Here is a 56,681-nt window from a genome sequence, read left to right as displayed (position 1 = left end):
CTCAAGCGGTACTCCCAGGACACCAACACCAAACTGCGCGACGTCGCGCAGCAGCTGATCGATACGCGCAAACTCCCGCAGTGACGACAATCTGACACCGTTGTCCGGCCGCCATCTCCGGCGATCCGTTGCATACTGCGAGATGAGCCCGACGCCGGGACTTGTGCGGCCAGTACCGCGGACCGGGTCACGTCCCGGCGTCCCACCTCCTCGCTACGGCGCTGGATCACCAGCCAGGGCCTTAAGCTGACGCAATGGGTGAGTGGCAGCCGTTGGCAGGGCCATCGAGGCAGGTCGCGTTGGAGATCCTGCTGGACGGTCCTTTGTCGCGGGCCGAACTGTCACGCCGCGTCGGCCTGTCCCCCGGCAGCCTGACCCGGTTGACGAAACCGATGGTCGAGTCGGGGCTGCTGGTCGAAGTCGAGGGCGGTCCCACCGACGCCCGGGTCGGCCGCCCGTCGCAGCCGCTCGACCTGGATGCGAACGCCCATCACTTCGTCGGCATCAAGCTCACCGGCGACTCCGCGATCGGCGTCCTCACGACGCTCCGCGCGGACGTGCTGGCGAGCGTTGAGCGCCCGATCCCCGACCCGACGCCGTCCGCGGTCGCCGACCTGGTGCTCGACATCACCGACGAGTTGGCCGTCCAGGTGCCGAACGGTACGGCGATCACGGGGCTCGGCGTCTCGCTCGGCGGCCGGGTGGCGAACCGCTCCGAGGTCCGCTGGGCCCCGTACCTGAACTGGGTCGACGTACCGTTCGGCGAGATCCTCGCCGCGCACACCGGCGTCCCGATCGTGGTCGCTAACGACTTCACCTCGCTGACCGAGGCCACGCACTGGTTCGGCGCCGGGCGGAACTCGGACCGCTTCGTCCTGCTCACGATCGGCGCCGGCGTCGGCTACGGCCTCGTCGTCCACAACCGGATTGTCGACAGTCCGGACATCACCCTCGGTCTGGTCGGCCACCACCCGCTGATCCACGACGGCCCGCTCTGCGATCGCGGCCACCACGGCTGCGCGGTCAGCCTGCTGACGGTCGGCGCCGTCACCTCCCAGGTCGCTGCCGCTCTCGGCCGGCCGGTCGGGTACGAGGAGGCGCTCGATCTCGCCGCCAAAGGCGATCCGGCGGCACGCGAGGTGATCGGCCGCGCCGGTCGCGCCTTCGGCAAGCTGATCGCCGCCGCCGCGAACTTCACCACGCCCGAGCTCGTCGTCCTCGGCGGTGAAGGTGTCCGGCTGGCCGAGGTCGCGCACGACGAACTGCTGGCCGGACTGCATGCCGACCGGCATCCGTCGGCCGCCGAGTTGCCGATGGTCCTGCAGCCCGCCGACTTCGGCGAATGGGCACGTGGCGCCGCGGTGGTCGCGATCCAGACCTTCGTGCTGGGCATCGAGTAACTGGCTATTTCTCTCTAGACAGTTACACTGCTGCCATGATGAGGCGATGGCTGGAGGGCTGGCGGCTGTGCCGCGGCCTGGAGCCGGTGATCGAGGACGACGACGCGTACGCCGCCGTACTGCGACTTCCCGGGCGCGACCGTGAACTGTTTGCCCGCACCGACGACCCCGCGACCGTGGACCGGCTCGCGCGCGGCCTGACCGCGGACACCTGGCTGACCGTCACCACGCAGCACGGGGACGAGGTGGCGCGCCGCCTGGCGGAGGCCGGCGCACAGCCGTTCGAAGAGCAGAAGGCGCTGATGTCGATCGAGCTGCGCGACCACCCCCGCGCCTCGGCGGTGGTCGAGACGGTCGGGCCTCTGGAGTACGTCAAGGTCGTGGTGGACGGCGTGGTCGCGGCACGGGGCATGGCGGCGATCGTTGGAACCGATGCCGTCATGCACGACATCCACACCGATCCGGCGTTCCGGCGCCGCGGTCTCGGGAGCGTCGTGATGGGCACGCTGGCCGCGCGAGCACTCGATCGCGGTGCGCGGACCGGGCTGTTGATGGCCACCACCGACGGCTACCACCTCTACCGCAGGCTCGGCTGGTCGGCGGAGGCCACGATGGTGACGGCGTCAGGCGCTCCGGACCCGCGCCCGGTGGGCGGCGACCTTGGCGCGGTTCTGGCACGCGGTTGAGCAGAACCGCTGGCTTCCGTTCCGGGTCGCGTCGAGGAACAGGTCGTCGCACCGGGCGGCCTCGCATCGGCGGACCCGTGCGGCCTCGTCGCTGCCGAGCAGCATCGCGACGGCGGTGGCGAACTCGGCCAGCCACCCGGTCGCGTCGTCGGGGCTGCCGAAGTGCAGGTGCCACGGGGCCCCGATCTCGCGGGTCAGCTGCGGTGCGGCCTTGGTTTCCCTGAGCAGCTCGTTCACGAGCTCGACTGCTCGGTCGACGTCGGGGAGATTTCCGAGCGCGTCGTACAGCGTTTTCCCACCGGCGGCGTAGTCGCCGGGATCGACCACGGGCGGGCGGTTCGTGGTCAGCCGCAGGACGGCGTCGACGGCCGCCGCGTCCGGCGGAACGGCCGGACGGCCCTGCCGGTCCGCGGATCCGAAGGCGTTGGCCAGCGCGATCGCGGCGTGCAGTGAGGCCCGCAGATGATCGGTGGCTTCCACCCGTCCAGTATCCCGGTCCGCTCGTCCTTGCGGAGGAGGTGGGTCATACCAGGGTCGTAGGCGGACATCCGTCCGCGCTCCGATGATCGTGATCGTTGCCGGAAACAACAATGACGGTATGCACCTGGTTCAGTCCCGCCGCCGCCCCGGAACACGGGGGATCACCGGACTGTCGGAGGCCGTCGTCGACCTGTCCGCAATCCGCGACAATGTCGAGCGTTTCCGACAACGTGTTCCGCAACAGGTCCTGGCCGTGGTCAAGGCCGACGCCTTCGGGCACGGCGCCGTACCGGTGGCGCGGGCGGCCGTCGAGGCCGGGGCGACCTGGCTCGGGGTCGCGCGGGCCGACGAAGCCCTGCAGTTACGCGCGGCCGGACTGTCCGTGCCGATCCTGACCTGGCTGTACGACGCCACCGAACTCGTGCTGCTCGGCGACCTGGACGTGGACGTCAGCGTCTCGACGGTCGCCGAACTCCAGCACGTCGCAGCCATCCCCTCCGTCCACTCCGTGCATCTGAAGCTGGACACCGGATTGCACCGGGCCGGCAGTGCACCTGACCAGTGGATCGAGCTCACCCGAACGGCGGCGCACTACGAGGCGCTCGGCGCCGTCATGGTGCGCGGGATCTGGTCGCATCTGTCGCACGGCGACGCCGCCGACGCCGTACAGAGCACGCGGCAACTCCAGCTCCTGCGGACCGGGGCGGGCCTCGCGAACCGAGCCGGTCTGCGACCGGACGTCGTCCACCTGGCCAACTCGGCCGGCGCGCTCACGCTCGACGCACCGGACACGAACCTGGTGCGGATCGGCGCCGGCCTGTACGGCATCGACGAGCTCGGGATCGGGCTGCGGCCGGCGATGCGGCTGCTGAGCAAGCTGACCCAGGTACGCCGGATCCGTGCCGGCGAAGGGGTTTCGTACCGGCACGACTTCGTCGCGGACCGGGACACCACGATCGGCCTGGTCCCGATCGGGTACGCCGACGGGGTGCCGCGGGCCGCCGGACGGCAGGCGAGCGTGCTGTGCCGCGGCGTCCGGATGCCGGTGATCGGGCGGATCGCGATGGACCAGTTCGTCGTCGACGCCGGGGAGCTCGCGGTCGAACCGGGCGAACCGGTGACGATCTTCGGCGACGGCTCCGTGGGTGAGCCGACCGTGGCCGAGTGGGCCGCCTGGGCCGGCACCATTCCGCACGAGATCTACTGCGGGATCGGGTCCCGGGTCCCCCGCCGGTACGAGGAGGGCAGCCGATGAAGGTCGCGGTGGTGATGGGCGGGGCAAGCTCCGAGCACGACGTGTCGCTCGCGAGCGGGAACGGCATCCTGAGAGCCGTCGAGCTGCTCGGGCACACGGCGATGCCGATGCTGCTCGATGCCCAGGGCAACTGGTCCGACGGGCAGCACGAAGCGATCGAGATCCTGCAGGCGTGCGACGTCACGATCCCCGCGCTGCACGGCGAGGGCGGCGAGGACGGCCGCCTGCAAGGATTTCTCGAGCAGCTGCACGTCCCCTACGTCGGCAGCGGCATCGCGGCCAGCGCCGTCGGGCTGGACAAGCACCTGACCAAGTCCGTCCTGAAGGCGCACGGCATCCCGGTCACACCCGGCGTCACGCTGCGCGGCGCCGAACTGACCGACGCCGAGGCGGCGATGCAGAAACTGAAGGCGGCCGGCCTGGACTTCCCGCTGTTCGTGAAACCGGCGAACGGCGGCTCGAGCTTCGGCGTGGCCCGCGCGACGAACCTGCCGACGTTGCTGGCCGCGATCGCGGAGGCCACCGAGTTCGACGCGCACGTCCTGGTGGAGCGGGAGATGAGCGGCCGCGAGATCGACCTCGCGGTGCTGGAGTTCCCGGACGGACGGGTCGAGACCGCGCCGGCGCTGGAGATCCATCCGGACCCGGACCAGCCGTTCTTCACCGCGGCCGCGAAGTACGACAGCAACGCCACGCGGTTCGTCGTACCGGCGCCGCTCGATCCCGAGCTGGCGATGCGGCTGCGGCGAACGGCGATCGACGTGTTCGAGGTGCTCGGCTGCGCCGGGCTGGCGCGGGTGGACTTCTTCGTGCCGCGTGCCGGCGAACCGGTCGTCAACGAGATCAACACGTTCCCCGGTTTCACCCCGGCGTCGCAGTTCCCGCGGATGTGGGCCGCGGGCGGGATGTCGTACGCCGAAGTGGTCGACACCCTGATCCGTACGGCGGTGACGCGGCCATGACCGCACTGGCCGGCAGCTTGCTGCCGGCCGGGATCCGGCTGCACGTCGTCGAGGACTGCGGCCGGTTGAGAACCAGCAGGCGATCTGGGACGGGTACCGCGCCGAGCTCGAGCACCTGCATTCCGGCCTGGCCGCGCACGAGGTGGATCGCCTCGCCAGCCGGTTCGTGTCGCCGATCGAGGTCGCGGACGTGGCCGGCGCGGCGGCCGCCGACATCAGCCGCGAAGCCCGGACGAACCGGTCCCTGCTGGCCGACGTCCTGACCGCGTCAGGCCTGGTGAACTATTCGTCCGAGTGGTGGCACTGGTCGTTCGGCGACCGCTATTGGGCCTTCGTGGAGGACCGCCCGAACGCGCTCTACGGGCCCGCCTACAGCCTGGCGTGATAGCTGCTGCCTATGAGCTGATAGGCAGCATTGCTTTGACCGTGCCGCAGTGGCGACGGAATGTTGTATACATGACGAGTGAGGTCGTGGCCGCCGCCCCTGTCCCGGTCCCCGGGCGTGCCCAGCGCGTGCGGGAGCTCGCGGAGGAACTCCGCGGTCTCCGCGGTGCGCTGATACCGATCCTGCACGCGGTGCAGAAGGAGTTCGGGTACGTCGATCAACCCGACGTCGCGGTGATCGCCGACGTCCTGAACCTCGCGGTCGCCGAGGTGCACGGCGTCGTCACGTTCTACAAGGACTTCCGGCGGACCGCGGCCGGCCGGACGACCGTCGCGATCTGCCAGGCCGAGGCGTGCCGCTCGGTCGGCGCGGTCGAGCTCGCCGAGCACGCGCGACGCACCGTCGGCTGCGGCTTCGGCGAGACGACGCACGACGGCCGCATCACCCTCGAAGAGATCTACTGCTTCGGGAACTGCGCCCTCGGCCCGGCGGTCCAGGTGGCCGGCAAGCTCCACGGCCGAGTCACCCCCACCCGCCTCGACGCTCTGCTGGGTGAGGCCCGATGACGCCCCGCCCGGCTCCCGCGCGCGGCGCGGCGGGCGGCGCGGCGGGCGGCGCGGCGGGCGGCGCGGCGGGCGGCGTCACGCGGGTATTCGTGCCTCGGGACTCCGCCGCCTGCTCCGTCGGAGCGGATGAGGTCGCCGAGCGCATCTCCGCGGCCGGTGTGGAGGTCGTGCGTACCGGGTCCCGGGGGATGTTGTGGCTGGAGCCGCTCGTCGAGGTGGAGACGGCCGCGGGGCGGGTCGGATACGGGCCGGTTGCGCCGGAGGACGTGGACGGGCTGATCGCCGGCGGGATGCTCGACGGTACGGGCGCCTCGCTCGGGTTGGTGGAGGAGCTGCCGTGGATGAAGCGGCAGCAGCGGTTGACGTTCGAGAGGGTCGGCGTGGTCGATCCGCTGTCGACCGCGGACTACGTCGCGCACGGCGGGATGGCTGGGCTCCGCGCGGCGCTGGCGTTGTCGCCGGCCGAGGTGGTGGAGACCGTGGTCGACTCGGGGTTGCGCGGGCGGGGCGGCGCCGGGTTCCCGACCGGGATCAAGTGGCGGACGGTGCTCGACGCACAAGCGGATCTCAAGTTCGTCTGCTGCAACGCCGACGAGGGCGACTCGGGGACGTACGCGGACCGGATGCTGATCGAGGGCGACCCGTTCACGCTGATCGAGGGGATGACGATCGCGGCGTACGCCGTCGGCGCCGCGGAAGGGTACGTCTACCTGCGGTCGGAGTACCCGGACGCGGTGGCGACGCTCAAGAACGCGATCGGGCACGCGCGCGACGAGGGCTGGTTGGGGCCGGACATCCTCGGCTCAGGGTTCGGTTTCGACCTGCGCGTTCGGGTCGGTGCGGGTGCGTACATCTGCGGCGAAGAGACCTCGATGCTGGAGAGCCTGGAAGGAAAACGCGGCATGGTCCGCGCCAAACCTCCGATCCCTGCTCTGGAAGGGCTTTTCGGCCGCCCGACGGTCGTCAACAACGTGTTGTCGTTGGCAACGATTCCGACGATTCTCGCCCACGGGGCCGCGGCCTACGCGGCGTACGGCACCGGGCGGTCGCTCGGCACCAGCGTGTTCCAGCTCGGCGGGAACGTCGCCCGCGGCGGCATCGTGGAAACCGCTTTCGGAATCACCCTCGGCGAGCTGGTGAACGACTTCGGCGGCGGTACGTCGTCGGGGCTGCCGGTGCGGGCGGTGCAGGTCGGCGGCCCGCTCGGCGCCTACCTGCCGGTCGAGCAGTTCGACCTGCCGATGGACTACGAGGCGTTCGCGGCGGCCGGCGCGATGGTCGGGCACGGCGGGATCGTGGTGTTCGACGAGACCGTGGACATGGCGGCGATGGCGCGGTTCGCGTTCGAGTTCTGCGCCGCCGAGTCGTGCGGCAAGTGCACGCCGTGCCGGGTCGGCGCGGTCCGCGGCGTCGAGACCGTCGACCGGATCGTCGCCGGCGAGAACCTGCGGCAGAACCTGGTCCTGCTCGAGGACCTGTGCGAACTGATGGCCGACGGCTCCCTGTGCGCCATGGGCGGCCTCACCCCGATGCCAGTACGCAGTGCCGTCCGCCATTTCGGAGAGGACTTCCGCGCATGAACGAGCGAAGCGAGTTCATCATCCAACACAGCCCCGCTTGCGCCTCATTCGCGCCCGGAGCGAAGCGAGGACGCGAATGAGCTTGCTGAAAGAGCCAGACTTCGGTACCCCGGCCCGGCCCGGCGCCGCGACGACAGAGCTGACCATCGACGGGGTGACGGTGAAGGTGCCACCCGGTACGTCGGTGATGCGGGCGGCCAAGGAGGCCGGGGTCGACGTACCGAAGCTGTGCGCGACCGACAACCTGGAGGCCTTCGGGTCGTGCCGGCTGTGCGTGGTCGAGATCGACGGCGTCCGCGGTACGCCGGCCTCGTGTACGACGCCGGTCGCGGACGGCATGGTCGTCCGTACGCAGAACGAGCGGCTCGGGAAACTCCGTCGCGGTGTGATGGAGCTGTACATCTCCGACCACCCGCTCGACTGCCTGACCTGCTCGGCCAACGGCGACTGCGAACTGCAGGACATGGCCGGCGTCACCGGGCTGCGCGAGGTCCGCTACGGCTCCGGTGTCGAGGCCGGCGCCAACCACCTGGATCTGCCGACCGACTCGTCCAACCCGTACTTCGACTTCGAGGCGTCCAAGTGCATCGCGTGCTCGCGGTGCGTGCGCGCCTGTGACGAGGTCCAGGGCACGCTGGCGCTGACGATCGAGGGGCGCGGGTTCGACTCGAAGGTCGCGGCCGGTGCCGGGGTGTCGTTCTTCGAGTCGGACTGCGTGTCGTGCGGTGCGTGTGTGCAGGCCTGCCCGACCGCGACCCTGCAGGAGAAGTCGGTGGTCGAGCTCGGGATGCCGACGCGGACCGTGCTGACGACCTGCGCGTACTGCGGTGTCGGATGCTCGTTCAAGGCCGAGCTGCGGGGTGACGAGCTGGTCCGGATGGTGCCGTACAAGAACGGCGGCGCGAACGAGGGGCACTCGTGTGTGAAGGGCCGGTTCGCGTTCGGGTATGCGTCGCATCCGGACCGGGTGCTCGAGCCGATGGTCCGGAACACGCTTTCGGAACCGTGGCGGAAAGTGTCCTGGGAGGAGGCGATCGGCTTCACCGCGCGCCGGCTGCGGGAGATCCAGGCGGCGCACGGCCAGGGCTCGATCGGTGCGATCACCTCGTCGCGGACGACCAACGAAGAGGTGTACGCGGTCCAGAAGATGGTCCGCGCGGTGTTCGGGAACAATAACGTCGACACCTGCGCCCGGGTCTGTCACTCCCCGACCGGGTACGGCCTGAAGCAGACCTTCGGGGAATCGGCCGGAACGCAGGATTTCCGTTCCGTCGACGACTCCGACGTGATCCTGCTGATCGGGTCGAACCCGACCGACGCGCATCCGGTGTTCGGCTCCCGGATGAAGCAGCGGCTCCGGCAGGGCGCGAAGCTGATCGTGGTCGACCCGCGGCGGATCGACCTGGTCCGGTCGCCGCACGTCGAGGCGGCGTACCACCTCGAGCTCGCCCCGGGCACGAACGTCGCGATCGTCAACGCGCTCGCGCACGTGGTCGTCACCGAACGGCTGGTGGACCGCGAGTTCGTCGCGAGCCGCTGCGAGGACTTCGAGGCCTGGGAAGCGTTCATCGCCCAGCCGGAACACAGCCCGGAGGCGGTTTCGGAAATTTCCGGAGTGCCGGCCGAGAAGATCCGCGAGGCCGCCCGGCTGTACGCGACCGGCGGGAACGCGGCGATCTACTACGGCCTCGGCGTCACCGAGCACAGCCAGGGCTCGACGATGGTGATGGGCATGGCGAACCTCGCGATGGCGACCGGCAACATCGGCCGGCCGGGTGTCGGGGTGAACCCGATGCGCGGGCAGAACAACGTCCAGGGCTCGTGCGACATGGGCTCGTTCCCGCACGAGCTGCCCGGTTACCGGCACGTGTCCGACGACGACGTCCGCGACATCTACGAGAAGTTGTGGGGTACGCCGATCCTGAACGAGCCCGGGCTGCGGATCCCGAACATGTTCGACGCGGCCATCGACGGCTCGTTCAAGGCGCTGTTCGTGCAGGGCGAGGACATCGCGCAGTCGGATCCGAACACGCAGCACGTCTTCGCGGCCCTGGGCGCGCTGGAGCTGCTCGTCGTCCAGGACCTGTTCGTCAACGAGACGGCGAAGTTCGCGCACGTCCTGCTGCCGGGGACGTCGTTCCTGGAGAAGGACGGGACGTTCACGAACGCGGAGCGGCGGATCAACCGGGTGCGGCCGATCATGGCGCCGCGGACCGGCAAGCAGGAGTGGGAGATCGTCTGCGAGATCGCCCAGGCGATGGGGTACCCGATGCACTACGACTCGGCCGCGCAGATCATGGACGAGATCGCGCTCACCACGCCGACGTTCGCCGGCGTCTCGTTCGCCAGGCTCGACGAGCTCGGGTCGATCCAGTGGCCGTGCAACGTCGAGCATCCCTCGGGGACACCGATCATGCACGAGGACGAGTTCACCCGCGGCAAGGGACGGTTCATGGAGACCGTGTACGTGCCGACGTCGGAGCGGTCGACGCGGAGGTTCCCGCTGATCCTGACCACCGGGCGGATCCTGTCGCAGTACAACGTCGGCGCGCAGACCCGGCGGACGGCGAACGTCGCCTGGCACGCCGAGGACGTGCTGGAGATCCATCCGCACGACGCCGAGGTGCGCGGGGTGTCGGACGGCGACCTGGTCGCGTTGTCGAGCCGCGTCGGACGGACCGAGCTGCGCGCGCGGATCTCGGACCGGATGCCGGTCGGGGTCTGCTACACCACGTTCCACCATCCGGTCAGCGGCGCGAACGTCGTCACCACGGACAACTCCGACTGGGCCACCAACTGCCCCGAGTACAAGGTCACCGCGGTCCAGGTCGACCTCGTCGCCGAACCGGTCGCCGACGAGGCTGCCCGCGAGGCGGTCGTTGCTGGGGGCAATCGATGAGCGGCGGCGTGCCGCCGTACGTCCGGCTGGCGAACGAGATCGCCGCCCAGTTCGCCCACCGCGCCCCGGACGAGGCTGCCACCGCGATCGCCAACCACCTGAAGGCGGTCTGGGATCCCCGCATGAAACAGGCCCTCATCGCCCACGCCAACTCCGGTGCCACCGACCTGGACCCGACCGCGGCGCTGGCCGCCAGGAAGCTCCAGGCGCCCTCGTGACCCCGAGATCGGCGTCCGGGCTGCGGGATCGGTTCGACAAGCCGGGACGGGTCGGAGAGGGTGGGCCTGTGGAGGACGGGCGCACACCTGGAGTGAGCCGTGGGCGTCAGCGGCGCGACGACATGCCGTGGGATGTGGCTCGGCAGCTCGCGCATGCCGCGGCGCGGCCCGGTGCCGTGGTGACGCGGACACTGGCCGAGGCCGACGGGTGCGTGCTGGCGACGCCGCTGGTATCGCCGGTCGCGGTGCCCCCGGTGGATCGGGCCGCCATGGACGGGTACGCCGTACGCGGCGCTGGGCCGTGGCGCGTGATCGGGCACGTGCCCGCAGGGTGTGCGGACTCCGGAGCGCTGGAGGACGGACAGGCGAAGGGGATCGTCACCGGCGCGGCGGTGCCGGCCGGGGCGACCTCCGTCGTACGGTCCGAGGACGCAGTCGTGACCGGCGGGTTGCTGGAGGGGCCGTCGGAGGACGGTCGGCACATCCGGCGCGCGGGCGAGGAGTGCAAGCCCGGCGACCGACTCCTGCCCGCGGGCGTGGTGGTCGATCCGGCAGTTCTCGGACTCGCCGCGACTGTCGGCCTCAACCGCCTCACCGTCATTCCTCGACCGACAGTCGCCGCCCTCGTCACCGGCGACGAACTCGTCCACCGTGGCCAGCCGGGCCCGGGCCGCGTCCGGGACGCCATCGGCCCGATGCTCCCCGGCCTCATCACCCGCTCCGGCGCGGCGCAGGTCGGCGTACGGCATCTGCCCGACTCGCTGGAGGAGCTGGTTTCCGCCCTGCAGGAGACGTCGGCGGACCTCGTCCTCGTCTCCGGGTCGTCCGCGTCCGGGCCGGCTGATCACCTCCGGCCGGCGCTCACCGCGCTCGGCGCCGAGCTGGTCGTCGACGGCGTCGCCTGCCGGCCCGGCCACCCGCAAGCTCTCGCGCAACTCCCCGACGGCCGGCTGGTGCTCGGTCTGCCGGGCAACCCGTTCGCCGCCCTCGTCGCGTTCCTGACGCTCGGCGTCGCGGCCGTCCACCGTCTGCGCGGCCTCCCCCTCCCCGTGCTGCCCCAGGTCGCGGTCCGCGGCGGCATCGCGTGCCACCCGACCAGCACCCGACTCGTCCCGATCCGTCTCACCCGACAGGGCGCCGTACCCGTCGGTCACGGCGGGGCCGCCATGCTCCGCGGTCCGGCCACCGCCGACGCCCTCGCCGTCGTGGCCCCCGGCCCCGCCGAAGCCATCGCGGCCCGTCTCCTCCCCCTCGACCCGGGATCCCGTCCATGGGCCGGCTGATCGCGCGGCGGCCGGTCGTGCGGATCACGCCGGCGGGCCGGCGCTCCCGGCCGGACTCGATCGCGGTCGAGGAGCCGCTCGAGCTTCGCGTCGACGGGAAACCACTGGCCGTGACCATGCGCACCCCGGGCCACGACGTCGAGCTCGCGCACGGCTTCCTGCACACCGAAGGAGTCGTCGGCAGCGTCGACGACATCCGCGACGCGCGGTACTGCGACTCCGTCGACGACGAGGGCCGCAACACGTACAACGTCCTCGATATCGGCCTCGCCGACGGCGTGCCGGCGCCGGTCACCGGCGTCGAGCGCAACTTCTACACGACTTCCTCCTGCGGTGTCTGCGGCAAGGCCTCGCTCGACGCGGTCCGCACGAAGACCCGCCATTCCCCGGCCGCCGACGACGTCACCATCAGGTACGACGTACTCGCCGGCCTTCCCGACGCGCTCCGCGAACGGCAGCAGGTCTTCGACCGGACCGGCGGCCTGCACGCGGCCGGTCTGTTCACCCCGGCCGGCGACCTGCTCGTCGTCCGCGAGGACGTCGGCCGCCACAACGCCGTCGACAAGGTGGTCGGCTGGGCGCTGCTGAACGGGCGGATCCCGGCCCGCGGCCTGATCCTCGTCGTTTCCGGACGGACCTCGTTCGAGCTCGCGCAGAAGGCGGTGATGGCCGGCATCCCGGTCCTCGGCGCGGTCTCGGCTCCGAGCTCGCTCGCCGTCGACCTCGCCGACGAGGCCGGCCTGACACTGGCCGGCTTCATCCGCAACGGCGCCATGAACCTCTACAGCCGCCCCGAGCGGGTAAATGTCGAGTCCGCCGAGGTGCGTACGACGTCCGGGGCATGAACGACTACGGAGTGACCGGTGCGACCACCGGTGTCGAGGTCCTGATCAAGCTGCCGATCCACGAGGTCTGGTCCGGCATCACCGCGATCGACAGGTACGGCGAATGGAGCCCGGAGTGCATCTACGGCGCCTGGCTCGAGAAGGAAGCGCGGTTCGAGGCGAGGAACCGGTTCGCGGACGGGTTCGAGACGTACGTGACCTGTACCGTCACCGCCTTCGAGGAGCCGAAACGCTTCGGCTGGGACGTGTACGGCGACGAACCGGTCCCGTTCGCGCACTGGGAGTACGAGCTGGAGGACCGCGGCGCCGCGACACTCGTCCGGCAGTCCTTCACCCACGGCCCGGGCGACAGCGGGATGCGCTTGGGCGTCGTACAGCATCCGGCCCGAGCAGCCGAGCTCATCCAGGGCCGCCTCGACCAGCTGGCCGCGAACATGCGCTCCACCCTCGCGGCCATGGAGTCAGCGCTCAAAGCTTGACCCTCACGCCACGTCAGGTCCCATAGTCGGTCCCGTGGACGATCACTGGACCGTGGGACGCGTCGCCGACCTGGCCGGCGTGAGCGTCCGCACGCTGCATCACTACGACGCCATCGGGCTCGTTCGGCCGTCGGCGCGAACGGCCGCCGGGTACCGAGCCTACTCGGCGGCCGACGTCGAGCGACTGCGAGAAGTCCTCGCCTATCGACGGCTGGGCTTCGGGCTGCGTGAGGTCGGCGAACTGGTCGGCGACCCGTCCACGGACGCCGTCGCGCGCCTGCGCCAACTGCGCGGGTTGCTCGTCGAGCGGCGTGATCGTGCCGACGCCATGGTGCGGGCGATCGACAGGGAACTCGAGACGCGGGCGAAGGGACTGACGGTGACACCGGAGGAACAACTGGAAGTGCTCGGTGCGCAGCTGTACGACGTGATCGGCGGCGCCTACCCGGCGACCCGGCGTACCGAGCCGCGGATCGCCGCGCGGATCTGGCAGGCGCTCGGGGACGCGCAGACGGTGCTGAACGTCGGCGCGGGCACGGGATCCTACGAGCCGGCCGATCGCGACGTGACCGCGGTCGAGCCGTCGGCCGTCATGCGCGCCCAGCGGCCGGCCGGCTCGGCGCCGTGCGTGGCGGCCGCCGCGGAGAGTCTGCCGTTCGACGACGACTCGTTCGACGTCGCGATGGCCGTCTCGACCGTGCACCACTGGGCGGATCCGATCACGGGGCTGCGCGAGATGAGCCGGGTTGCGCGGCGCGTCGTGGTGTTCACGTTCGACACCGACGAGCCCGGCTGGCAGGACCGGTTCTGGCTCACCCGGGACTACCTGCCCGAGTTCGCGTCCGTGCTCGAAGGCTTCCCTTCGATCGCCGGCATGGGCGACGCGATCGGCGCCCGCGCCGAGCCGGTGCCCGTTCCGTGGGACTGCGCCGACGGGCTGTTCGAGGCGTACTGGCGGCGGCCGGAGGCCTACCTGGAGAACCGCGTCCGCCGCGCGATGTCGGTGTGGACGAGAGTGGGGCCGGAGGCCGAGCAGCGGGCGGTACGACGCCTCGAGGACGACCTGGCCTCCGGCCAGTGGGCCGAGCGCAACAACGAACTCGCCGGCCTCGACGAGGCGGACCTCGGCCTGCGGCTGCTGATCGCCTGAATCAGGAGGCCTCGCTCGCGGCTTGGGTGGACGGCGTCACCCACAGGCAGTCCGCGGTGCCGGCGTCCACGTGCTGCTGATAGATGTCGACCTTCCATGTGATGACGTTGAGGCACTCGTTGAGTTCCTCGATCTGCGCGCGGACGTGGTCCTGATGGCTCTTCAGCAGGGCCAGCCGGTCCGCCTCGTTGCCGGATCCCTGCCTGACCAGCTCCGTGTACTTGCGGATGGTGTCGAGCGGCATCCCGGACGAGCGGAACTTGATGCACATGGTCAGCCAGTCGACGTCGTCCTCGGAGTACACGCGGCGCCCGTTCGACTCCCGCCGTACCGGATCCGCGAGCAGGCCCTCCCGCTCGTAGAACCGTAGTGCGTGCACACTCAACCCGGTCCGCTCCGCCACCTGCCCGATACTCAATCCACCCATGGCGGCACCTTAACTCCCTTCTAGATCAGCGGCTTCAGGGCCGAGAGCGCCTGCTGGACGTCCGCACGCGTCGTGTAGATGTGGAACGACGCGCGCAGCCGGCCGTCGCGGACGGCGGCGCGGATACCGGCCGCCGCGAACGCCTCCTGTGCGCCGGGCAGGCTCGTGCTGACGATCGCGCTGTTCGACGGCTCGAGGCCGAGGCCGGCGCGGAACTCGTTCGCCAGTGCGAGGTTGTGCTCGTGGATCGTCCCGACGCCGATCTGCTCCACCAGTTCCAGGGCCGGCGCCGCGCCGACGAAGCTGAACCAGGCCGGCGACTGGTCGAATCTCCGCGCATCGGGGGCGAGGTCCATCACCGGCCCGTAGTACGAGCCGTGGACGTCACGTCCGGCGTACCAGCCCGCTGCCGACGGCCGGCAGCGTTCCTGCAACCGGGGGGACAGGTACCCGAGGGTGGCGCCCCGCGGCGACATCAACCACTTGTAAGCGTGCACGACCAGCGCGTCGACACCCTCGACCGTGATCGGATGCCAGCCGACGGCCTGGGTCGCGTCGAGCACCACGAGCGCACCGATCTGCTTGCTGGCGGCAACTACCGCGGGCAGGTCCAGGACCACGCCGGTCGACGACTGCACCGCGCTGACCGCGACCAGGTCGATGCCTGGCGTGATCGCCGCGACCAGCTCGTCCCCCGGTACGGCGATCACCTCGACGCCGCGGTCGGCGTGCACCTGCCACGGGAACACGTTCGAGGTGAACTCGACGTCGTCGGTCAGCACCTTCGCACCGTCCGGCAACGCGGCCGCGATCGGCGCCAGCGCCGCGGACACCGTGCTGCCGACGAACACGTCCGCCGGGTCCGCCCCGACCAGCCGCGCGAACGCCGTACGGGACCGTGTCGTCGACTCGTCCCACGGCTCCCAGCTCGTCGCACCGACCCGCCAGTCGGACAGCGCCGCCTGCAACGCGTCCCAGGCGGGCTTCGGCGGCAAGCCGTACGACGCGGTGTTCAGCCAGCCCGGCTCGGGATCCCACAGCCCTGCGATGTCCATACGCCCACCCTAGGCCGGACTTGACTTAGACAGCGCTCTAGCTTCTAGCGTTCCGGGCAGCGAACAAAGGAGCTGCACAGATGCGGTATCGCACATTGGGTGGAACCGGGATCGAGGTCAGTACGCACTGTCTCGGGGCGATGATGTTCGGCGCGGTCGGCAACCCCGATCACGACGACTGCGTCCGGATCGTCCACCACGCACTGGACCAGGGGATCAACTTCGTCGACACCGCGGACATGTACTCCGCGGGCGAGTCCGAGACCATCGTCGGCAAGGCGCTCAAGGGCCGCCGCGACGACGTCGTGCTCGCGACCAAGGCGCACTTCCCGCTCGGCGAGGGCCGCAACCGCAGCGGGAACTCGCGGCGCTGGATCACGCGCGCGGTCGAGGACAGCCTGCGCCGGCTCGGCACCGACTGGATCGACCTGTACCAGATCCACCGGCCGGACCACACCACCGACATCGAGGAGACGTTGTGGGTGCTGAGTGACCTGGTCAGCGCGGGCAAGATCCGCGCGTTCGGGTGCTCGGCGTTTCCCGCCGAGGACATCGTCGAGGCGTACCACGTGTCCGAGCGGCGCGGGTACGGGCGGTTCCGGTCGAACCAGCCGCCGTACTCGATGATGGCGCGCGGTATCGAGCGCTCGATCCTGCCGACCTGCCGGCGGCTGGGCATGGGCGTGCTGACCTACAGCCCGCTCGCCTTCGGGTTCCTGTCCGGGAAGATCCGCAAGAACCAGCCGCTCGACCTGTCCGCCCGCGCCGCGCTCACCCCCGACCGGTTCGACCCGGCACTGCCCGCGAACGCGGCGAAGTACGACGCGGTCGAACAGCTGGTCGAGGTCGCCGACGGCATCGGCGTGTCGCTGCCGGAGCTGGCGATGGCCTTCGTCACGACGCATCCCGCGGTCACGTCGGTCATTGCCGGCCCCCGCACGATGGAGCAACTGGAAGGCCTGCTCAAAGCCGCCGACCTGACCCTCGACGACAAGACCCTCGACCGCATCGACGAGATCACCCCACCCGGCACCGACCTCTACCGCGCCGACGCCGCCTGGCAACCCCAATCCCTCACCGACCCCACCCAACGCCGCCGCCCACTCACGGAGCGCTGAGAGCAAGAACGAAGAAGAAAAATTTTGGAGTAGCGGCCGGGTCCGGTCTGCCAGTGACTATCCGGCGCTGGCCGGCTCCGCTCAGCTGTCGCGGGTGAAGCCCACGCGATCGAAGCCGGCCGCACTGGGGGGAGTTCTAGAGGTGGCCGATCGTCTGGTGGAGATGGTTTTCTCGTAGCCGGTTCGGTCGTGGTACTTGCTGCGCTCGAACGGGACGGCGGCGGTGATATCGATATAGGCGGCATCGGCGCCCCAGGTGTGGCTGTCGTGTACGGGGCCCAGCCGCACTCGGCGATTGCGACCCCCGTCGACCGGCGTGGATATCGCGAGCAGGGCGGCAAACGCCGGCTGGGGATGTTCAGGCCCTGGCGGAGGGTTTGCTGGACTAGTTGTGCTTGCGGGGCCCGGTCACACGAGGTGTCGCCGGTCAGCTGGGTTCATGCACCAAGAGCACCCGGTCGGTCGAGCGGCAGATCCCCGACGCGGTCGGGCCGACTGACGCTATACAGATCGGCCAGCATCGTCTGGCTCACCTTCTGCCGCAGGTACAGCAGCACTAGCACCACCTGCGGTACAAGCCGAGCACCGGCGAACGCCCGGAAGCTTCCCTCGACCTTCGAGGACCTGGAAGGCCAATCCTTCTATGCCGGTGCGTCGATCTGTGTTCTGATGCGCTGCCGCCGCGCGGACGACCTTCAGTCGACCACTGAAGCCAGCCACCACTCTAAATTTCTCTTCTTTCTTTGCTGCTCTTTTCTTTGCTTCTTACTTGCCTGACTGGAGGGCTGTCCAGGTGACTGGGCCTACTACGCCGTCGACTACTAGTTGGCGAGTGGTTTGGTAGTCCTTGGCGGCAGTTTCGGTCTGGGGGCCGAATTGGCCGTCTATGGTGACTGTTCGGGTCAGGGCTGCGGTGAGGGTGCGTTGGAGGCGGCGGACGTCGGGGCCGGCGCTGTTCAGGCGGAGGGTGGGTTGGGTGCCGGCGGCGAGTAGTGCGGTCCAGGTCTTCGCGCCGACTACGCCGTCGGCCGACAGGCCGACCTTGGTCTGGAAAGCCTTCGTGGCGTCCGTTGTCGCGGTGTCGAAAACGCCGGACGGTTCGTTGGTGCCGCCAAGGAGACACTGCGCGGCCTTCACCGCGGCGCCGGTCGAGCCGGACTGGATCGTCGGGTACGCCGTGAAGTCCAGGTTGGTACTCGCACACGTCTGCGTGCTATTCACGAACGCATTCGCGGCCGCCTCACCCTTGCTCACCGCGTCGGCCGCGTTCTCGATCGGAGCCGACGTGACACCCGGGAAGAGGATGTAGGTCACGACCGCACCATCCACCCCACCGGACGCCGGGTTCGGGTTGATGCCGAGCTGCTGCGCAAGCTTGTACGACCCCTCGCCGATGATCCCGGTCGGCCCCTGATCGCCGACAACGGCGTACGCGACCTTGTCCTGATACACGACCGCGGCAACGATCGCCCCGCCCACCCCCGCCGTACGGTAGTCCCAGATCGAGCTCGGCAGCGGTACGACGATGAACGGCAGCCCGGCCGAGTTCAACGGCTTGCCGTCGGACTGGTGCCACGACGTGTCCGGCTGGAACGACGGATCGGTGTTCTCGTTGCACTGCGTCGTCCGCTGCCCGTCGCAGTCGATGTCGAGGTCCGCGGTCCAGTGCACCGCGTCTCCCGACCGGCAGACCGCGGCGGTTCTCGAACCGCCGGAGTCGTGGGCGTACTTCCCGTTCGACAGCTGCGACTCGCACGACGCCCTGGCGCGCAGCTGGTCGGCGGTCGGGCCGGCCAGCTCCTCGGCCTGGGAATCGCGGAGCGGGACCAGCAGCGCCATCCCGGCCAGCGCCAAGGCAAGACAGGCGAAACTCACGCGGCGAACCATCGCAACCTCCGAGGGGCGGAACGGAAGATGAAGGTTTTCGCCCAATACATTACAGTCGATGGTTACTAATCAACAGGCCGTACGCTGGTGGCAGCGACAACTGTCAGGGAGGGCGCCATGAGCTTCGACAGGCCGGGCCTGCCGCATCCGGGTCACGAGCTGGATCCGGCGGTGGAGGACACGCTCCGCGAGGAGGGCGTCGAGCTGAGCGGCGACGAGCCCGACATCCCGGAGCACCCGGGCAGCCGGTCGGCCGGCCCGCAGCCCAACCCGCCGCGGCGCCCGCCTCACGACGCCCCCGCCGCCGACTGACCGCCCATGCACCGTGCACTACCGTGGCTGCCCATGACGGGGATGACGCCATGGCGGTGACGATGCGCGACGTCGCGCGCGAGGCGGGCGTGTCCCCGAAGACGGTCTCGAACGTGATGAACGGGTATCCGTACATCCGCGAGGAGACCCGGACCAAGGTGCTCGCGGCGATCGATGCCCTCGGCTACCGGATGAACCTCTCGGCGCGGAACCTGAAGTCCGGCCGGACCGGCGTGATCGCGCTCGCGGTCCCCGAGCTCAGCAACCCGTACTTCGCGGAGCTCGCCGACGCCGCGATCGCCGCCGCCGGCGAGCACGGCCTGACGGTGATGATCGAGACCACCGGCGCCGACCGCGAGCGGGAGCTGACCGCGCTCGCGCGGCCCCGCGGGCACCTCGTCGACGGCCTGCTCTACAGCCCGCTCGGACTCGGCCCCGAGGACGTCGACCAACTGCGCACGCACACGCCGATGGTGCTGCTCGGCGAGCGGATCTTCCACGGACCGGTCGACCACGTGATGATCGACAACATCGACGGTACGAAGGCCGTCGTCCGGCATCTGCTCGACCAGGGCCGGCGCAAGATCGCGGTGATCGGTATCCGCCCCGGCGAACTGGTCGGCACCGCGGCGATCCGGTACGGCGCGTACGCCGCGACACTGCAGGAGTACGGCGTCGCCGTCCCCGAGAAACTGGCGGTGTCGGGCGGGAAATGGCACCGGTCCAGCGGCGCCGACGCGGTGGCGGAGCTGCTCGCCCTGGGACACGACTTCGACGCCGTCTTCGCCCTCAACGACACTCTCGCGCTCGGCGCGATCCGGGCGCTGGCCGCCCGCGGCGTGCGGATCCCGGACGACGTGGCGGTGGCGGGCTTCGACAACATCGACGAGGCCAGTTACAGCAGCCCGACCCTGACCACGGTCGACCCGGACCGCGTGCACATCGCCCGGACCGCCGTCGACCTGCTGGTCGAGCGGATGGCCGGCGACGTCTCCGAGCACCGCGAGATCGTCTCGCCGTACGTGCTCCACACCCGCGAATCCACCCTCGGCGCGAACTGAATCAAAATGCGCGGCGCTGTCCTAACGGTTCACCGGCGCAACTCGGCCAGAGTTCCACCGGGCCTGGAGTGTGACGAGTTCTCTGGTGAACGCACTCAGTTTGTTGTCGTCGACCAGTAGCTTCGACGGCCTGAAACTGCTGCTCCAAAGCTCTCGGACGGACTGACTGTCCAGCTTCTTGTCCATGACCAGCCGTAACAATCCATGCTCCTCGGTGTAGTACTGGTCAGCGAGAGATTCCGCCCTGAGCAGCCTTTCGGGGTCGTAAGCCTTGAGGATCTCCCTGAGCTCCTTCGTGAGTGCGAGCTGGCGTTCCTTGGCCAACTGGCGTTCGTCAAGTCTCACTGGAGCGGCGGGGCCGGCGTCCACCGATGACTCGCGAACGCACTCGTCCTTCTTGAGGGCATGGGCGATGAAATCGTCGAGAACGCGCACCGCGGCATTGCGGGCCGCCTTCTCCGGACCACCGGCAGGATCGTCCGCGGTCGGTCGCACTTCCAGATGCGGATTTCCTCTGCGGGCGTCGAAACCTGTGGAGGAGAACGCATGCTCGTCGATCGCGGTTTCGATGGCTTGTCTGTACAAGGCCGCAGCCGTCTGACGGCTCAACGGGGTCGTCCCCAGCTCGACCTCGGCGAGCGCGGGTGGGAGCAACAGCAACAGCCAGCCCGGGTTGTGGGCGTGAAGCAACGATACGATCCCGTGACCGAGAGCAGCACCCGCGGTCCAGAACGCCTTTCCGGCAGGCGTGAGCTTCGTGCCGTCGTAGCCCGGTTCGCCTGCGAGCCGGGCAAACTCGGTCAGCGGATGGCCCAGCTCGCCGGCGATTCGTTCCGGAATGGCGTAACAGTCGATGTGGTGCGACCTCCCACAGGTGCAGGGATCCGAGAACGTCGGATATGTCCCTGTCGTCCGGGAGGCATCAGAAGCCTCGCCCGGAAGTCGAGGGATGCCGGCGTCCACGAAGACCGCGTTGTGCCCGGGCTCTCCGGCAGCTCCCCTGTGCCCGCGGTGCACGTGACCACCCACGATCAGTCCGGCGCCGACGCCCTCGTCGAAGACCGCAACAACAGCACCGTCCTCAGCCCGGGTTCGCCGGTCCGGCCGGTACATCTCACGCAGGGCGATCAGATTGACGTCGTTGTCGAGCACGACGGTCAGTCCACCCCCGAGCGCCTTCCTGATGTCGTCCGCCAAGGGCGCGGCCTGCTTCCAACCGGAATGCGGTGCCTCCATCACCTTGCCGCGATGGACGTGACCAGGCACCTCCACTCCCACCCCGAGGATCCGGGCGTCGGATCGCCCGTCCTGCCATTGCATCGTCATCTGCTTGGCGAAGTCGCCGACCTGCTCGGCGATCTGAGCCCAGTCCTTGTCCTCGGCGAGAGTCCGGCTCTGTGACTGGATCAGCCGCGCGCTGAGGTCCCGAATTGTGCAGGTCACCGTGTGCAGGCGGTTATGGCTGATCGAGATGTGCACACCGACCATGGCCCACAGATGGCTCCCGAGCATGTAGCGCTCGGGTGGACGACCACCACTGCTCGGCCCGGTGTACACAGCCCGCTTCGAGATCAGGTGGGCCTTTTCGAGAGCGGCCAGCGCCTTCGACAGCGTGGCAGCCGAGTATGTCGATCCGTCTCCCGGGCCGACCCGCCTGAGCAGGTCGCTGCGCAGACAGCCGTCAGGAGCCGCGATCGCAAGCTCCTGCAGCACGGCCCCCAGCACCTGCTGGCTGACCTTCTCGGACGGCTTCGGATCCGAAGGGACCACCTTGCTCAGGTGCTCCTCGAACCCGATATGCCCTGACGTCACCATCGCCCTCAACTCTCTTCGCCTCAGCAATAGTCAGGCAGATCCTACTACCGCCTAGCAGAAGAGGTGAATAGGTGCTTGAACCTGAGAAAAAACTAAGCTTAAAGCTCGTACAGAGGGTTATCTTCTTGACAAAGTCTATCTTGTAGAAGGAACCTCGTTACATGGATACCACTTCGACACTGGACTACCGAGCGAGCGCCATGGTCGGTGGATTGAAGCTCACGAAGCACGCACGCGTCCGGATGACCGAGCGACAGATCGACGACGCTGAGGTCGTTGCCACCCTGACCGAGACCGCGAACGCCCAAATCGTTGACGCCCGGAGCATCACGATCTTCGGCACCAACGGAGTGGCCGTGGTGCTCAATCGAACGATGACCACGATTCTGACCGTCCTTCCCCGCGGGGTGACCCCTCAGCGCTGGCGCGGCCGCGACGAAGGGCTGCGGGGCTACCGCCGTGACCCCTGCAAGCGACGTGATCGCAGTCCACGGCGCTCGTGGTCCGGCCACAGTCGACGCTGGGGTGCCCAATGACGGTTCGCCGGTCCGATCAGGAGGTAGGCGAGAGTCCATGATCCACTACGAGATCGTCCTCAGTCCGGCAGCGAAGCTGTTCGTACTCGCGCTCGGGAGTCAGTCCGAGCGTGCGGCGCTGGCCGACTGCCTCCGGGAAGACCTGCCGCTCGACGGCCCGAACAGCCGGAGCGCCTACCACTTCGAGTTATGGGACGGAGGCCGGCGCTACTACGCAGTCCCTCTCCACCTCGGCGGGATCGTCGCGGTCTGCCGACCGCTCACCGAGCAGGAACTCGAACGACTGCGGCACGAGCAGGACCGGAAGGTCGCCCGGTCGGGTTACCTGGTCATCAGCCTGCTGACACCGGAGTCCGGCTTCCAAACTCGCTGACGGGAACCGTCAGCCCGCCGGATTGGCCGCATACGCGAACAACAGGACGCCGACCACGATGACTGCCGCCGCATACCCGAATTGCCGCCCCAAGGCCTTGAACCTGATACGAGTCTCGTAGTAGTTGGCATAGTGGACGACATTCTCCGCGGCCGCACGCAACTCGGCCGCCCGCCGGAGGTCGGCCTCGTCGACCACGGCTTCCCGGACCAGTTCGTTAGCCTGAATCAACCGCCGATAGAGCTGCTGAACGCTCTCGGCGACCTGAGCATAGAGCTCATGCTTGTAGACCTCGATCTCCTGAAGCAGCGCGCTGCTCGAGGCCGCACCTTCCAGCTGCGCCTGGAAGTCGTCGACGCTCAACTGGGCGAGCGTGATCCACTCGTTCGTCAAGATCTGGCTCGTCCGCATGATGAGGTACGCGACGCCGCACACAGCGAGCAGCACACCGCCGACGCTTACCCACAACCGCCAGGCGGTGAGGCTCAGCGAACCAAGGCTGGTGAGCTGCAGCCCGGCAACCAGAAGTCCACCGAGGCCGGCTGCCGCCGTGAGTAACCACCTGGCGGTCGACCGCAACGTCTCGGTCGCTGCCGCGAAGGTCACTGCCGGCACGGTCGAAGCCTGCTCTTTCACCGGCACCGGGATCTCCTTCACCGACGGATCGACGACTCTGTCGTCGACGGGTCGTCGTCGAGCGGACCCAACTGCTCCGGCGGCAGCGACCGCAGCTCCGCGCGCTGCGCGTCGTACATGATCCGCGAGAGATTCTGGGTGACCAGGAACTCGACGAACCTCTGCGAGACCGGCACGACGATGCCGACCTGAAGACCGCCATTGGTCAGGACAAGAAGCTCGCCGGCGACACCGGCTGCGTCGATTCGGCGGGCAGACAGGTCCCCTACCCGGATGGTGCTCGACCTGGTCATCTGCCGCCCGTCCGGCGAGGCAGCGCCGAGCTGGGCGCCAAGGTGCCGCAGCATTGCGGCGGTCGGTGGACCGACGTCCTCGGCCAGTCGATCTGTCGGATGCCCGGTCCGCGTTTGGGACCTGTACTCGTCACGACCCGTTCCGTCAGCACTGGAAACGGTGCCCTCAAGGGTCGAGAGCGGGGCCTGACCGACCATCTCCGCCTCACCCTCGGCGACGTCCTTCGTGACCTGGGACCAGTTGCGGTCGACGAGATGCTCCACCCAGGCTTGGCCTGCGGGGATCACCACCGCGATCAGGGCACGGTTACGGGTGAGTCCGACCAGCTGGCCGTTTCGCGCGTGCTGCTCGAGCACGGATCCCCGCAGGTCGCGAATCTTGATGGTCTTCACGGCTCCTCCTCTCCAGAACTGGGCGGCCTGACGAGCATAACCAGCCTGTCGACGGTTGTCTACGCTCGTCGACAACCGTCGCCACCACCTCCACCAACCTCTGTGCGTCCGGACTGCACTCACCGAAAGCGACCGAACCGCCGACCCGTTGACGAAGCCGAGAGGTCCAGGCATGATCTCTACACCGATGTAGTACATCGGTGTAGATCCGTGCTCCACTCCGCCTGGAGGACAGATGCGCCCAGACTCCCCTCCCTTCCGTCCCGGGCGTCGAGCAGTACTTGGTGGCCTGCTCGGCGCCCTCGCTCTGACCGGTTGCGGCACGCTCCGCGGCAAACCCAAGGTCCGCGAGTGGAACCTGTTCGGCGGCGGCGACGGTGCCCGCCTGCTGCAGATCCACCAGCAGTACGTCGCCGAGCACCCGGACGTCGCGTTCGAGGCCCACACCCTCGCCTGGGGCCCGCCGTTCTACACGAAACTCGCAATGTCCGCGGCCGGCGGCCGGGCGCCCGAGGTGGCGACGCTGCACCTGTCGCGGCTCAAGGGTTTCAGCCCGACCACGATGCTCGACCCGATCCCGGTGGAGCTGCTCGCCGACGCGGGTGTCACCGAGTCCGACTTCCTGCCGACGTCGTGGGACCGCGCGGTCGTGGACGGCAAGCTGTACGCCGTACCGCTCGACACGCACCCGTTCGTGCTCTACTACAACACCGAGATCTGCCAGAAGGCCGGGCTGCTCGAGGCAGACGGCCGCATCAAGACCGTCAAGGGCGTCGACGCGTTCCTCGAGATGCTGAAGGCGGTCAAGGACGTGACCGGCAAGTTCGCCGCGTCGGTCGAGACCACGAACCCGTGGCGGCTGTGGTGGACGTTGTACGGGCAGCTCGAGGGCAAGTTCTTCGACGACACCGGCACCCGGCTGATCCTCGACGACGCCAAGGCGCTGGAAGCCCTGAGCCTGATGGCGAAACTCGCCGCCGACGGTCTCACGCCACGGTCGTCCAACTACTCGGCCCTGGTCGCCCAGTTCAGCAACGGCGACGCCGGGCTGAGCTTCAACGGTGAATGGGAGGTGACGACGTACCAGACCGCCAAGATGCCGTTCAGCATGGCGCCGTTCCCGGTCGTGTACGACGTGCCGAAGTTCGCCGGTGACGCGCATACGTTCGTGCTGCCGCACCAGAGCAACCGGAACAAGGCCGACACCAAGGCGACCGTCGAGTACGTCGCCTGGATGCTCAAGCACAGCGCCGACTGGGCGGCCGGCGGTCACATCCCGGCGTACCAGCCGGTGGCGAAGAGCCAGGACTACCTGGACCTCAAGCCGCAGGCGGAGTACCGCAGCGTGGCGCCGGACGTGCTGTTCGACCCGGACGCGTGGTTCAGCGGGTCCGGTGCGCAACTGCAGAACGAGGCCGCCGCGGCGTTCAGCGGCGTGTTCTCCGGTCAGGCGACGCCGAAGGCCGCGCTCGCGCAGTTCAAGGCCGCAACCCAGAAGCTCCTCGACACCCCGTCACCGGTCTAAGGAGGTCGGTCATGGCCGTAGAGACACCCTCGCGCCTCACCACCGGTACGCCGCCGGGCGCGGCGAAACCGGAGACCGGGCAGCCGTGGAAGGAACGCTGGGGCGGGCTGTTCTTCGTCGCGCCGTTCCTGCTGCTGTTCGCGCTGTTCATGCTCTGGCCGATCGTTTCCGGTCTGTGGAACAGCTTCTTCAACACCAGTCTGGCCGGCGTCAAGCACGAATTCCTCGGCCTGCAGAACTGGCGGGACCTGTTCGGTGACCCCGCCGTCTGGTCGTCGCTGAAGAACACCCTCGTCTTCACCGCGATGAGCACGCCGCCGCTGGTGATCATCGCGCTCGTCATGGCCCTGCTGGCCAACCGGCGCGGCGTGCTGGGCTGGCTGCTGCGCTTCGCGTACTTCGCTCCGTTCGTGCTGCCCGCCACGGTCGTGACGCTGATCTGGGTGTGGATCTACCAGCCCGGGTTCGGCCTGGTGAACGGCCTGCTGACGGCCGGCGGCTTCGCCGAGATCGACTGGCTGAACACCGAGAACCGGGCGATGCTCGCGGTGGTGATCACGACCGTCTGGTGGACGGTCGGATTCAACTTTCTGCTGTACCTGGCCGCGCTGCAAGGGATTCCCGCGCAGGTCTACGAGGCGGCCGCGATCGACGGGGCGAACGGGCGGCAGCAACTGTTCCGGATCACGCTGCCGTTGCTCGGCCGGACCACCGGCCTGATCATCGTCCTGCAGCTCGTGGCGTCGCTGAAGATCTTCGACCAGATCTACCTGATGACCAACGGCGGACCGAACTATGCGACCCGGCCGATCATCCAGTACATCTACGAGTCCGGCTTCACCAGCTACCGGATCGGCTACGCGTCCGCGATCTCGTACCTGTTCTTCGCGGTCATCGTGATCGTCGCGGTGGCGCAGTTCAAACTGTTCTCCGGCCGGGGGGAGGAAGCATGACGACCGCAACGTTGCCAGTAGCAACCAGAACGCCGCGCCGCAGGCAGCAATGGACCTTCCCGAAGGCCGCGAGCGCCGTCGGTGCGGTGATTCTCGCCGCGGTCTGGCTGGTTCCGTTGCTCTGGGCGCTCGACACGTCGTTGAAGCCCGAGCCGGAGACGACCCGGGCGCCGATCACCTGGTTGCCGGAGGCACCTACCACCGGCGCCTACCGGAGCGTGATCGAGCAGGGCGACCTGATCCGCTGGTTCCTGAACAGTACGGTCGTCTCGGTGCTCGTGACCGCGTTGACGCTGGTCGTCTCGGTGCTCGCGGCGTACGGCTTCTCGCGGACCACGTTCCCCGGGCGGCGGGTGCTGTTCGGGCTGATCATCGCCGGCATCCTGGTGCCGCCGCAGGTGCTGATCGTGCCGCTGTTCCAGGAGATGACCGGCCTCGGCCTGGTCGACACCTACTGGGGCATCGTGCTGCCGCAGGTGGTGGCGCCGGTGATGGTGTTCGTGCTGAAGAAGTTCTTCGACGGCATCTCCCGCGACTACGAGGACGCCGCCCGGGTCGACGGCGCGTCCCGGTGGCGGATCGTCTGGAGCGTGATGGTCCCGATGTCGCGGCCGATCCTGGTCGCGGTCGGCATCTTCACGTTCATCGGGGCCTGGAACAACTTCCTCTGGCCCTTCATCGTGACCACCGACCCGTCAATGATGACGATCCCGGTCGGCCTCGCCAACGTGCAGGGCTCGTACGGCCTGCGCTACGCCCAGATCATGGCCTCGGCCGTCCTGGGCGGTCTTCCTCTGCTGATCGTCTACGCCCTGTTCCAGCGCCACGTCGTCCGCGGTGTCGGCGACGCGGGGATCAAGGGCTAGCCGCTGCTCTGCCCTTGCATCTCCCACCCCACCGCCCCGGTCATATCGAATCACCACGACAGGAGCCACCTGGTGCCCACTGCCCATCTCACCATCGATCCCGCGTTCACGATCGCGCCCGTGAACCGCCGGACCTTCGGAACCTTCGTCGAGCACATGGGCCGGTGTGTCTACACCGGCATCTACGAGCCCGGCCACGCGACCGCGGACGAGGACGGTTTCCGCAAGGACGTCCTGGAACTGACCCGCGAGCTCGGAGTTTCCGTGGTCCGCTATCCCGGCGGAAACTTCGTTTCCGGTTTCCGCTGGGAGGACAGCGTCGGTCCGCGCGCGGAGCGGCCGCGGCGGCTCGACCTCGCCTGGCACAGCGTCGAGACCAACGAGTTCGGTCTGGACGAGTTCAGCCGCTGGTGCGCCAAGGCCGGCGTCGAGCCGATGATGGCGATCAACCTCGGGACCCGCGGCGTCCAGGAGGCGCTCGACCTGCTCGAGTACGCGAACCACCCCGGCGGTACGGCGCTGTCCGATCTGCGCGAGCAGCACGGCGCGGCGCCGTACGGGATCAAGCTCTGGTGCCTCGGTAACGAGCTCGACGGCCCGTGGCAGGTCGGGCACAAGACGCCGACGGAGTACGGACGGCTCGCGGCGGAGACCGCGCGGGCGATGCGGATGATCGACAAGGACCTCGAGCTCGTCGCCTGCGGCTCGTCGTCGTCGCGGATGCCGCTGTTCGGCACCTGGGAGCGCGACGTGCTGCGGGAGACGTACGAGTTCGTCGAGTACATCTCCTGCCACGCGTACTACGGCAACGACGACGGCGACACCGCGTCGTTCCTGGCGTCCGCGGTGAACATGGACCACTTCATCGATTCCGTGGTGGCGACCGCGGACCACGTCGGAGCGGAACTCAAGAGCAGCAAGAAGATCGGCATCTCCTTCGACGAATGGAACGTCTGGTACGGCGACCGCTCCCGCCGCACCGACGGACCGGGCGAGGCGTGGGAGGTGGCGCCGCGGCGGATCGAGGACGAGTACAACGTCACCGACGCGGTGGTGCTCGGCAACCTGCTGATCTCGCTGCTGCGGCACAGCGACCGGGTCGGGGTGGCGTGCCTTGCGCAGCTCGCGAACGTGATCGCGCCGATCATGACCGAGCCCGGCGGCGCGGCCTGGCGGCAGCCCACGTTCCACCCGTTCGCGATCACCTCGCGGCTCGCGGCCGGGCAGGTGCTCCGGATCGAGACCGACTCGCCGCTGGTGTCGACGGCGAAGTACGGCGACGTGCCCGCGGTCGACGCGGTCGCGACCTACGACGACGGCCAGATCGCGCTGTTCGCGGTGAACCGCTCGTCCGAGGGCCCCGTCGAGGTCACCGTCGACCTCACCCGGGCGGGCGTCACCTCGCTCGACGAGGCCGTCATCGTCCACGATGACGACCCGCTCGCGACCAACTCGGCGGCGCACCCCGACCGCGTGACGGCCCAGCCGTTCGAGTCCGCCCGGCTCGCCGACGGCAAGCTGACGATTACGCTACCGGCGATCAGCTGGACAGCGCTTTCTTTGTCGACGAACTGAACCTCGGGCCTCAGACTGTGGGCCGTGAGCACACAGTCCGATCTTGCCGAGACGACCCGTCTCGAAGCCTTCAGTGACGGCGTCTTCGCGATCGCGATCACCCTCCTCGTCCTCGAACTGCACAGTCCCGAGCTCGAGGAGGGTGAGCGGTTGTGGCCGGCGCTGCTGCACGAATGGCCGCAGTTCGCGGCGTACCTGACCAGCTTCGCGATCCTCGGCATCATGTGGGTCAACCACCACTCGATGTTCCGCCAGATCCGGCGCGCGGACCGCGGGCTGATGTTCCTCAACCTGCTCCTGCTGCTGTGGGCGACGCTGCTGCCGTTCCCGACCAGCCTGTTCGCGGAGCATCTCGAGGACGAGTCGAGCAACGCGCACGTCGCGGCCGCCGTCTACAGCGCGAACCTGACGCTGGCGGCGATCGCGTTCAGCCTGATCTGGTGGCACGTCCTGCGCAACCACCTGGTCGACCACGACATGTCCAAGGCGGAGGTCCGCAAGTCGCTGCTGCGCTACTCGATGGGCACGGTCGTCTACGGAGCCTGCATCGGCATCTCGTTCGTGTCCGCCCAGGTGACCCTGCTGATCGTGTTCCTGCTGGCGCTGTACTACGGGTTCGAGCAGGTCAGGACGCGCGGCGGAACTGCGTGATGTAGATGCCGGGAGCAACCTCTACTTCGCCGACCGTGGCGTAGCCGCGCGACGTGTAGAGGTTGACGGCGGGGATGTTGGCCGAGCCCGTCGACACCAGGCTGACCGCGCGTGGTTCGATCCGGTCGAGGTGATCCAGGAGGGCTCGGCCGTGTCCGCGGCGGGCGTGCGCGGGATCGACGATCAGGCGGTCGATCTCCACGGTGTCCGCCGAGGTCTCGTAAGCGACCGCCCCGACCAGCGTGTTTCCGTCGTACCGCCCGAGCCAGTGTTCGGTCGACGACATCAGGCCGTCGAGGTCCTCGCGGAGCGGCGGGATGCCGTCGAAGCCGATCAGCTCGGCCTCCACGGCGTACGCGGCGTGCTGGATCGTGAGCAGTCGCTCGGCGAGCGTGCGGTCGGTGACGTCGAGCGGCGTGATCACAGCCGCCAGGTTACGCGGCCTTCCAGTAGCCGAGGGATTTCACCCGGTGCTTCGGGACGGCGAGGTCCTTCACGACGTACGACGTCAGCGCCCGGGTGGTGACGGTGTCGCACGCGATCCACACGTAGGTGTCCGGCGTGACGAGCTCCTGGAGGCCGGCCTTAACCTGCTCGACCAGCTGCGGCCGCGGGACGGCCCGGAGGTCGTGGTGGTCCTCGACGCGGAACGGCAGCTCGTGGTCGGCGTCGTGGGTGGTCTCGAACCAGATCGTGGCCGGCAGCTGCGGGGCGACCGCGAGCAGCGAGTTGATCGCCGGCAGCGACGCCGGATCGCCGACCACCAGCATCCGCGGCGGCAGCGGATCCGGCGCCTCGAAGCCGGTCCCCTGCACTGTCGCCTCGATCGTGTCGCCGGGCTCGGCTCTGCGCGACCAGTCGCTCGCGCAGCCGTCGTGCAGCGCGAACTCCAGGCTGAAGGTGCCGGCCTCGACGTCCGGGTCGACGAGCGTGTACGCGCGCTGGTGCGGCTTGCCGGCTTTGTCGAACCACAGCCGCACCCACATCGTCGGGTGCACGCCCAGCGCGCGCAGCAGACCGCCGTCGGTGAAGTGCACCCGGCGGTACCGCTCGGTGACCTGCTCGGCGCCGGTCACGGTGAAGGTGAAGTCCTTCGCCCGGAACAGCTTGAGCACCACGCCTTCCCAGCCATGCCTCACGATGGACCTCCAGCGAGAATTGCGGTTGTCTGAACCGATTGCTGCCGAGTAAGTTAGCGCAGCCTAACCTAATTGAAGTGGGGGCTGCTGTGAACGCGAGGGTGTTCCGGGACACGTACGGCGTGCCGCACCTGCAGGCCGGGGATCCGCTCGCGTTGGTCTACCTGCAAGGCGTGAACGCCGCGCGGGACCGGGCCTGGCAGATCGAGCTGGAGCGGCGGCGGTACCTCGGGACGAGCGCCGCGTTCCTCGGGGCCGAGGCGGCGGCGTGGGACGTGTTCGCCCGCCAGGCGCGGCTCGCCGACACGGCGCGGCGGTGCTTCGAGTCGCTCGACGACGAAACGCGCGAGTGGGTCACGGCGTACGTCGAGGGCGTGAACCACGGGCTGCCGGGCGGGGCGGCACGCGCGCCTGAGTTCGCGGAGACCGGGCTGACGCTGCAGGAGTGGGAGCCATGGACGCCGCTGGGGATCTGGCTGGCGGTGCACATCCTGTTCGCCGGCTTCCCTTCCAAGCTGTGGCGCACTCATGTCGCGGCCCAGCTCGGGGAAGCGTCCCTGGAGCTGTTCTCGTCGGAGGGACCGCACGGGGCCGGCAGCAACGGGTGGCTGATCCCGGGGTCGCACACCGCGAGCGGTCAGGCGATCGTGGCGGGTGATCCGCATCGCTTCATCGAGAACCCCGGCGTGTACCAGCAGGTCCGGCTGACCTGCCCGGAGTACGACGTCCTCGGGCTCGCCGTTCCCGGCATCCCGGGGCTCGCACACTTCGGCCACACCGGGTCGGTCGCCTGGTCCATCACCAACGCCATGGCCGACTACCAGGACCTGTACGCCGAACAACTGCGCCGGACCGGGTCAGGGGTGGAGGCCTTGGGGCCGGACGGCTGGCGACCGGCGTCCTTCCACGCCGAGGTGGTGGAGGTCGCCGGTGCAGCGCCCGTCGAGGTCGAGGTGATCGAGACCGACCGCGGTCCGATCATCACGCACGGCCCGGGAGGCCCGGAAGGCCCGGAAGGCCCGGAAGGCCCGGAAGGCCCGGAAGGCACTGCATCGGTCTCGCTGCGCTACCCGCCCCGGGTCACCGGACGGCTCGGGTTCCAGGTGATGCGTCGGTTGCTGCGGGCAACCAGCGTGGGTGATGTGGACGCCGCTTTCGACGAGTGGGTCGAGCCGGTCAACGTCGTGCTGGCGGCCGACACCGCGGGTGGGCTGCTGCATCGCACCGCCGGTGTGGTGCCGCGGCGCGAGCCGGCGAACATGTTGCGGGTCGTGCCGGCCTGGGATGCGACGTACGGCTGGGACGGCTGGCACGAGATGGCGCGGGCGGCGGTGGACGGGCCGGCGGTGATGGCGAACGCCCGCGGGCTCGCGACGCCGTTCGGGGTCGAGTTCGCCGCGCCGCACCGCGCCGACCGGATCCGCGACCTCGTGGAGGCCCGCGACGACTGGACGGTCGACGGCATGCCGGGCATCCACCAGGACACATACCTGGGCTCGGCCGGCTCCCTGCTCGACCTGCTGACCGGTCTCGGCGACCTGTCCCCGCAAGCAGTTGCCCTCCGCACCGAACTGTTCGCGTGGGACCGCCGGATGGACGCCACGAGCACGACGGCCTCGTCGTACGCCGCGGTCCGCAAGGCGCTCGTCTCCCGTCTCACCGACCACTTCACAATGCTCGAGAACGCCGACGTCGCCGCGGTCTTCACGCCGTGGATGGACCCGCTCACCCACGTCTCGTACGCGCTCGAGAATCTCCTCACCACCGACCTGCTGCCGAACGTCGACGTGCGCTGGCTGGCCCGCGAGGCACTGGAAGAGGTCGCCGCCAACAGCCCGCGCCCGCCGTGGGCCGAGACGCATCAGCTCGCACCGCTGCACGCGTTGCGCGGTCCGGTGTTCGCGGCGAACGAGATGCCTCTGGACCTGGGCCTGTCCGGCGACCACCATTGCGTGATGTCGACGTCGAGCCTGCCCGGGCTGACGGACGTCTGCATCCGCGCCTCCGCCGCCCGGTACGCATGGGACCTCGCCGATCGCTCCGCCAGCCGGTGGATCGTGCCGCTCGGCGCGTCCGGCGTCCTCGGCGATCCGCACCACCACGACCAGCTGGCGTCGTGGTTGCGCGGTGCGCTGGTCCCCGCGGTGGGTCCGGCGGTCCGGGAGGATCGCACGTACTCGGCGGCCGTCGACGGGTTCGGGACGGTGCGGATCGAGGAGGCGGATCCGGCGCGCGATCTGGACCTCATCCACGGGTGGGTGACGGCCGAGCGGGCGACGTACTGGGGTATGGGCGCGCTGTCGCGCGACGAGATCGAGGCGACGTACCGCTTCCTGGACTCGGTGCCGACGCATCACGTGTACGTCGTCCGGCTGGACGGCGTACCGGTCGCGTTGCTGCAGACGTACGACCCGCAGGCGGATCCTGCCGGCGCGGCGTACGCCGTCGAGCCCGGTGATCTCGGCGTCCATCTGCTGATCGCGCCCGGGGACGCCCGCGCCGGATTCACCGGTCAGCTGGTCGGCACGCTCGCCCGCTTCGTCTTCGAGCACCTGGGACACCCGCGGATCGTGGTCGAACCCGACATCCGCAACACCCGCGCGATCGAGCGGTTCCACCGCAGCGGCTTCACCCTCGGCACGGAGGCGAAGATCGTCCAGCCGGACGGCTCGACCAAGACCGCCCAGTTCGCGTTCCTCGCCAGGGAACAGGTCAGTCCTTGACGGCGAGGACGGCGGCGATCAGGCGCTGGTAGTCCGTGAGGTCGTCGGGCTCGTTGGGGTTGCGCCATTGGCAGGCGGGAACCAGGCCGGGGGCGAGCACGGTGAAGTCGTCGCCGAAGAGGGCGAGGATCTGGTCGTCGGTGCGCCAGCGGCCGCGGCCGAGCGAGCCTTGCAGGACCTGCTCGAGCTCCTGACTGCGGGGGTCGTTCTCGCTGCGGAAGTGGCTGATGAAGAGGTGGCTGCCGGAGGCGATCCGGTCCTTCCAGAAGCGGACGATGCCGGCCGGGTCCTCGTCGTCGTTCACGTGGTGCAGGGTGGCGCTGAAGATCACGCCGACCGGCTCGGAGAAGTCGATCAGGCGCACCGTGTCCGGGTGCTCGAGGATCGCCTTCGGCTCCCGCAGGTCGGCTTGGATGACCGTGGTGTTGTCGTTCTCGGCGAGCAGCGCGCGGCCGTGCGCGAGCACGATCGGGTCGTTGTCGACGTACACCACCTTCGCGTCCGGCTCGTACCGCTGGGCGACCTGGTGCACGTTGTCGGCGGTCGGCAGCCCGCTGCCGAGGTCGATGAACTGGCGGACCGGCGTCGTGGTGACGATCTCGCGGACCGCGCGGATCAGCGCGCCGCGGTTGTCGTACGCGATCACCCGGGAGCCGGGAAGTTCGTTGATGAACCGGTCGCCGAACGCGCGGTCCACCGCGAAGTTGTCCTTGCCGCCGAGCAGGTAGTCGTACGTCCGGGCGATACTCGGTTTGGTCGTGTCGAAGCCCGGGAACGGCGCGCTCCGCGTCACCTGGTCGTCTGCGTCGGCCATCACCCGGATCCTTCCTGTCGGAACACCCGTCACTCTATGCGACCCGGGAGCCACGCCGCTCGCCGCCCGGCGCGCGCAGCCGTCACCGCGGCTGGACCGGGCATGCCACAGCGGCCGTCGGACGACAGCCGCTGTGGTCAGGTCGGTGGCCTGGTCTGGCGGGCCCTGCCACCGGTGCGCGTCAGTTGAGCGTGTGCTTCGGTACGTCGCGAACGGCCGCACGACGCTCGTGGACGGTGGATTCGCGCACCGCATGGTCCGGGGTGCGTGGTGCCGGGCAGACCGGGCCGCGACGGATCGGGCCGCCACCCAGCTTCCGGCTCTTCCACTGCTTTTCTTCGTAGTCGTAGTAGGTGTCGACGCCTCCGACTGTCATCCGGTCCTCCCTCAAAACCCCCCGTCCCCTGCTGGCCCATCAACAGTCCGCCACGACCACCCCGGCAGACAAGCGATTCCGGAAATCACCACGGATCAACACACTCGAACGCCGCGTTCTGTTGGAATGGCCTACAAACGTGACCCTTTGGAAAGTCTCAGACGGCCAGGATCGCGACGCCGTGACCAGGCAACCAAACCCCGCCGGTGGTCAGGTCCGCGCCGGCGAAGGACATCACGAGGTACTTCGGGAGCTCCGCGAGCGGCACGACCGCGTCCGCACCACCGAGGTTCGCCACCACGCGCAGGCTGCCGCGGGACACCACCAGCCAGGCGCCGGCGGGATCGAACGCGACCTCCACGGACGCCAGCCGGTCGTCGCGGAGCTCGGGCATCCGGGCCCGGAAGGTGAGCAGGTGCCGGTACCAGGCGAGCAGCTCGCGGTGCGGCGCCTCGTCCGGCTCGGACCAGTCGAGCACCGAGCTGCGCCAGGTCTGCGGATCCTGCGGGTCCGGGATCTCGTCCGCGTCCCAGCCGAACTCGGCGAACTCGCGGCGCCGGCCGGTCCGGACCGCATCCGCCAGGCCGGGTTCGGTGTCGTCGGAGAAGTCCGTGAAGAACCGCCACGGCGTCGAGGCGCCCCACTCCTCACCCATGAACAGCATCGGCGTGTACGGCGAGGTCAGCACCAGCGCGGCGCCGATCGCGAGCTGCCCCGGGGTCAGGTTCGGCCGGTCGCCGAGCGCCCGGTTGCCGATCTGGTCGTGGTTCGACGTGTAGGCGAGGAACTCGCCGCCGCGGTGGCTGCGGGGATCGACCGGACGTCCCCAGTCCTTGCCGCGGAACGTCGAATAGCTCCCGTCGTGCAGGAACACCCGCGTCAGCGTCTTCGCGAACACCGCCGGGTCCCCGAAGTCCACGTAGTACCCGAACCGTTCACCGGTCAGCAGGGAGTGCAGTGCGTGGTGGAAGTCGTCGCTCCACTGGGCGGTCATCCCCATGCCGCCCGTGGACACCGGTTCGACCGTGCGCGGATCGTTCAGGTCCGACTCGGCCACCAGCCCCAGCGGCCGCCCGAGATCCTTGGCCAGCTCGGCGGTCTCCGTCGACAGCTGCTGGAGCAGGTGCGTCGGGCTGTCGTCGACCAGCGCGTGGACGGCGTCCAGCCGCAGTACGTCGATGTGGAAGTCGCGGAACCAGCGCAGTGCGTTGTCGCAGATCCACCGTCGTACCTCTGCGCTACCGGCGTCGTCCAGGTTGACCGCGGGGCCCCACGGCGTGGAGTGCCTGGTAGTGAAGTATGGACCGAAGCTGGACAGATAGTTCCCGCTCGGACCGAGGTGGTTGTAGACGACGTCGAGGCACACGGCCAGCCCGGCGTCGTGGCAGCGGTCCACGAACCGCTGCAGGGCTTCCGGGCCGCCGTACGGCGCGTGCACCGCGTAGAGGTCCACACCGTCGTACCCCCAGCCGTGTACGCCGGGGAACGCGGCGACCGGCAGCAGCGAGACCACCTCGACCCCGAGCACGGCCAGGTAGTCCAGGTGCTCGGCGGCTGCGTCCAGCGTGCCTTCGAGCGTGAACGTGCCCAGGTGCAGCTCGTAGAAGACAGCGCCTCGTACGTCGCGACCCGTCCAGCTGTCGTCGCTCCATTCGAAGCGGTCCGCCTCGAAGACGCGGCTGAACCCGTGGACGCCGTCCGGCTGCCACGGGCTGCGCGGGTCGGGGAGCGGGTCGCTGCCGTCGACGGAGTACGCATAGTCGGTGCCGTGGTGCGCCTCGGCCACCTGCCGCTCCCACCAGCCGCCCTCGGCGAAGCGCATCGGCAGCACACCGTCCCGCAGTACCAGGTCCACATTGGTTGCCTCTGGCACCCAGACGCGGAACGTGTGCATGGCTGTCAGCTCCTGACCAGGAGGGCGACCGGGAGGTCCGCGAGCAGATCGCCGATCCGGGCGGCCCCGGTGCCCACTTCACGTCCGGTCAACACGTTCTTCCACCGCCCACTCGGCAGCACGACGGTGCTGTCGCCCCAGCCGCCCAGCCGCTGCAGCGCGGCCGGCAGTCTGGTCGCCACGGTGATGACGGCGTCGCCACGGGCGAACGCGACCGCGTGCCCGTTGGAGGTCGGGAGCGGTGTATAGCTGCCCGCGAAGGCCTCGGGGTACTGCCGGCGGATGCGGAGCGCCCGCGACGTGACAAGCAGCTTCTCGTCGGACAGGTCTTCCGGCTTGCCGCCGTCGTCCAGCCGCTGCAGCCGCTCGATGCGCTCCGTGTAGTCCACCGGGCGCCGGTTGTCGGGGTCCACAAGGGACAGATCGACCAGCTCGGTGCCCTGATACACGTCGGGTACGCCGGGCATGGTCAGCTGCACCAGCTTCTGGCCGAGCGTGGCAGCTCGTACGTAGCCGGTCTGCTCGTCAGCGAAGCGGCGTACTGCGTCGAGCACGGTCTCGTCGTCCAGGACCGCCGTCGCGAAGGCAGCGACGGCCTGTTCGTACTCGTCGTCCGGCGAGGTCCACGAAGTGTGCCGCTTGGCCTCACGGATCGCCTTCAGCAGATAGCCCTGCATGCGGTCCTCAGCGAGCGGTCCGTCGGCCCAGGTGCCGTACAGCGTCTGCCAGAACAGGTACTCCGTGCTGCCGTCCAGCAGTGGACTGCGGTGCTCTTCCGAAAGCCTGCGCCACTCGCGGACCGCCTCCGACCAGACGGCGGGCTGCTCGGACAGTACGCCGAGGCGCGCGCGGACGTCCTCGGACCGCTTGGTGTCGTGGGTGGACAGCGTGGTCATCGTCTTCGGCCAGTCCCGGTTCAACTGGGACGCGTACGCGTGGAACTCCTCCGGCGTCACACCGAAGTGGCCCGGGTCGCCACCGACCTCGTTGAGCGACGTGAGCCGCAGCCACCGGTAGAACGCGGTGTCCTCGACCCCCTTGGCCATCACCGGCCCGCACGTCTGCTGGAAGCGCACGATCAGCTCGGCCCGCGCCTGCTCGTCGACCGTGCTCGTCTCTCGTCCCAGCAACAGATGCAGCACCACGTCCAGGGTCGCCTGGCGGTCCTCGTCCAAGTTCGCCCGCGCTCTCTCCGCCGCCCGCTCGACCGCAGCCACGGCCTCGGGCTCCGGCTCTTCTCCCGGTACGACGTACGCGCGGTAGACGTCGAACTGGACCAGCAGCTCCACGACGACCTCGTGGAACGCCCGCCTGGTGTGGTCACGCAGCCGCACGTCGTCCTGGCAGATCCGCGCGAGCAGCTCGACCAGGCGGTGCACTTCGGCGTACTGGCCGTGCTGGACGATCTCGCGCTTCGCCTCCTCGACCACGGGTCCGAAGTCGGCCGGTGCGCCGGTGAGCTCCGAGTGCAGGGCTGCGAGCGGTGCAGCACCAGCGGGGTCGACGAACAGGCCGCCGACGCGCAGCAGAGCGTCGTACCCGGTCGTGCCGGCGCACGGCCAGTCGCGGGGCAGCTGCTCGTCGCCTTCCAGGATCTTCTCCACCACGACCCAAGCACCGCCGGTGCGCTCCGCCAGTCGACGCAGGTAGCCGCGCGGGTCCGCCAGACCGTCAGGGTGGTCGATCCGGAAGCCGTTGAGCTTTCCTTCGTGCAGCAGCGCGAGCAGGAGCTCGTGGGTGGCGTCGAAGACCTCCTTGGTCTCCTGCCGTACAGCAGCGAGCGTGTCGACGTCGAAGAACCGCCGGTAGTTCAGCTCCTCGTCGGCGACCCGCCAGTGCGCGAGCCGGTACCACTGCGCGGTGACGAGCTCCGCCAGCGGCAGCTCTTCGGTCCCGGGCCGCAGCGGGTACTCGTGCTCGTAGTACCGCAGTACGTCGCCCTCCACGGACAGCTCGCCGTCCGCGAGCACCTTGCCGATCCGCTGGCCCAGCACCGCCATCAGCAGCGGCTGGTTGCCGGCGCCCCAGTCCACGTCGAACCAGTCCGCGTACGGCGAGCCGGGCCCCAGCCGCAGCACCGACCAGAGCGCCGCGTTGAGGCTCTCCGGCGTCGGTACGGCGACGTGGTTCGGTACGACGTCCGCGACGGCGCCCAGGCGGTGCTCGGCCAGCCGCGCCGACAACCGGTCGAACGCCGGCCGGCCGCCCATCGGCTCGGACAGCCGGCTGTGGTCCACCACGTCGTACCCGTGGGTGGAACCGGGCGCGGCCTGCAGGATCGGGGACAAGTACGCGTGGGAGATCCCGAGACCTGCCAGGTACGGCACCACCGCGGCGGCGTCGTCGAAGCCGAACTCGGCGCGGAGCTGGAACCTGTAGGTGGCCTGCGGGACTCCCCTCATCCGGGCTGCCTCGAACGGGTCAGGACCAGGGTGCTGCGGGCCTCGAGCTGGACCGTGCTGCTCGCGGCGTGCGGGTCCTCGTCCCCGGCGCCGGTCGGGTGCGTCGTGTCGACGGCGACCGTCCAGTGCTCGCCGTACTCCTCCGGCGGCAGCAGGAAGTCGACCGGCTCGAAGTTCCCGTTCAACAGCACCAGGAACGAGTCGTCGACCACCGGCTCGCCGCGCGGGTCCGGCTCGGAGATCGCGTCGCCGTTCAGGAACACCGCGATCGCCCGGGCGTCGTCGCGCTGCCAGTCGCCGTTCTGCATCTCGGTGCCGTTCGGCGTGAACCAGACCAGGTCGCCGAGCCCGTCGATCCCGGTGTCGCCGTGGAAGAACCGGCGCCGGCGCAGCACCGGGTGGTTGTTGCGCAACGTGAGCAGCGACCGGGTGAACTCGAGCAGGTGCTTCTGCGGCTCGTCCAGCTCCCAGTCGATCCAGGCGATCTCGTTGTCCTGGCAGTAGACGTTGTTGTTGCCGCGCTGCGTCCGGCCGAGCTCGTCGCCGTGGGCGATCATCGGCACGCCCTGCGAGATCAGCAGCGTGGTGAGGAAGTTGCGCTCCTGCTTGGCCCGCAGCCGCAGCACCTCGGGGTCGTCGGTCGGGCCCTCGGCGCCGCAGTTCCAGGAGCGGTTGAAGCTCTCGCCGTCCTTGCCGCCCTCGCCGTTCGCCTCGTTGTGCTTCTCGTTGTACGAGACCAGGTCGCGCAGCGTGAAGCCGTCGTGGGCGGTGATGAAGTTGATGCTCGCCAGCGGCCGCCGGCTGTCGTCCTGGTACAGGTCGGAGGAACCGGTCAGCCGGGAGGCGAACTCGGCCAGCGCGTACTTCTCGCCCCGCCAGTAGTCCCGGACCTGGTCGCGGTACTTGCCGTTCCACTCCGTCCACAGCGGCGGGAAGTTGCCCACCTGGTACCCGCCGTCGCCGACGTCCCACGGCTCGGCGATCAGCTTCACCTGGCTCACCACCGGGTCCTGCTGGACCAGGTCGAAGAACGCCGACAGCCGGTCGACCTCGTGGAACTGCCGGGCCAGGGTGGCCGCCAGGTCGAAGCGGAAGCCGTCGACGTGCATCTCGGTGACCCAGTAGCGCAGCGAGTCCATGATCAGCTGCAGCACGTGCGGGTGCCGCATCAGCAGGCTGTTGCCGGTGCCGGTGGTGTCGTAGTAGTGCCGCTTGTCGTCGTCCACGAGCCGGTAGTACGCCGCGTTGTCGATGCCCTTGAACGACAGCGTCGGGCCGAACTCGTTCCCCTCGGCGGTGTGGTTGTAGACGACGTCGAGGATCACCTCGATGTCGGCCTCGTGCAGCGCCTTCACCATCGCCTTGAACTCGGTCACCTGCTGGCCGCGGGTGCCGGTCGACGAGTAGGCGTTGTGCGGCGCGAAGAAGCCGATCGTGTTGTAGCCCCAGTAGTTCGACAGGCCGAGCTCCTGCAGGTGGCCGTCCTGGGCGAACTGGTGCACCGGCATCAGCTCGATCGCGGACACCCCGAGCTCCTTGAGGTGCTCGACGATCGCCGGGTGCCCGATGCCGGCGTAGGTGCCGCGGATGTTCTCCGGCAGGCCCGGATGGGTCTTGGTGAGGCCCTTGACGTGTGCCTCGTAGATCACGGTCTCGTGGTAGGCGTGGCCCGGCGGGCGGTCGTTGCCCCAGTCGAAGAACGGGTTGGTCACCACCGACAGCATCGTGTGCTCGCGGTTGTCCATCGTGTTCAGCTCGTCGGGCTCGGCGAACCGGTAGCTGAACAGCGACTCGTCGCCGTCGATCTGCCCGTCGATCGCCTTCGCGTACGGGTCCAGCAGCAGCTTCGACGGGTTGCACCGGTGCCCCTCGGCGGGGTTGTACGGCCCGTGCACCCGGAAGCCGTAGCGCTGCCCCGGCTGCACTCCCGGCAGGTACGCGTGCCAGACGAATCCGTCCACCTCGGTCAGCTGCACCAGTTGCTCGGCCCCGTCGTCACCGACCAGCGAGAGGTCGACGCGATCGGCGACCTCCGAGAACACCGCGAAGTTCGTCCCGGCACCGTCGTAGGTGGCGCCGAGAGGGTAAGGACGACCAGGCCATTTCTGCACCTGACGACAGTAGCCACCTCGGCCCCCGGTCACCGCACGGCGGGGTGTTTCGGTGTCGAGAATTCACCCGGTAAGGGCTTGCACTCCGCCGCAAGACCCCCAACATCCCAAATTCCGCTCGGTTCGGCTAAGCTCTCGCGCTTGTGAGACCGCCTTCCCCTCGGCGGCCAGTCTTTCTGGACTCGACCGGGCGTCGCCGTCGCAGTATCCGAAGAGCAGGCGTGTTCCTCGCCGTACCTACCGTCGGTTACCTCCTGCTCATGGTGAGTAGTCTGCTGGGCGGACCGCGGATGGACACCCCGCTGATCCCCCTCCCCGAAGCCGCCAAGCCCGAGCACCGGCCGACCGCGCCGCCGGCCGAGATCGCGCTCGAGACGCCGCGGCCGACGACCGGGGACGGCCGCACACCGCGAGCCACAACCACCCCCGCGGCGCCGACCGGCACGCCGACCTCGGGCCCCGCCACGGTCCCGACCGGCAGTCCGTCGGTGACGTCGCCGCCCGTGACCGCCGTACCGACCACGGCTCCGACGACCGTGACGAGCACCCAGCCGGGCCGGGCCAAGTCACCGACCGCGGCGCCGACGGCGACCACGACGCACGGCAACAAGCCGACCGCGCCGCCCGGTAAGACGAGGGCGCCGGTCGCCCCGTGAGCCGACCGGGCGCGCGGCGGGCCAAGCAGGTGCCGCTCCGGACGCACTGGATCGTCCTGACGATGTTGCTGGTCTGCCTGGCCGGCATGCTGCTGCTGAACGGCTACACGCACCACATGTACGGAACGGAGGCCGACGGCGCGGTCCGGTCGAGCGGTCCCTCCGGAGCGGTGCCGAAACAGATCGTCAACGGCGGACCGGTCATCGACGCGGGCGACGGCACACCCCGGTCGGTGGCACCGAAAGCACGCACCATCGCGCTCACCTTCGACGACGGGCCGGACCCGGTCTGGACTCCGAAGATCCTGGACGTGCTCCGCAAGCAACAGGTCCACGCCACCTTCTTCGTGGTCGGTACCGAGGTCGCCGCACACCCAGACCTGGCCCGCCGGATCGTCGCCGAAGGGCACCAGATCGCGGTGCACACCTTCACCCACGCCAACCTGTCGACCGCGTCCGGGTGGCGGCGTTCACTCGAGCTCCGGCAGAGCCAACTCGTCCTCGCCGGAGCCACCGGTGTCAGTACGACGCTGCTCAGACCGCCGTACTCCTCCGAGCCGGACGCGCTGAGCAATCGCGACTGGGAGGCGCTCCAGCAGGCCCGCGAGGCCGGCTACCTGGCCGTGCTGAGCAGTCAGGACAGTGAGGACTGGCGGAAGCCCGGCACGCAGCAGGTCATCGCCAACTCGATGCCCCGCAGCACGGCCGGACAGGTGCTGCTGATGCACGACGCCGGCGGCGACCGTACGCAGACCGTCGAGGCCTTGGACAAGCTGCTGCCGCGCCTGAAGGCGCGTGGCTTCCGGTTCGCCACCGTCAGCGACTCGGTCGGCCTGCCGGACCCGACCCGCAAGGCGAGTCTGCTGGATCGCGGACGGGGTCTCGCGGTGATCGGGGCGATGCGGATCAGCGACGGCGTGCTGGCCGTGATCGGCTGGCTGTTGTACGCCGCGGGCGCGCTGAGCGTGCTGCGCGCCATCACCACCGTGATCGCCGCCCGGCGGCACGCGCGGATGCGGAACTGGACCTACGGCCCGCCGGTCACGGAGCCGGTCAGCGTCATCGTCCCGGCGTACAACGAGAGCGCCGGCATCGAGGCCGCGATCCGCTCACTGGCGGCGTCGGACCACCCGCTCGAGGTGATCGTCGTCGACGACGGTTCGACCGACGGTACGGCGGATCTCGTCGAGCGGCTGGGGATCCCCCGGGTCCGCGTGATCCGGCAGGCCAACGCCGGTAAGCCGGTCGCGCTCAACACCGGACTGCGCGCGGCACAGTTCGAGCTGATCGTGATGGTCGACGGCGACACCGTGTTCGAGCCGGACGCCGTGCGCAAGCTGATCCAGCCCTTCGGGCACCCTGCCGTCGGCGCGGTGTCCGGCAACGCCAAGGTGGGCAACCGCCGCGGGCTGCTCGGCCGCTGGCAGCACATCGAGTACGTGATCGGCTTCAACCTGGACCGCCGGTTGTTCGACCTGGCCGAGTGCATGCCGACCGTGCCAGGTGCCGTCGGCGCGTTCCGCCGTACGGCGCTGGAGCGGATCGGCGGGCTGAGCGACGTGACGCTGGCGGAGGACACCGACCTGACGATGGCGCTGTGCCGGGACGGGTGGCGGGTCGTCTACGAGGAGAGTGCGGTGGCGTGGACCGAGGCCCCGGCGTCACTGGGCGCACTGTGGCGGCAGCGGTACCGCTGGTGTTACGGCACGCTCCAGGCGATGTGGAAGCACCGCGGGGCGATGGTGCAGAGCGGCCGCGCCGGTAAGTTCGGCCGCCGCGGGCTGACGTACCTGATGCTTTTCCAGGTCCTGCTGCCGCTGCTGGCACCAGTTGTGGACGTGTTCGCGATCTACGGCCTGATCTTCCTCGACCCGGTTCGCGTCCTGTCGGTCTGGGCAGGGTTCTTGCTGCTGCAGTTGGCGATGGGCTTCTACGCGTTCCGCCTGGACGGAGAGCGAGCTGGGCCGCTGTGGACGCTGCCGCTGCAGCAGTTCGTCTACCGGCAGCTGATGTACCTGGTCGTCATCCAGTCGGTCTTCACCGCACTGGCCGGCACCAGACTCCGTTGGCAGCGCATAGAGCGCTACGGCAGTCTTGAGGCTCCAGTCGTCCGCTAACCTACAGCGATGATCGTTTCACGGAGAGTGCAGGCCGTGCTGCTGACCGCTGTCCTGCTGGTTACCACGGCCGGAGCGAAGCCGGTGATCGTCGGCGGGACGGTGGCGAGCACCGCCGAGGCGCCGTGGGCGATCGCCCTGAACAACACGCAGTCCGCGGCGTCGGGCGGCCGGTACTGCGGGGCCGCGCTGGTGGCGCCGAACAAGATCGTGACCGCGGCCCACTGCATGGACGAGGCGGTGTCGACGTACTACGCGGTCCAGGGACGGGCGGACCTCGCCGACGACTCGGTCGGGCGAGTGTCGGAGATCAGCAAGGTGTGGATCCACCCGGGCTACAACACGAAGGACAACCGGTACGACGTGGCAGTGCTGACGCTGGCGCGGCCGTTCACCGACGTACCGGTGCTACCGCTCGAGACCCGCGCGCGGGCGGATCGCGCGGGCGCCGTACCGACCGTCTACGGATGGGGCGACACGCAGGAGACCGGGCCGGACGAGACCCTGCAGAAGGCCGCCGTACCGGACCTCGGCGACAAGACCTGCCTCGCGAACAAGAGCTACGTGTCCAACGGGTACGCCGCCGCGACCAACGTCTGCGCCGGCTACCTCGCCGGCGGCATCGACGCCTGCCAGGGCGACTCCGGCGGCCCCCTCGTCCTCAACGGCCGCCTGCTCGGACTCGTCTCCTGGGGTCAGGGCTGCGCACAGCCCGGCAAGCCCGGTGTTTACGCCGAGGTCGCCGGGGTAGCGCGGGCGCTGCTCCAACAGGTTCGTTAATCAGAAACATACCTGTCGGTACGAGCGTCGATCCGTCACGATCCTGACACGCTCCGAAAACACCATGTCCTTACCTTTCTGGTCAGCTACCCCGTTGCCCAGTGAGGAGAAGGCATGGCGCAGACCAGACGTCAGTTCCTGCAGCAGGTCGGTATCACCGGTGGAGCGGGGGTGCTGTACTCCACCATGTCGGCGCTCGGCCTCACGGGCGTCGCCGAGACACCCGCGTACGCCGCCCCGTCGCGGGCCGATCTCAACGGCCGCGGCACCAAGCACGTCGTCGTCCTCGGAGCCGGGATCGCCGGGCTCACCTCGGCGTACGAGCTGCTGAAGGCCGGCTACCAGGTCACCCTGCTGGAGGCGCGCACCCGCCCGGGCGGCCGGAACTGGACCGTTCGCGGCGGCACCGTCGAGACCGATCTCGCCGGGAACACCCAGCGTGCGACGTTCTCCCCCGGCCAGTACATGAACGCCGGCCCGGGACGGCTCCCGCAGCACCACGTGACGCTCGACTACTGCCGCGAGCTCGGCGTCGCGATCGAGCCGTTCGTCAACCAGAACGCCGACGCGTACCTGTACCGCGAAGGCACCAGCAGCCTGTCCAACCAGGCGATCCGGCACCGCACCGCCAAGGCGGACGTGTACGGCTACGTCGCCGAACTGCTCGCCACCGCGGCCGACCAGGGAGCGCTCGACGCCAAGCTGACGGCGGCTGACAAGCAGGCGCTGATCGGTTTCCTCAGCAGCTTCGGTTCGATCGGCAACAAGGCCTCCGGCTTCGCCTACACCGGCGCCGACGGGCGGCGCGGCTACACGGTCGAGCCGGGCGCCGGAATGGAAGCCGGCACGACGGCCGCGCCGTACGCGCTGAGCGACGTCTTCGCCAGCGGCGTCGGCAACTACTTCTCGTTCGAGTTCGGCTGGGACCAGGCAATGATGATGTTCCAGCCGGTCGGCGGGATGGACCGGATCCCGTATGCGTTCGAGCGCGCGATCGGCAAGGACAAGATCCGGTACGGCGCCGAGGTGACCGGGCTGACCAACACCGGCTCCGGCGTCCAGGTCACCTACAAGAGCGGCACGCGGACCCGGATGCTGACCGCCGACTACGCGATCTGCACCCTGCCGCCGCATCTGGCCGCGAAGGTGCCGTCCAACCTGCCGGCGCCGATCATCGAGGCGCTCAAGTACGCCCGGCCGACGAACGCGGGCAAGATCGGCATCGAGTACGGCCGGCGCTGGTGGGAGGAGGACCACCGGATCTACGGCGGCATCACCAACAGCAGCCTCGACACCGTGAACACCTGGTACCCGTCGTACGGCTTCCACGGCGAGCGCGGCACCGTGATCGGCTACTACAACACCGGCGCCAACGCGAACCTGTACGGCGCCATGACACCGGCCGGCCGGCTGGAGCGCGCGCTCATGCAAGGCGCCAAGATGCACGGCGACGTGTACGCAAAGGACGTCAAGGCGTCATTCTCGGTCAACTGGATGGGCACCAAGTACTCCGAGGCGTCCTGGGTCAGCTGGCCGTCGCAGACCGACGGGATCTACGCCCGCCTGCTCGAGGCCACCGGCAACATCTACTTCGCCGGCGACCACCTGTCGCACGCCATCGCCTGGCAGCACGGCGCGATGGTGTCCGCCCGCGCGGCCGTGACCGCCCTGCACAGCCGGGTGGCGAGCCGATGAAGACTCGCCTGATCGCCGGGGCCGTCGCCCTGGTCGTCTCGTTCAGCGCCGGCGCCGGGACAGCGGCCGGCTGGTGGGACAAGCCGAAGCCGCCGAAGCCCGGCACCGTCGTACCCGCCCTGCCCGCGGGCCAGGCCAACCCGATGATCGCGACCGGCGTCGGCATCGGCGCGAACACGCCCGTGTACAAGACCAGCGGCATCGGCCCGTCGGCGCTGAACACCGGCGCTCCGTCCGGATCCGAGGCCGCGTACGTCGACACCGCGATCTTCCCCGGCGGGACACTGCCCGCGGGCGTCACCATCACCGAGGCCCAAGGGATCAACGCACTCCGGCGGATCGGCGAGAACCTCGCCGCGGCCGGTCTGTCGTACGCCGACGTCTACACGATGCGCGTCTTCCTGCAGAACCCGGCCGGCGCCACGGTCGCCGACTTCGCCGGATGGAACCGCGCGTACCGCCAGTACTTCGCCAACACCGACCTCACCACCGGCGCCTACGTCCCGGTCCCGCTCGGTACGGCGCCGCCGGCGAAGCCGTTCGTGGTGAACAAGGCGCGTCCGTCCCGCTTCGCACTGGAGATCGAGAACCTTCCGGTGTCCGGCTGGCTCGTCGAGGTGGAGGTCGACGCCGCGTACCCCCAGCGCTGACACTGGAGGTATGAGCGAGCCAGTTCGTGTGATCAAGGCTGGTGACCTGGTCGCCGCCGACCCGACGTCCGGCATGCTCCGGATGCGAGCCTTCGAGCTCCCGATCCTGTGGGCCGGCCAGGTCATCACCCAGCCCGGTGCGATCTCCGGATGGCACCACCACGACAAGAACGAGAGCAGTCTCTACATCGTCTCCGGCGTGCTGCGGCTCGAATTCGAGGGCTCCGGCGAGTACCTCGACGCGGTCGCCGGCGACTTCGTCCACGTCCCCGCGTTCACGATCCACCGCGAGAGCAACCCCACCGGCGAGCCGTCGCTGGCGATCATCGCGCGGGCCGGCGGCGGGATCCCGACGGTCAACGTCGACCGTTAATCTGACGAGGTGGCGACGCATGAGCAGGTGACGGTCGGCGTTGTGGGGGCCGAGCAGATCGTGCACCGGATCATGGATCTGGCCCGCGAGCTGGACAACCCCGCGCTGCGGCTCGAGACCGCCGTCTACTCCGACGAGCACGACGCGCACGAGCAGGCGGCGCGGATCGCCTCGCGGGTCGACGCGTTCCTGTTCGCCGGACCGCTGCCGTACGACGTGGCGGTCGCGGGCGGCCTGCCGGTCCCGGCGACGTACGTGCCGAGCGGCGGGCCGGCGCTCTTCTCGACCCTGCTCCGCGGCGTCCTCGAGAAGGTCTTCGACCCGGCCCGGATCAGCGTCGACACCATGTCCCGCCGGGACCTCTCGCACGTGTACGAGGAGATCGGCCTGAGCGCGTCCGGCGTACGGCTGAAGGAGTACACCGGGCCGGAGTCGGCCGGGACGTTCCTCGACTTCCACCGCTCGCTGTACGAGCGCGGCCGGACCACCGGGGCGGTCACCACGGTGCCGACCGTCGACGTCGCCTTGCAGAAAGCCGGAGTACCGGTGCTGCGGATGACGCCGTCGTCGATGACGATCCGGCAGGCGCTGACCACCGCCGTGCTGATGGGCGGCGGCGCGAAGCTCGAGGAGTCCCGGATCGTCACGATGATCGTCCGCGTACCCGCCGCGTCGCTGCCGGCGCACGCCAGCGCCAGCGCGTACTGGTACCAGGAGCTTCGCCTGTCGCTGCATCGCGAGCTGCTGCGCGACGCCCGCCCGATGGACGCTGCCGTGGTGCCGCGTGACGAGCACAGTTTCCTCATCGTCACGACGATGGGTTCGCTACGGCTGGCCACCGACAACCTGTCGATGGCGCCGTTCCTGGACCGGATCTCCGAGGAGCTCGGGATTCGGCTGGAGGTCGGCATCGGGCTCGGCACGTCGACCCGCGAGGCGGAGGTGAACGCGCAGTCCGCCGTCGACAAGGCGGCCGGCGGCGACACCGCGTTCGTGGTCGGACCGCACGGCTTCGTGCTCCAGATCCCCGGCGAGCGGACCCGGACCGCCGAGCGCTCTGTCCCTGCGGACTCCCGGGCGCTGCAGATCCTGGCCACGCTCGCCGAGCAGCTGGAGAACGCGAACGACACCGAGCGGGTGGTCGACGCCGAAAAGGTCGCGGAGCTGCTCGGTGTGACGCTGCGGACCGCGCGCCGGACCTTGAGCACGCTGGTCGACGAGGGACTCGCCTGGCCGATGCCGCCGCCCCGCTCGAGCAAGCTCGGCCGGCCGCCGCGCCCGTACCAGCTGCTGGTCGAGAAGATTCCTCGCTAGGGCCTAGTTATTACGGACGTCCATAAGACATATTCAGGCCTTGCCGAAGCTATCCGGCTACGGCAGGGTGGTTCGCGTGCCTCTTCATGCAGTCGCGGTGGTGGACGACCAGGCGGCGACCGAGCGGGCCCACCAGGCGGGTCAGGACGCCTGGTGGGTCTACCTGGCCGAGGTCCTCGGGCATCTTCGGGTGCCTTACAGCTCTCTGGCGGCAAGTGCCGCGCCGCCCGGCGAGGTCTGCCTGCTGATCCACGCGACCACGCCTGATGCCGGTCCGACCGACGAGCTCGAGCAGTGGGTGCACGACGGCGGCGCGCTGATCCTCGTCGGCGACCCCGGACCGCTTGCAGTGCTCGCGGGTGTCTCGGCCGACGGTTCGGTGCCGGAGGATCACGTCGTACTCGCGGACAACCCTGTCTGGTCCTCCCGGCCGCCGGTCGCACTGCACGCCGTCGGCGGGAGCCGGCTCCGCGGCAACGACGTCGAGGTGCTCGCCCGCTGGCAGTCCGATGATGCCGCAGCGATCACGCTTCGCCGGCTCGGCGGGGGCGTCGTCCTGACGTACGGCGTCGACCTGTGGCAGACGATCGTCCGGATCCAGCAGGGGTACGCCGTCACCGCCGACGGTCAGCCGGCCGCGGACGGTACGGCGCCGATCGACGACGGCATCCTCAAATGCGAGGACGGGATGGTGCTCAGCTTCGCCGTGGATCGGGCGATGCCGCCGGGTGAGCCGCCGCTGGATCCGGCGTTCCAGCATGTCTATCCGCCGCCGAGCGCCGTACCGATGTTCGACCAGCCGCAGGCCGACTGGTGGTGTTCGCTGTTCGCGCAGAGCCTGTGGTGGAGCGCCGCGCAGACCGGCGCCGCGGTGCCCTGGCTCTGGTACTGGCCGTCGGGTGTCGACGCGGTCGCGCACATGTCGCACGACTCCGACCAGAACGTCGAGGAGCACGGCCAGGCGGCGCTCGACGCGTTCGCCGAGGCCGGTGTCGAGGTCACCTGGTGCCACGTCTTTCCCGGCGGGTACTCACCGGAGCTGTACGCCGCGATCACCGCGGCCGGGCACGAGAACGCCCTGCACTACAACGCGATGGGCGACGCGGACCTCGCGGTGTGGGGCTGGCCGTTCGCGCGGGCGCAGTACGCCTGGGCGCAGGCCGTCACGGGCACCGAGCAGATCGTCTCGAACAAGAACCACTACACCCGCTGGGAAGGGTGGACGGACTTCTACCCGTGGTGCGAGCGGCTCGGCATCCAGATCGACGAGTCGCGCGGGCCGAGCAAGCAGGGCGATGTCGGGTTCACGTTCGGCGCATCCCATGTCTCGTTCCCGCTCGCACCGGTTGCCGAGAGCAATCGACTGTACGACGTCCTCAACCTGCCGCTGCACACACAGGATCTCGCCTGGGCCGGGCATGTCGCCGTCCGGGACGTGATCCTGGACGGCGCCCAGGCGGTCCACGGTGTCGCCCACTTCCTGTTCCACGGGCCGCACCTGCATCTGCGTCCGCCGACCCGGGCCGCGTGCATCGAGCTCGCAGCGGAGGCGCGGCGGCGCGGGATGCCGTGGTGGACAGCGACTCGGATCAACAGCTGGGAGCGGAGCCGGCGCGGCGTCGAGCTGTCGGTCTCGCCGCACCCGGACGGCCTGGCAGTGCTGGCACAGTCCGTGGAGGCGGTGCCGGGCGCCGCGGTGCTCCTCGCCGTACCGAATCCCGGGACCGGTCCGGTCGTCAAGGAGGGCAGCGGATCCGCCCGGACGGTGATCCGGTTCGGGCGGCCCTTCGTCGAACTGACCGCCGATATCGTTGCCGGAGACAACAGATGGGTGATCACACCATGACGTCGTGGCCGCAGTACGGCACGGAAGAGGCCGATGCCCTGCTCGAGGTGCTGAACTCGGGGAAGTGGGGCAGCACGAGCGGCGACGTCGTCGCGACGTTCGAGCGGGAGTTCGCCGCGTACCAGCAGGCCGGGCACGCGGTGTGTCTGGCGAACGGGACGCTCGCCATCGCGGTCGCGCTGAAGGCCGCCGGGGTCGGCATCGGCGACGAGGTGATCGTGCCGCCGTACACGTTCATCGCGACCGCCTCGGCGGCGCTGTTCGTCGGCGCGGTGCCGGTCTTCGCCGACGTCGACCCGGACACCCATCTGCTCGACCCGATCGCTACCGAGGCTGCCGTCACCGAGCGGACCAAGGCGGTCGTCGTCGTCCACCTCGCCGGCCGTCCCGCGGACATGGACGCCTTCACCGCGCTCGGCGCGAAGCACGGGCTGACCATCGTGGAGGACGCCGCACAGGCGCACGGCGCGGCCTACAAGGGGCGTTCGGTCGGCGCGATCGGCGACCTCGGCACCTTCAGCTTCCAGAGCAGCAAGAACATCACTGCCGGCGAGGGCGGCATCGTAGTCACGGACTCTGCGGAGCTGGCCGGTGCGGTGTATTCGCTGGTCAACGTCGGGCGGGTTCCCGGCGGTGGGTGGTACCAGCACGAGACCGTCGGGTACAACCTGCGGCTGACCGAGTTCCAGGCCGCGATCCTTCGGGTCCAGCTCCGTCGCCACCCGCAACTGCAGGAGGTTCGCGAAGGCAACGCGCGTCTGCTCACGGACCTGTTGGAGAAGGCTCCCGGCATCCAGCTCGCCCCCGATGACCCGGCGATCACCGCCCATGGCCGGCACCTCTTCATGCTCCGGGTCCCCGGTCGGCGCGACGCCGTACTCGAGGCCCTCAGAGCCGCAGGCTTCGACCGAGCCTCCTCCGGCTACGTCCCGCTGCACCGCAACGCCGCCGTACTCCGCGAGTCCCAGGCCATCACCACCCGCCTCGGCCAGCCCTACCCGGAACACGCCTGCCCGAACGCCGACCTGGTCTCCACCGACACCATCTGGCTCCCCCAGCCCTACCTCCTGGGCACCGAAGACGAAACCCGGGCCATCGCGGATACCATCGCCAACGCTGTGAGTTGATCCTTCTCGTCGTGAGGGAGCCGATGGTCATCGAGTTCGAAGCCAAAGTCCTGGACGTCGACCCGCACGTAATCGCCGGCAGAATCCTTGCCCTCGGCGGGCGTCGCGTGGCCGACAGGCTGATGAGGCGCTACGTGTACGACGTCGTGCGGGGTGACGAGTCGCGCTGGATCCGGCTGCGGGACACGGGCGCCGAGGTGACGTTGACCGTCAAGCAGATCGCCCACGACGGCATCGACGGCACTACCGAGACCGAGACCGCGGTCGGCGATTTCGAGACCACCAACGAACTGCTGCAACAGATCGGCTTCCACCCGAAGTCGTACCAGGAGAACCACCGCACCAGCTTCGAACTGCAGGGCGCGGAGCTGGAGCTCGACGCCTGGCCGCTGATCCCGCCGTACCTCGAGATCGAAGGACGCTCCCGCGAACACGTCGTCGAGGTCGCCAACGCGCTGGGCCTCCCCGAGGACCAGCTGACCGGGGAGAACACCATCAAGGTGTACGCCCGCTACGGCATCGACCTGACCACCATCCCCGACCTCCGCTTCACCGACTGACGTCGCCGTGCTGTGGGCGTCGTCCGGCCCCTCCGTCCCGGTGGCCGAGCCATTTGAGGGGTTGACCCCCGAGCTTGCCGGTTGTCCCCCCGGCAGGCGAGGGGTCAACCGGCAAAATCAGGGGTCAACCCCCAAGCCGTGAACCTTTCTTGCGACGGCGCTAGTGGTTCTGGCGGATGGGGAGGACCGCGGAGAGGAGCTGTCGGGTGTATGGGTCTTGGGGGGCGCGGAACAGGTTTTCCGTGGTGCTTTCCTCGACCAGTTGGCCTTTGTTCATGACGGCTACCCGGTCGGCCAGGCGTTCTACGACCGCGAGGTTGTGGGAGATGAACAGGAAGGACAGGCCCAAGCGGTCACGGAGGTCGGTGAAGAGGTCGAGGATCTGGGCCTGGATGGAGACGTCCAGGGACGAGGTCGGTTCGTCGCAGACCAGTAGGTCTGGTTCCAGGGCCAGCGCCCGGGCGATCGCGATGCGTTGTTGCTGGCCGCCGGAGAATTGCCGCGGGTACAGCTCCGCGTGACTGGTGTTGATACCGACCAGGTCGAGCAGCTCAAGCGCCTTGGTACGGCGGGAGTCCTTGGAGCCCCGATCGTGCAGGCGCAGTGGCTCCATCACGTTGCCGATGGCACTGAAGTGCGGCAGCAGCGAGCCGTACGGGTTCTGGAAGACCATCTGCATCCGCGGCCTGAGCTCGCGCAACTCGCGGGCCGGTAGCGTGCCGAGATCGCGACCGTCGAAGCTGACACTGCCCGACGTCGGCGTCTGCAGTCCCATCATCAGCCGCGCCATCGTCGACTTCCCGCTGCCGCTCTCGCCGACCAGTCCCAGCGTTTCGCCGCGGTGCACCGTCAGCGACACCTCGTCGACGGCGCGGACCTCGCCGGCACGCGTCCGGAAAATCTTCGTCACCGATGAAGCGCGAACCAGCTCGTCAGGCATCGACGGCCACCTTCCAGCACGCGGCGTCCCGGCCGGGACCGATGGTCAGGATCTCTTGCTCGGTCGCGCAGCGCGGCAGCTCGGCCCGCGCGCACCGCGGATGGAACGGGCAGCCCTCGGGACGCCGGGACAGGTCGGGCGGGCTGCCGGGAATCGGCCGCAGCGGCAGATCCCGGCCGCCGACCTCGACGCCGGATCCGAGCAGCCCGACGCTGTACGGATGCCGCGGATCGTCGAGCAGCCGCCCCATCGGCGCCCGCTCGACCACGCGTCCGGCGTACATCACGACCGCGTCGTCGCAGAAGTAGCGCGCGACGCCGAGGTCGTGCGTGATCATGATGACGCCGGTGCCGCGGTTCTTCAGCTCCGCGAGCAGGTCGAGGATCTGCCGCTGGACGGTGACGTCGACGGCGGTGGTCGGCTCGTCGGCGATCAGCAGCGCCGGCTCGGTCACCATCGCCATCGCGATCATCGCCCGCTGGCGCATCCCGCCGGACAGCTGGAACGGGTACGTGCGGATCCGCTTCTCCGGGTCCGGGATGCCGACGTCGCCGAGCGCCCGGACGGCGCGCTTGCGGGCCTCGGCCTTCGTGCACAGGCCGTGCCACAGCAGGTGCTCGGTCAATTGACGCTCCAGCGTCAACGTCGGGTTCATCGCCTCCATCGCGCTCTGGAACACCATCGCGATGTCCCGCCCGCGGACCTTGCGCAGTTCCTTGTCGCCGATCGCCAGCAGGTCCCGCCCGCCGAACAGCGCCTGACCGCCGGTGATCCGCGCGGTCCGCGGCAGGATGCCCATGACGCTGCGCATGGTGACGCTCTTGCCGCTTCCGCTCTCGCCGACGATCGCCAGCGCCTGCCCGCGGCGTACGTCGAACGACACACCGTCGACCGCGGTCAGCGGCTCGGCGCCGTCGCGCCGGAACGTGGTCCGCAACCCGCGGACGGACAGCAACGCCTCGTCGCTCATCGCTGTTCTCCGCTCGGGTCGAAGGCGTCCCGCAGACCGTCACCGATCCAGGTGAACGCCAGCAGCGTCAGCGCGAACAGCACCGCTGGGGCGACCAGCATGTGCGGCGCGGCCAGCAGGTACCGGCTGCCCTCGCTGATCATCGCGCCCCACGACGGCGTCGGCGGCTGGACGCCGAGTCCCAGCAACGCCAGCCCGGCCTCGGCGGCGATCGCGGCCGGGATCGCGAAGCTCGTGGTGACCAGGATCGGCCCGATCGCGTTCGGCAGGATGTACCGGATCGCGATCGTGGTGCCCTTCGCGCCCATCGACCGGGCCGCCTCGACGTACTCGCGTTCCTTCAGCGTCATCACCTGCGCGCGGACGAGCCGCGCCTGCGTGACCCAGGACGCGATCCCGATCGCGACCACCAGCGCGAAGATGCTGCGGCCGAGCACGGTCACCATCACGACCGCGAACAGGTAGCTCGGGAACGCGTACATCACGTCGGTGAATGCCATCAGCAACTGTTCGACGCGCCCGCCGAGGTAGCCCGCGAGCAGTCCGATCGCGAGCGCCAGCGCGAGTGCCGTCAGCTCGGCGCCGAACGCCACGGTGAGCGCGGTCTGCAGACCGTAGATGAGCCGGCTGAGAATGTCCCGCCCGAGCAGGTCGGTGCCGAGCAGATGCCCCGCCGAGCCGGGACCCGCCAGCTTGTGCTGGATGTCGGTCTCCTCATAGCCGTACGGCGCGATCAGCGGCGCGGCGAGTGCGATGACGATCAGGAACGCACAGAAGACCAGGCTCCCGAACGCCAGCCGGTGCTTGCGGAACCGGGACCACGCCCGCGACCAGGGTCCGCGCGCCGTCGTCCCGCGCTCGATGGGCTCCGGCTCGCCGACGGTATCGACGACGGCCGCTTCACCGGCGGCCTCGACGCCTTCAGTGGCCGTCATCGGCCCCACCTCCCACGGTGCGGATTCGGGGATCGAGGAGTCCGTAGATCAGGTCCACGACCAGGTTGGTCACCATCAGGATCAGCGCGAAGAACAACGCCGTACCCATCAGCAGCGGCATGTCCCGGCTGGCGGCGGCGTTGGCGAAGTACAACCCCAGGCCGGGGATCCGGAGCAGTGCCTCGACGAACACGGTGCCGGTCATCAGCGCCGCCAGCAGCGGTCCGGCCACGGTCACGAGCGGGATCAGCGAGTTGCGCAGCGCGTGCCGGACGATGACCGTACGCCGCGGGCCGCCTTTGGCGAGTGCAGCGGTGACGTACTCCTCGCGCAAGGTCTCCAGCATGCTCGACCGCACGTACCGCGCCAGCACCGCGGCCGGCCCGAGGCTCAGAGCGAGCACCGGAAGGATCAGGTCCTCCGGGCCGTTCCACCCGCCCGACGGCAACAACTTCAGCGTCGCGGAGAACAGCAGGATCATGAACGCCGCGGTCAGATAGCTGGGCAACGCGTGCCCGAGCGTGACCGCGAACATCGTCGCGTGGTCGCTCTTGCTGTTCTGCCGCAACGCCGCGAACACCCCGACCGGTACGGCGATCAGCAGCGCGAGCAGCACCGCCAGCACCGCCAGCGTGGCCGACACCGGGAACGCCTCCGCGATGATGTCCTGCACGTTCCGGCTGGCGTACTTGTACGACGGCCCGAAGTCCCAGACGACCGCGCCCTTCATGAAGATCAGGTACTGCTTCCAGACCGGTACGTCGGCGCCGTACCGGGACTCGAGCTCGCCGACCATCGACTCGGTGCCGACACCGCCGAAGTTGGTGGCCCCGCTGTTCACCCGCTGCAGGTCGGCGAAGTTGCCGGGCGCCAGCTGCAGCAGGGTGAACGTCAGGATCGAGACCGCGACCATGGACAGGACCAGCCGGACCGCCCGCTTGCCGATGTAGACGGCGAGCCCCACGTCAGCTCTCCACGCTCAGCGGCTTGAGGTAGAAGTAGTCCGGATAGGCCCGCAGCTGCAGGCCCTGCACCTTCGGCTTGACGGCGTGGAACAGGCTCAGCCAGAGCACCGGCAGGTACAGGTACTGCTCCTCGCGCAGCTTCGCGGCCTGCTTGTACAACCCGAGTCGCTTCGCGTCGTCCGGCTCCCTGGCGGCCTGGCCGACCAGTGCGGCGATGTCCTGCGCGGGCTTCGAGGCGTGCGCGGCGAGGATCGCGTTGAGCTGCTGGGTCTTCTCGGCCGGCTTCAGGTTCTTGTTGTCCTGCACGGCCTGATACGCCTGCCACTGGTCGCTCGGCAGGCTGATCTCCTGCACGTTCTTCGGCGACCAGAGCGAGCTGACCATCGTCGGCCAGGTCGGCAGGCCGGCGAAGGTGCCGTAGTAGAAGCCGATGTAGTTGCCCTTCTGCACCTGCCAGCGGCGCTCGGTGTAGACGCCCGCCTCGACGTGGTCGACGCTCGCCTTGATGCCGAGCTGCTTGGTCCAGCTGTCCACCATCGCGTCGGCCAGCGTGGTGTCCGGTACGCCGACGAGGATCCGCACCGGCGGCAGGCCCTGGCCGTTCGGGTAGCCGGCCTCGGCGAGCAGCCG

55 protein-coding genes (2 of these 55 only partly in view) are annotated in these 56,681 nt (G+C 69.3%); 35 read left to right on the top strand and 20 right to left on the bottom strand.

Annotated features, from left to right (window positions below; genetic code table 11):
- The 3 genes from AB0L64_RS05615 to AB0L64_RS05605 form a co-directional block, all read left to right on the top strand.
- Window positions 1-84, top strand: partial view of a GAF and ANTAR domain-containing protein gene (locus AB0L64_RS05615; protein WP_363708018.1) — the final stretch only. 615 nt of this gene lie to the left of the window's left edge; the window shows 84 of its 699 coding nt (coding positions 616-699); its start codon lies beyond the left edge, outside the window; it ends in the stop codon at window positions 82-84.
- Window positions 85-254: 170 nt separating this feature from the next.
- On the top strand, window positions 255-1,400 hold the full coding sequence (locus tag AB0L64_RS05610) for an ROK family transcriptional regulator (RefSeq protein ID WP_363708016.1): 1,146 nt from the start codon (window positions 255-257) through the stop codon (window positions 1,398-1,400).
- Between the two features lie 35 nt (window positions 1,401-1,435).
- A complete protein-coding gene (locus tag AB0L64_RS05605) occupies window positions 1,436-2,086 on the top strand; it encodes a GNAT family N-acetyltransferase (protein ID WP_363708014.1) in 651 nt (216 codons plus the stop codon).
- Here the strand turns inward: AB0L64_RS05605 and AB0L64_RS05600 are convergent.
- Entirely contained in the window at window positions 2,024-2,566 is a 543-nt protein-coding gene (locus tag AB0L64_RS05600) for a CGNR zinc finger domain-containing protein (RefSeq protein ID WP_363708012.1), read from the bottom strand. The two genes, AB0L64_RS05605 and AB0L64_RS05600, sit on opposite strands and share 63 nt — an antisense overlap.
- 118 nt (window positions 2,567-2,684) lie before the next feature.
- On the opposite strand from AB0L64_RS05600, the gene alr reads away from it, so the two are divergent.
- The 11 genes from alr (at window position 2,685) to AB0L64_RS05545 (ending at window position 14,188) form a co-directional block, all read left to right on the top strand.
- Entirely contained in the window at window positions 2,685-3,821 is a 1,137-nt protein-coding gene (gene alr, locus AB0L64_RS05595) for an alanine racemase (RefSeq protein ID WP_363708010.1), read from the top strand.
- Complete coding sequence (locus AB0L64_RS05590; RefSeq protein ID WP_363708008.1) at window positions 3,818-4,783, top strand: D-alanine--D-alanine ligase family protein; 966 nt, start codon at window positions 3,818-3,820, stop codon at window positions 4,781-4,783. Before alr ends, AB0L64_RS05590 begins: the two co-directional genes overlap by 4 nt.
- A 142-nt stretch (window positions 4,784-4,925) precedes the next feature.
- Window positions 4,926-5,168, top strand: a complete 243-nt coding sequence (locus AB0L64_RS05585) for a M15 family metallopeptidase (RefSeq protein WP_363708006.1) — start codon at window positions 4,926-4,928, stop codon at window positions 5,166-5,168.
- A 71-nt stretch (window positions 5,169-5,239) separates the two neighbouring features.
- A complete protein-coding gene (locus AB0L64_RS05580; RefSeq protein ID WP_363708004.1) occupies window positions 5,240-5,734 on the top strand; it encodes an NAD(P)H-dependent oxidoreductase subunit E in 495 nt (164 codons plus the stop codon).
- Window positions 5,731-7,314, top strand: a complete 1,584-nt coding sequence (locus tag AB0L64_RS05575; protein WP_363708002.1) for an NADH-ubiquinone oxidoreductase-F iron-sulfur binding region domain-containing protein — start codon at window positions 5,731-5,733, stop codon at window positions 7,312-7,314. The genes AB0L64_RS05580 and AB0L64_RS05575 overlap by 4 nt, the downstream gene beginning before the upstream one ends.
- 76 nt (window positions 7,315-7,390) lie before the next feature.
- Complete coding sequence (gene fdhF / locus AB0L64_RS05570) at window positions 7,391-10,213, top strand: formate dehydrogenase subunit alpha (protein WP_363708000.1); 2,823 nt, start codon at window positions 7,391-7,393, stop codon at window positions 10,211-10,213.
- Complete coding sequence (locus tag AB0L64_RS05565; protein ID WP_363707998.1) at window positions 10,210-10,431, top strand: formate dehydrogenase subunit delta; 222 nt, start codon at window positions 10,210-10,212, stop codon at window positions 10,429-10,431. The genes fdhF and AB0L64_RS05565 overlap by 4 nt, the downstream gene beginning before the upstream one ends.
- A gap of 68 nt (window positions 10,432-10,499) precedes the next feature.
- On the top strand, window positions 10,500-11,714 hold the full coding sequence (locus tag AB0L64_RS05560) for a molybdopterin molybdotransferase MoeA (protein WP_363707996.1): 1,215 nt from the start codon (window positions 10,500-10,502) through the stop codon (window positions 11,712-11,714).
- Window positions 11,702-12,559 carry a formate dehydrogenase accessory sulfurtransferase FdhD gene (fdhD, locus tag AB0L64_RS05555; RefSeq protein ID WP_363707994.1) on the top strand — a complete coding sequence of 286 codons (858 nt, stop codon included), beginning with the start codon at window positions 11,702-11,704 and terminating at the stop codon, window positions 12,557-12,559. Before AB0L64_RS05560 ends, fdhD begins: the two co-directional genes overlap by 13 nt.
- Window positions 12,556-13,038, top strand: a complete 483-nt coding sequence (locus AB0L64_RS05550) for an SRPBCC family protein (RefSeq protein WP_363707992.1) — start codon at window positions 12,556-12,558, stop codon at window positions 13,036-13,038. The genes fdhD and AB0L64_RS05550 overlap by 4 nt, the downstream gene beginning before the upstream one ends.
- A 34-nt stretch (window positions 13,039-13,072) precedes the next feature.
- Window positions 13,073-14,188, top strand: a complete 1,116-nt coding sequence (locus AB0L64_RS05545; protein ID WP_363707990.1) for a MerR family transcriptional regulator — start codon at window positions 13,073-13,075, stop codon at window positions 14,186-14,188.
- 1 nt (window position 14,189) lies between these two features.
- Here the strand turns inward: AB0L64_RS05545 and AB0L64_RS05540 are convergent, their stop codons facing one another.
- Window positions 14,190-14,615, bottom strand: a complete 426-nt coding sequence (locus AB0L64_RS05540; RefSeq protein WP_363707988.1) for a MerR family transcriptional regulator — start codon at window positions 14,613-14,615, stop codon at window positions 14,190-14,192.
- Between the two features lie 20 nt (window positions 14,616-14,635).
- The gene (locus tag AB0L64_RS05535) at window positions 14,636-15,670 is read right to left on the bottom strand and encodes an aminotransferase class V-fold PLP-dependent enzyme (protein ID WP_363707986.1); all 1,035 of its coding nucleotides are present in this window, start codon (window positions 15,668-15,670) and stop codon (window positions 14,636-14,638) included.
- Window positions 15,671-15,750: 80 nt separating this feature from the next.
- Between AB0L64_RS05535 and AB0L64_RS05530 the strand changes: the two genes are divergently transcribed.
- Window positions 15,751-16,788: an aldo/keto reductase gene (locus AB0L64_RS05530; protein WP_363707984.1), complete on the top strand. Its 1,038-nt coding sequence runs from the start codon at window positions 15,751-15,753 to the stop codon at window positions 16,786-16,788.
- A gap of 81 nt (window positions 16,789-16,869) precedes the next feature.
- On the opposite strand, the gene AB0L64_RS05525 is transcribed toward AB0L64_RS05530, so the two are convergent.
- Window positions 16,870-17,076 (bottom strand): hypothetical protein, encoded by a 207-nt coding sequence (locus tag AB0L64_RS05525; protein WP_363707982.1) that lies wholly within the window; start codon window positions 17,074-17,076, stop codon window positions 16,870-16,872.
- Window positions 17,077-17,553: 477 nt separating this feature from the next.
- Window positions 17,554-18,663 (bottom strand): peptidoglycan-binding protein, encoded by a 1,110-nt coding sequence (locus tag AB0L64_RS05520; RefSeq protein ID WP_363707980.1) that lies wholly within the window; start codon window positions 18,661-18,663, stop codon window positions 17,554-17,556.
- Window positions 18,664-18,792: 129 nt separating this feature from the next.
- Here AB0L64_RS05520 and AB0L64_RS05515 point away from each other — a divergent pair, with 129 nt between their 5' ends.
- Together AB0L64_RS05515 and AB0L64_RS05510 are read left to right on the top strand one after the other, a co-directional pair.
- The gene (locus AB0L64_RS05515; RefSeq protein ID WP_355699855.1) at window positions 18,793-18,987 is read left to right on the top strand and encodes a hypothetical protein; all 195 of its coding nucleotides are present in this window, start codon (window positions 18,793-18,795) and stop codon (window positions 18,985-18,987) included.
- Window positions 18,988-19,037: 50 nt separating this feature from the next.
- Complete coding sequence (locus AB0L64_RS05510) at window positions 19,038-20,048, top strand: LacI family DNA-binding transcriptional regulator (protein ID WP_363707978.1); 1,011 nt, start codon at window positions 19,038-19,040, stop codon at window positions 20,046-20,048.
- 21 nt (window positions 20,049-20,069) lie between these two features.
- Here the strand turns inward: AB0L64_RS05510 and AB0L64_RS05505 are convergent, their stop codons facing one another.
- Complete coding sequence (locus AB0L64_RS05505; protein ID WP_363707976.1) at window positions 20,070-21,863, bottom strand: ROK family protein; 1,794 nt, start codon at window positions 21,861-21,863, stop codon at window positions 20,070-20,072.
- Between the two features lie 161 nt (window positions 21,864-22,024).
- On the opposite strand from AB0L64_RS05505, the gene AB0L64_RS05500 reads away from it, so the two are divergent.
- Window positions 22,025-22,399 (top strand): DUF4258 domain-containing protein, encoded by a 375-nt coding sequence (locus tag AB0L64_RS05500; protein WP_363707974.1) that lies wholly within the window; start codon window positions 22,025-22,027, stop codon window positions 22,397-22,399.
- Window positions 22,400-22,436: 37 nt separating this feature from the next.
- Window positions 22,437-22,772, top strand: a complete 336-nt coding sequence (locus tag AB0L64_RS05495; protein ID WP_363707972.1) for a hypothetical protein — start codon at window positions 22,437-22,439, stop codon at window positions 22,770-22,772.
- Between the two features lie 9 nt (window positions 22,773-22,781).
- On the opposite strand, the gene AB0L64_RS05490 is transcribed toward AB0L64_RS05495, so the two are convergent.
- Together AB0L64_RS05490 and AB0L64_RS05485 are read right to left on the bottom strand one after the other, a co-directional pair.
- Entirely contained in the window at window positions 22,782-23,429 is a 648-nt protein-coding gene (locus tag AB0L64_RS05490; RefSeq protein WP_363707971.1) for a hypothetical protein, read from the bottom strand.
- Complete coding sequence (locus AB0L64_RS05485) at window positions 23,426-24,094, bottom strand: hypothetical protein (protein WP_363707969.1); 669 nt, start codon at window positions 24,092-24,094, stop codon at window positions 23,426-23,428. Before AB0L64_RS05485 ends, AB0L64_RS05490 begins: the two co-directional genes overlap by 4 nt.
- Before the next feature lie 235 nt (window positions 24,095-24,329).
- On the opposite strand from AB0L64_RS05485, the gene AB0L64_RS05480 reads away from it, so the two are divergent.
- The 5 genes from AB0L64_RS05480 to AB0L64_RS05460 all read left to right on the top strand — a co-directional run bounded on the left by AB0L64_RS05480 (window position 24,330) and on the right by AB0L64_RS05460 (window position 29,664).
- A complete protein-coding gene (locus tag AB0L64_RS05480; protein WP_363707967.1) occupies window positions 24,330-25,619 on the top strand; it encodes an extracellular solute-binding protein in 1,290 nt (429 codons plus the stop codon).
- A gap of 11 nt (window positions 25,620-25,630) precedes the next feature.
- Window positions 25,631-26,572, top strand: a complete 942-nt coding sequence (locus AB0L64_RS05475) for a sugar ABC transporter permease (protein ID WP_363707965.1) — start codon at window positions 25,631-25,633, stop codon at window positions 26,570-26,572.
- Window positions 26,569-27,438 (top strand): carbohydrate ABC transporter permease, encoded by an 870-nt coding sequence (locus AB0L64_RS05470; RefSeq protein WP_363707963.1) that lies wholly within the window; start codon window positions 26,569-26,571, stop codon window positions 27,436-27,438. The genes AB0L64_RS05475 and AB0L64_RS05470 overlap by 4 nt, the downstream gene beginning before the upstream one ends.
- A 72-nt stretch (window positions 27,439-27,510) precedes the next feature.
- Window positions 27,511-29,013 (top strand): alpha-N-arabinofuranosidase, encoded by a 1,503-nt coding sequence (locus AB0L64_RS05465; protein WP_363707961.1) that lies wholly within the window; start codon window positions 27,511-27,513, stop codon window positions 29,011-29,013.
- A gap of 24 nt (window positions 29,014-29,037) precedes the next feature.
- Window positions 29,038-29,664, top strand: coding sequence for a TMEM175 family protein (locus tag AB0L64_RS05460; protein WP_363707959.1), 627 nt, complete (start codon window positions 29,038-29,040; stop codon window positions 29,662-29,664).
- Here AB0L64_RS05460 and AB0L64_RS05455 read toward each other — a convergent pair.
- Both AB0L64_RS05455 and AB0L64_RS05450 read right to left on the bottom strand, forming a co-directional pair.
- Window positions 29,639-30,088 (bottom strand): GNAT family N-acetyltransferase, encoded by a 450-nt coding sequence (locus tag AB0L64_RS05455; protein ID WP_363707957.1) that lies wholly within the window; start codon window positions 30,086-30,088, stop codon window positions 29,639-29,641. The genes AB0L64_RS05460 and AB0L64_RS05455 overlap by 26 nt on opposite strands.
- 10 nt (window positions 30,089-30,098) lie before the next feature.
- Window positions 30,099-30,803 carry a siderophore-interacting protein gene (locus AB0L64_RS05450; RefSeq protein WP_363707955.1) on the bottom strand — a complete coding sequence of 235 codons (705 nt, stop codon included), beginning with the start codon at window positions 30,801-30,803 and terminating at the stop codon, window positions 30,099-30,101.
- A gap of 77 nt (window positions 30,804-30,880) precedes the next feature.
- Here AB0L64_RS05450 and AB0L64_RS05445 point away from each other — a divergent pair, with 77 nt between their 5' ends.
- Complete coding sequence (locus AB0L64_RS05445) at window positions 30,881-33,526, top strand: GNAT family N-acetyltransferase (RefSeq protein WP_363707953.1); 2,646 nt, start codon at window positions 30,881-30,883, stop codon at window positions 33,524-33,526.
- On the opposite strand, the gene AB0L64_RS05440 is transcribed toward AB0L64_RS05445, so the two are convergent.
- The 5 genes from AB0L64_RS05440 to glgX form a co-directional block, all read right to left on the bottom strand.
- The gene (locus AB0L64_RS05440; protein ID WP_363707951.1) at window positions 33,516-34,340 is read right to left on the bottom strand and encodes an SAM-dependent methyltransferase; all 825 of its coding nucleotides are present in this window, start codon (window positions 34,338-34,340) and stop codon (window positions 33,516-33,518) included. The genes AB0L64_RS05445 and AB0L64_RS05440 overlap by 11 nt on opposite strands.
- A 181-nt stretch (window positions 34,341-34,521) precedes the next feature.
- Window positions 34,522-34,716 (bottom strand): hypothetical protein, encoded by a 195-nt coding sequence (locus tag AB0L64_RS05435; protein WP_355699845.1) that lies wholly within the window; start codon window positions 34,714-34,716, stop codon window positions 34,522-34,524.
- 157 nt (window positions 34,717-34,873) lie between these two features.
- The gene (treZ, locus tag AB0L64_RS05430; RefSeq protein ID WP_363707948.1) at window positions 34,874-36,610 is read right to left on the bottom strand and encodes a malto-oligosyltrehalose trehalohydrolase; all 1,737 of its coding nucleotides are present in this window, start codon (window positions 36,608-36,610) and stop codon (window positions 34,874-34,876) included.
- A 5-nt stretch (window positions 36,611-36,615) separates the two neighbouring features.
- Window positions 36,616-39,012 carry a malto-oligosyltrehalose synthase gene (treY, locus tag AB0L64_RS05425; protein WP_363707946.1) on the bottom strand — a complete coding sequence of 799 codons (2,397 nt, stop codon included), beginning with the start codon at window positions 39,010-39,012 and terminating at the stop codon, window positions 36,616-36,618.
- Window positions 39,009-41,123, bottom strand: coding sequence for a glycogen debranching protein GlgX (gene glgX, locus AB0L64_RS05420; RefSeq protein ID WP_363707944.1), 2,115 nt, complete (start codon window positions 41,121-41,123; stop codon window positions 39,009-39,011). The genes treY and glgX overlap by 4 nt, the downstream gene beginning before the upstream one ends.
- 260 nt (window positions 41,124-41,383) lie before the next feature.
- Here glgX and AB0L64_RS05415 point away from each other — a divergent pair, with 260 nt between their 5' ends.
- The 10 genes from AB0L64_RS05415 (at window position 41,384) to AB0L64_RS05370 (ending at window position 52,241) form a co-directional block, all read left to right on the top strand.
- On the top strand, window positions 41,384-41,779 hold the full coding sequence (locus AB0L64_RS05415) for a hypothetical protein (RefSeq protein ID WP_363707942.1): 396 nt from the start codon (window positions 41,384-41,386) through the stop codon (window positions 41,777-41,779).
- Window positions 41,776-43,896, top strand: a complete 2,121-nt coding sequence (locus AB0L64_RS05410) for a bifunctional polysaccharide deacetylase/glycosyltransferase family 2 protein (protein WP_363707940.1) — start codon at window positions 41,776-41,778, stop codon at window positions 43,894-43,896. The genes AB0L64_RS05415 and AB0L64_RS05410 overlap by 4 nt, the downstream gene beginning before the upstream one ends.
- 9 nt (window positions 43,897-43,905) lie before the next feature.
- On the top strand, window positions 43,906-44,676 hold the full coding sequence (locus AB0L64_RS05405; protein ID WP_363707938.1) for a serine protease: 771 nt from the start codon (window positions 43,906-43,908) through the stop codon (window positions 44,674-44,676).
- Between the two features lie 114 nt (window positions 44,677-44,790).
- On the top strand, window positions 44,791-46,371 hold the full coding sequence (locus tag AB0L64_RS05400; RefSeq protein ID WP_363707936.1) for an FAD-dependent oxidoreductase: 1,581 nt from the start codon (window positions 44,791-44,793) through the stop codon (window positions 46,369-46,371).
- Window positions 46,368-47,021, top strand: coding sequence for a Rid family hydrolase (locus AB0L64_RS05395; RefSeq protein WP_363707935.1), 654 nt, complete (start codon window positions 46,368-46,370; stop codon window positions 47,019-47,021). The genes AB0L64_RS05400 and AB0L64_RS05395 overlap by 4 nt, the downstream gene beginning before the upstream one ends.
- Before the next feature lie 10 nt (window positions 47,022-47,031).
- Complete coding sequence (locus AB0L64_RS05390; protein ID WP_363707933.1) at window positions 47,032-47,394, top strand: cupin domain-containing protein; 363 nt, start codon at window positions 47,032-47,034, stop codon at window positions 47,392-47,394.
- Between the two features lie 9 nt (window positions 47,395-47,403).
- Entirely contained in the window at window positions 47,404-48,708 is a 1,305-nt protein-coding gene (locus AB0L64_RS05385) for a hypothetical protein (RefSeq protein ID WP_363707931.1), read from the top strand.
- 76 nt (window positions 48,709-48,784) lie between these two features.
- Window positions 48,785-50,554 carry a hypothetical protein gene (locus tag AB0L64_RS05380; protein WP_363707930.1) on the top strand — a complete coding sequence of 590 codons (1,770 nt, stop codon included), beginning with the start codon at window positions 48,785-48,787 and terminating at the stop codon, window positions 50,552-50,554.
- Window positions 50,536-51,681, top strand: a complete 1,146-nt coding sequence (locus tag AB0L64_RS05375; RefSeq protein ID WP_363707928.1) for a DegT/DnrJ/EryC1/StrS family aminotransferase — start codon at window positions 50,536-50,538, stop codon at window positions 51,679-51,681. Before AB0L64_RS05380 ends, AB0L64_RS05375 begins: the two co-directional genes overlap by 19 nt.
- A gap of 11 nt (window positions 51,682-51,692) precedes the next feature.
- Window positions 51,693-52,241 carry a CYTH domain-containing protein gene (locus AB0L64_RS05370; protein WP_363707926.1) on the top strand — a complete coding sequence of 183 codons (549 nt, stop codon included), beginning with the start codon at window positions 51,693-51,695 and terminating at the stop codon, window positions 52,239-52,241.
- Between the two features lie 160 nt (window positions 52,242-52,401).
- Here the strand turns inward: AB0L64_RS05370 and AB0L64_RS05365 are convergent, their stop codons facing one another.
- The 5 genes in view from AB0L64_RS05365 to AB0L64_RS05345 are tightly spaced (at most 1 nt apart) and all read right to left on the bottom strand, a layout consistent with a single transcriptional unit that may run on beyond the window.
- A complete protein-coding gene (locus AB0L64_RS05365; protein WP_363707924.1) occupies window positions 52,402-53,181 on the bottom strand; it encodes an ATP-binding cassette domain-containing protein in 780 nt (259 codons plus the stop codon).
- Window positions 53,174-54,151, bottom strand: a complete 978-nt coding sequence (locus AB0L64_RS05360; RefSeq protein ID WP_363707922.1) for an ABC transporter ATP-binding protein — start codon at window positions 54,149-54,151, stop codon at window positions 53,174-53,176. Before AB0L64_RS05360 ends, AB0L64_RS05365 begins: the two co-directional genes overlap by 8 nt.
- A complete protein-coding gene (locus AB0L64_RS05355; RefSeq protein WP_363707920.1) occupies window positions 54,148-55,086 on the bottom strand; it encodes an ABC transporter permease in 939 nt (312 codons plus the stop codon). Before AB0L64_RS05355 ends, AB0L64_RS05360 begins: the two co-directional genes overlap by 4 nt.
- A complete protein-coding gene (locus AB0L64_RS05350; RefSeq protein WP_363707918.1) occupies window positions 55,073-56,050 on the bottom strand; it encodes an ABC transporter permease in 978 nt (325 codons plus the stop codon). Before AB0L64_RS05350 ends, AB0L64_RS05355 begins: the two co-directional genes overlap by 14 nt.
- Before the next feature lies 1 nt (window position 56,051).
- Window positions 56,052-56,681: the 3' portion of a peptide ABC transporter substrate-binding protein gene (locus AB0L64_RS05345; RefSeq protein WP_363707916.1), read on the bottom strand. The gene runs 1,152 nt beyond the window's last position; the window shows 630 of its 1,782 coding nt (coding positions 1,153-1,782); its start codon lies beyond the right edge, outside the window — the gene reads right to left on this strand; it ends in the stop codon at window positions 56,052-56,054.

This window comes from Kribbella sp. NPDC051936, from assembly GCF_040680955.1.
In the GTDB taxonomy this organism is placed as follows: domain Bacteria; phylum Actinomycetota; class Actinomycetes; order Propionibacteriales; family Kribbellaceae; genus Kribbella.
Note: the sequence above shows the minus strand (reverse complement) of the source record. Positions and strands in the feature narration are given on the sequence as shown.

What these genes read in the sequence shown, in the direction of transcription:
- AB0L64_RS05375 (WP_363707928.1), top strand. Translation starts at nt 50,536, where the DNA reads ATGGGTGATCACACCATGACGTCGTGGCCGCAGTACGGCACGGAAGAG.
- AB0L64_RS05480 (WP_363707967.1), top strand. Translation starts at nt 24,330, where the DNA reads ATGCGCCCAGACTCCCCTCCCTTCCGTCCCGGGCGTCGAGCAGTACTT.
- AB0L64_RS05610 (WP_363708016.1), top strand. Translation starts at nt 255, where the DNA reads ATGGGTGAGTGGCAGCCGTTGGCAGGGCCATCGAGGCAGGTCGCGTTG.
- AB0L64_RS05405 (WP_363707938.1), top strand. Translation starts at nt 43,906, where the DNA reads ATGATCGTTTCACGGAGAGTGCAGGCCGTGCTGCTGACCGCTGTCCTG.
- AB0L64_RS05580 (WP_363708004.1), top strand. Translation starts at nt 5,240, where the DNA reads ATGACGAGTGAGGTCGTGGCCGCCGCCCCTGTCCCGGTCCCCGGGCGT.
- AB0L64_RS05365 (WP_363707924.1), bottom strand. Translation starts at nt 53,181, where the DNA reads ATGCCTGACGAGCTGGTTCGCGCTTCATCGGTGACGAAGATTTTCCGG.
- alr (WP_363708010.1), top strand. Translation starts at nt 2,685, where the DNA reads ATGCACCTGGTTCAGTCCCGCCGCCGCCCCGGAACACGGGGGATCACC.
- AB0L64_RS05540 (WP_363707988.1), bottom strand. Translation starts at nt 14,615, where the DNA reads ATGGGTGGATTGAGTATCGGGCAGGTGGCGGAGCGGACCGGGTTGAGT.
- AB0L64_RS05550 (WP_363707992.1), top strand. Translation starts at nt 12,556, where the DNA reads ATGAACGACTACGGAGTGACCGGTGCGACCACCGGTGTCGAGGTCCTG.
- AB0L64_RS05505 (WP_363707976.1), bottom strand. Translation starts at nt 21,863, where the DNA reads ATGGTGACGTCAGGGCATATCGGGTTCGAGGAGCACCTGAGCAAGGTG.
- AB0L64_RS05515 (WP_355699855.1), top strand. Translation starts at nt 18,793, where the DNA reads ATGAGCTTCGACAGGCCGGGCCTGCCGCATCCGGGTCACGAGCTGGAT.
- AB0L64_RS05535 (WP_363707986.1), bottom strand. Translation starts at nt 15,670, where the DNA reads ATGGACATCGCAGGGCTGTGGGATCCCGAGCCGGGCTGGCTGAACACC.
- fdhD (WP_363707994.1), top strand. Translation starts at nt 11,702, where the DNA reads ATGGGCCGGCTGATCGCGCGGCGGCCGGTCGTGCGGATCACGCCGGCG.
- AB0L64_RS05510 (WP_363707978.1), top strand. Translation starts at nt 19,038, where the DNA reads ATGGCGGTGACGATGCGCGACGTCGCGCGCGAGGCGGGCGTGTCCCCG.
- fdhF (WP_363708000.1), top strand. Translation starts at nt 7,391, where the DNA reads ATGAGCTTGCTGAAAGAGCCAGACTTCGGTACCCCGGCCCGGCCCGGC.
- AB0L64_RS05400 (WP_363707936.1), top strand. Translation starts at nt 44,791, where the DNA reads ATGGCGCAGACCAGACGTCAGTTCCTGCAGCAGGTCGGTATCACCGGT.
- AB0L64_RS05590 (WP_363708008.1), top strand. Translation starts at nt 3,818, where the DNA reads ATGAAGGTCGCGGTGGTGATGGGCGGGGCAAGCTCCGAGCACGACGTG.
- AB0L64_RS05435 (WP_355699845.1), bottom strand. Translation starts at nt 34,716, where the DNA reads ATGACAGTCGGAGGCGTCGACACCTACTACGACTACGAAGAAAAGCAG.
- treY (WP_363707946.1), bottom strand. Translation starts at nt 39,012, where the DNA reads ATGAGGGGAGTCCCGCAGGCCACCTACAGGTTCCAGCTCCGCGCCGAG.
- AB0L64_RS05565 (WP_363707998.1), top strand. Translation starts at nt 10,210, where the DNA reads ATGAGCGGCGGCGTGCCGCCGTACGTCCGGCTGGCGAACGAGATCGCC.
- AB0L64_RS05470 (WP_363707963.1), top strand. Translation starts at nt 26,569, where the DNA reads ATGACGACCGCAACGTTGCCAGTAGCAACCAGAACGCCGCGCCGCAGG.
- AB0L64_RS05530 (WP_363707984.1), top strand. Translation starts at nt 15,751, where the DNA reads ATGCGGTATCGCACATTGGGTGGAACCGGGATCGAGGTCAGTACGCAC.
- AB0L64_RS05500 (WP_363707974.1), top strand. Translation starts at nt 22,025, where the DNA reads ATGGATACCACTTCGACACTGGACTACCGAGCGAGCGCCATGGTCGGT.
- AB0L64_RS05390 (WP_363707933.1), top strand. Translation starts at nt 47,032, where the DNA reads ATGAGCGAGCCAGTTCGTGTGATCAAGGCTGGTGACCTGGTCGCCGCC.
- treZ (WP_363707948.1), bottom strand. Translation starts at nt 36,610, where the DNA reads ATGCACACGTTCCGCGTCTGGGTGCCAGAGGCAACCAATGTGGACCTG.
- AB0L64_RS05395 (WP_363707935.1), top strand. Translation starts at nt 46,368, where the DNA reads ATGAAGACTCGCCTGATCGCCGGGGCCGTCGCCCTGGTCGTCTCGTTC.
- AB0L64_RS05575 (WP_363708002.1), top strand. Translation starts at nt 5,731, where the DNA reads ATGACGCCCCGCCCGGCTCCCGCGCGCGGCGCGGCGGGCGGCGCGGCG.
- AB0L64_RS05355 (WP_363707920.1), bottom strand. Translation starts at nt 55,086, where the DNA reads ATGACGGCCACTGAAGGCGTCGAGGCCGCCGGTGAAGCGGCCGTCGTC.
- AB0L64_RS05415 (WP_363707942.1), top strand. Translation starts at nt 41,384, where the DNA reads ATGGTGAGTAGTCTGCTGGGCGGACCGCGGATGGACACCCCGCTGATC.
- AB0L64_RS05360 (WP_363707922.1), bottom strand. Translation starts at nt 54,151, where the DNA reads ATGAGCGACGAGGCGTTGCTGTCCGTCCGCGGGTTGCGGACCACGTTC.
- AB0L64_RS05495 (WP_363707972.1), top strand. Translation starts at nt 22,437, where the DNA reads ATGATCCACTACGAGATCGTCCTCAGTCCGGCAGCGAAGCTGTTCGTA.
- AB0L64_RS05605 (WP_363708014.1), top strand. Translation starts at nt 1,436, where the DNA reads ATGATGAGGCGATGGCTGGAGGGCTGGCGGCTGTGCCGCGGCCTGGAG.
- AB0L64_RS05440 (WP_363707951.1), bottom strand. Translation starts at nt 34,340, where the DNA reads ATGGCCGACGCAGACGACCAGGTGACGCGGAGCGCGCCGTTCCCGGGC.
- AB0L64_RS05475 (WP_363707965.1), top strand. Translation starts at nt 25,631, where the DNA reads ATGGCCGTAGAGACACCCTCGCGCCTCACCACCGGTACGCCGCCGGGC.